The organism is Halalkalibacterium halodurans (genome assembly GCF_004376175.1).
Lineage (GTDB): Bacteria > Bacillota > Bacilli > Bacillales > Bacillaceae_D > Halalkalibacterium > Halalkalibacterium halodurans.
The window spans coordinates 1-42,336 of the sequence record NZ_SNUY01000035.1 but is presented as its reverse complement, the minus strand read 5'-3'; the positions used below and the strand labels follow the sequence as shown (position 1 = coordinate 42,336).

General features: G+C 43.9%; 41 protein-coding genes. 20 read left to right on the top strand and 21 right to left on the bottom strand.

The features are described from left to right. Positions 1-540: 540 nt before the first annotated feature. From E2L07_RS12340 to E2L07_RS12295, 11 genes are all read right to left on the bottom strand, one after another. Complete coding sequence (locus E2L07_RS12340; protein WP_233443869.1) at positions 541-1,620, bottom strand: hypothetical protein; 1,080 nt, start codon at positions 1,618-1,620, stop codon at positions 541-543. A 51-nt stretch (positions 1,621-1,671) separates the two neighbouring features. After that, positions 1,672-4,536, bottom strand: coding sequence for a glycoside hydrolase family 18 protein (locus E2L07_RS12335; protein ID WP_134229696.1), 2,865 nt, complete (start codon positions 4,534-4,536; stop codon positions 1,672-1,674). Then, positions 4,533-4,880: a hypothetical protein gene (locus E2L07_RS21270; RefSeq protein ID WP_243854953.1), complete on the bottom strand. Its 348-nt coding sequence runs from the start codon at positions 4,878-4,880 to the stop codon at positions 4,533-4,535. Before E2L07_RS21270 ends, E2L07_RS12335 begins: the two co-directional genes overlap by 4 nt. 79 nt (positions 4,881-4,959) lie before the next feature. Then, positions 4,960-5,394, bottom strand: coding sequence for a hypothetical protein (locus E2L07_RS21265; protein ID WP_243854952.1), 435 nt, complete (start codon positions 5,392-5,394; stop codon positions 4,960-4,962). Continuing rightward, positions 5,387-5,572 carry a hypothetical protein gene (locus E2L07_RS12325; protein ID WP_010896199.1) on the bottom strand — a complete coding sequence of 62 codons (186 nt, stop codon included), beginning with the start codon at positions 5,570-5,572 and terminating at the stop codon, positions 5,387-5,389. The genes E2L07_RS21265 and E2L07_RS12325 overlap by 8 nt, the downstream gene beginning before the upstream one ends. A gap of 12 nt (positions 5,573-5,584) precedes the next feature. Then, entirely contained in the window at positions 5,585-7,078 is a 1,494-nt protein-coding gene (locus E2L07_RS12320; protein WP_010896198.1) for a phage tail spike protein, read from the bottom strand. Between the two features lie 136 nt (positions 7,079-7,214). Continuing rightward, positions 7,215-7,967: a distal tail protein Dit gene (locus E2L07_RS12315; RefSeq protein WP_134229695.1), complete on the bottom strand. Its 753-nt coding sequence runs from the start codon at positions 7,965-7,967 to the stop codon at positions 7,215-7,217. Then, positions 7,968-9,497, bottom strand: coding sequence for a phage tail protein (locus tag E2L07_RS12310; protein WP_134229694.1), 1,530 nt, complete (start codon positions 9,495-9,497; stop codon positions 7,968-7,970). After that, positions 9,488-9,730 carry a Gp15 family bacteriophage protein gene (locus tag E2L07_RS21760; protein ID WP_407901391.1) on the bottom strand — a complete coding sequence of 81 codons (243 nt, stop codon included), beginning with the start codon at positions 9,728-9,730 and terminating at the stop codon, positions 9,488-9,490. The genes E2L07_RS12310 and E2L07_RS21760 overlap by 10 nt, the downstream gene beginning before the upstream one ends. A 2-nt stretch (positions 9,731-9,732) precedes the next feature. Continuing rightward, on the bottom strand, positions 9,733-10,185 hold the full coding sequence (locus E2L07_RS12300; RefSeq protein WP_243854951.1) for a hypothetical protein: 453 nt from the start codon (positions 10,183-10,185) through the stop codon (positions 9,733-9,735). Further along, positions 10,172-10,591, bottom strand: coding sequence for a hypothetical protein (locus E2L07_RS12295; protein WP_134229692.1), 420 nt, complete (start codon positions 10,589-10,591; stop codon positions 10,172-10,174). The genes E2L07_RS12300 and E2L07_RS12295 overlap by 14 nt, the downstream gene beginning before the upstream one ends. Positions 10,592-10,927: 336 nt before the next feature. Here E2L07_RS12295 and E2L07_RS12290 point away from each other — a divergent pair, with 336 nt between their 5' ends. Next, positions 10,928-11,737: an SHOCT domain-containing protein gene (locus tag E2L07_RS12290; RefSeq protein WP_053432350.1), complete on the top strand. Its 810-nt coding sequence runs from the start codon at positions 10,928-10,930 to the stop codon at positions 11,735-11,737. A 124-nt stretch (positions 11,738-11,861) separates the two neighbouring features. Here E2L07_RS12290 and E2L07_RS12285 read toward each other — a convergent pair whose 3' ends face one another. The 8 genes from E2L07_RS12285 to dnaA form a co-directional block, all read right to left on the bottom strand. Continuing rightward, the gene (locus E2L07_RS12285) at positions 11,862-12,944 is read right to left on the bottom strand and encodes an HD-GYP domain-containing protein (RefSeq protein WP_053432351.1); all 1,083 of its coding nucleotides are present in this window, start codon (positions 12,942-12,944) and stop codon (positions 11,862-11,864) included. Between the two features lie 195 nt (positions 12,945-13,139). After that, on the bottom strand, positions 13,140-15,641 hold the full coding sequence (gene gyrA, locus E2L07_RS12280; RefSeq protein ID WP_053432352.1) for a DNA gyrase subunit A: 2,502 nt from the start codon (positions 15,639-15,641) through the stop codon (positions 13,140-13,142). Positions 15,642-15,662: 21 nt separating this feature from the next. Beyond that, on the bottom strand, positions 15,663-17,576 hold the full coding sequence (gene gyrB / locus E2L07_RS12275) for a DNA topoisomerase (ATP-hydrolyzing) subunit B (RefSeq protein WP_010896190.1): 1,914 nt from the start codon (positions 17,574-17,576) through the stop codon (positions 15,663-15,665). A gap of 72 nt (positions 17,577-17,648) precedes the next feature. After that, positions 17,649-17,918 (bottom strand): extracellular matrix regulator RemB, encoded by a 270-nt coding sequence (gene remB / locus E2L07_RS12270; RefSeq protein ID WP_010896189.1) that lies wholly within the window; start codon positions 17,916-17,918, stop codon positions 17,649-17,651. A gap of 10 nt (positions 17,919-17,928) precedes the next feature. Next, a complete protein-coding gene (gene recF, locus E2L07_RS12265) occupies positions 17,929-19,044 on the bottom strand; it encodes a DNA replication/repair protein RecF (RefSeq protein ID WP_134229691.1) in 1,116 nt (371 codons plus the stop codon). An 11-nt stretch (positions 19,045-19,055) separates the two neighbouring features. Further along, entirely contained in the window at positions 19,056-19,277 is a 222-nt protein-coding gene (gene yaaA, locus E2L07_RS12260; protein WP_010896187.1) for a S4 domain-containing protein YaaA, read from the bottom strand. A gap of 183 nt (positions 19,278-19,460) precedes the next feature. After that, positions 19,461-20,603: a DNA polymerase III subunit beta gene (gene dnaN, locus E2L07_RS12255; RefSeq protein ID WP_134229690.1), complete on the bottom strand. Its 1,143-nt coding sequence runs from the start codon at positions 20,601-20,603 to the stop codon at positions 19,461-19,463. A 170-nt stretch (positions 20,604-20,773) separates the two neighbouring features. Next, a complete protein-coding gene (dnaA, locus tag E2L07_RS12250; protein WP_053432356.1) occupies positions 20,774-22,123 on the bottom strand; it encodes a chromosomal replication initiator protein DnaA in 1,350 nt (449 codons plus the stop codon). A 590-nt stretch (positions 22,124-22,713) separates the two neighbouring features. Between dnaA and rpmH the strand changes: the two genes are divergently transcribed. The 12 genes from rpmH (at position 22,714) to E2L07_RS12190 (ending at position 34,335) form a co-directional block, all read left to right on the top strand. Continuing rightward, a complete protein-coding gene (gene rpmH, locus E2L07_RS12245; protein WP_010900190.1) occupies positions 22,714-22,851 on the top strand; it encodes a 50S ribosomal protein L34 in 138 nt (45 codons plus the stop codon). A 64-nt stretch (positions 22,852-22,915) separates the two neighbouring features. After that, positions 22,916-23,275 carry a ribonuclease P protein component gene (gene rnpA / locus E2L07_RS12240; RefSeq protein WP_010900189.1) on the top strand — a complete coding sequence of 120 codons (360 nt, stop codon included), beginning with the start codon at positions 22,916-22,918 and terminating at the stop codon, positions 23,273-23,275. Positions 23,276-23,323: 48 nt separating this feature from the next. After that, on the top strand, positions 23,324-24,097 hold the full coding sequence (gene spoIIIJ, locus E2L07_RS12235) for a YidC family membrane integrase SpoIIIJ (protein WP_175414344.1): 774 nt from the start codon (positions 23,324-23,326) through the stop codon (positions 24,095-24,097). Beyond that, positions 24,094-24,717 carry an RNA-binding cell elongation regulator Jag/EloR gene (jag, locus tag E2L07_RS12230; protein WP_053432357.1) on the top strand — a complete coding sequence of 208 codons (624 nt, stop codon included), beginning with the start codon at positions 24,094-24,096 and terminating at the stop codon, positions 24,715-24,717. The genes spoIIIJ and jag overlap by 4 nt, the downstream gene beginning before the upstream one ends. Positions 24,718-24,961: 244 nt before the next feature. Further along, positions 24,962-26,338, top strand: a complete 1,377-nt coding sequence (gene mnmE, locus E2L07_RS12225; RefSeq protein WP_010900186.1) for a tRNA uridine-5-carboxymethylaminomethyl(34) synthesis GTPase MnmE — start codon at positions 24,962-24,964, stop codon at positions 26,336-26,338. Positions 26,339-26,395: 57 nt separating this feature from the next. Further along, positions 26,396-28,294, top strand: coding sequence for a tRNA uridine-5-carboxymethylaminomethyl(34) synthesis enzyme MnmG (mnmG, locus tag E2L07_RS12220; RefSeq protein ID WP_010900185.1), 1,899 nt, complete (start codon positions 26,396-26,398; stop codon positions 28,292-28,294). Between the two features lie 11 nt (positions 28,295-28,305). Next, positions 28,306-29,022 carry a 16S rRNA (guanine(527)-N(7))-methyltransferase RsmG gene (gene rsmG, locus E2L07_RS12215; protein WP_010900184.1) on the top strand — a complete coding sequence of 239 codons (717 nt, stop codon included), beginning with the start codon at positions 28,306-28,308 and terminating at the stop codon, positions 29,020-29,022. 701 nt (positions 29,023-29,723) lie between these two features. Further along, entirely contained in the window at positions 29,724-30,575 is an 852-nt protein-coding gene (gene noc / locus E2L07_RS12210; protein ID WP_010900183.1) for a nucleoid occlusion protein, read from the top strand. A gap of 146 nt (positions 30,576-30,721) precedes the next feature. Continuing rightward, the gene (locus E2L07_RS12205; RefSeq protein ID WP_134229689.1) at positions 30,722-31,483 is read left to right on the top strand and encodes a ParA family protein; all 762 of its coding nucleotides are present in this window, start codon (positions 30,722-30,724) and stop codon (positions 31,481-31,483) included. Beyond that, positions 31,476-32,342: a ParB/RepB/Spo0J family partition protein gene (locus tag E2L07_RS12200; protein ID WP_134229688.1), complete on the top strand. Its 867-nt coding sequence runs from the start codon at positions 31,476-31,478 to the stop codon at positions 32,340-32,342. The genes E2L07_RS12205 and E2L07_RS12200 overlap by 8 nt, the downstream gene beginning before the upstream one ends. A 104-nt stretch (positions 32,343-32,446) precedes the next feature. Then, positions 32,447-33,598, top strand: coding sequence for a cysteine desulfurase family protein (locus E2L07_RS12195; RefSeq protein WP_134229687.1), 1,152 nt, complete (start codon positions 32,447-32,449; stop codon positions 33,596-33,598). 26 nt (positions 33,599-33,624) lie between these two features. Further along, positions 33,625-34,335 (top strand): DUF554 domain-containing protein, encoded by a 711-nt coding sequence (locus E2L07_RS12190; RefSeq protein WP_053432360.1) that lies wholly within the window; start codon positions 33,625-33,627, stop codon positions 34,333-34,335. Positions 34,336-34,379: 44 nt separating this feature from the next. On the opposite strand, the gene yyaC is transcribed toward E2L07_RS12190, so the two are convergent. Next, positions 34,380-35,030, bottom strand: a complete 651-nt coding sequence (yyaC, locus tag E2L07_RS12185; RefSeq protein WP_134229686.1) for a spore protease YyaC — start codon at positions 35,028-35,030, stop codon at positions 34,380-34,382. 99 nt (positions 35,031-35,129) lie between these two features. Between yyaC and E2L07_RS12180 the strand changes: the two genes are divergently transcribed. The 6 genes from E2L07_RS12180 (at position 35,130) to rpsR (ending at position 39,164) form a co-directional block, all read left to right on the top strand. Next, complete coding sequence (locus tag E2L07_RS12180) at positions 35,130-36,155, top strand: YkvI family membrane protein (RefSeq protein ID WP_010900177.1); 1,026 nt, start codon at positions 35,130-35,132, stop codon at positions 36,153-36,155. A 95-nt stretch (positions 36,156-36,250) separates the two neighbouring features. Beyond that, positions 36,251-36,448, top strand: coding sequence for a DUF951 domain-containing protein (locus tag E2L07_RS12175; protein ID WP_010900176.1), 198 nt, complete (start codon positions 36,251-36,253; stop codon positions 36,446-36,448). 207 nt (positions 36,449-36,655) lie between these two features. Then, positions 36,656-37,756, top strand: a complete 1,101-nt coding sequence (ychF, locus tag E2L07_RS12170; RefSeq protein WP_010900175.1) for a redox-regulated ATPase YchF — start codon at positions 36,656-36,658, stop codon at positions 37,754-37,756. A 273-nt stretch (positions 37,757-38,029) separates the two neighbouring features. After that, on the top strand, positions 38,030-38,317 hold the full coding sequence (gene rpsF / locus E2L07_RS12165) for a 30S ribosomal protein S6 (RefSeq protein WP_010900174.1): 288 nt from the start codon (positions 38,030-38,032) through the stop codon (positions 38,315-38,317). 25 nt (positions 38,318-38,342) lie between these two features. After that, positions 38,343-38,849, top strand: coding sequence for a single-stranded DNA-binding protein (gene ssb / locus E2L07_RS12160; RefSeq protein WP_053432362.1), 507 nt, complete (start codon positions 38,343-38,345; stop codon positions 38,847-38,849). A gap of 81 nt (positions 38,850-38,930) precedes the next feature. Beyond that, positions 38,931-39,164 carry a 30S ribosomal protein S18 gene (rpsR, locus tag E2L07_RS12155; RefSeq protein WP_010900172.1) on the top strand — a complete coding sequence of 78 codons (234 nt, stop codon included), beginning with the start codon at positions 38,931-38,933 and terminating at the stop codon, positions 39,162-39,164. A gap of 376 nt (positions 39,165-39,540) precedes the next feature. Here rpsR and E2L07_RS12150 read toward each other — a convergent pair whose 3' ends face one another. Next, the gene (locus tag E2L07_RS12150) at positions 39,541-40,359 is read right to left on the bottom strand and encodes a MerR family transcriptional regulator (RefSeq protein ID WP_053432363.1); all 819 of its coding nucleotides are present in this window, start codon (positions 40,357-40,359) and stop codon (positions 39,541-39,543) included. Positions 40,360-40,439: 80 nt separating this feature from the next. Here E2L07_RS12150 and E2L07_RS12145 point away from each other — a divergent pair, with 80 nt between their 5' ends. Next, a complete protein-coding gene (locus tag E2L07_RS12145; protein WP_083445665.1) occupies positions 40,440-41,783 on the top strand; it encodes an MATE family efflux transporter in 1,344 nt (447 codons plus the stop codon). The last annotated feature ends 553 nt before the right edge of the window (positions 41,784-42,336 follow it).

The window sequence follows — 42,336 nt, the reverse complement described above, 5'->3', positions numbered from 1 at the left end:
TTGTTTTTTTACTAGTGCATCGACAATTTTTGTTGTAAACTGATTCATAGGGAAGACCTCTTTTCTAGAATTGGTTATGGTGACTTTATTCTACCAAGAAAGGGTCTTCCTTTTTACATGGAATTTTTCATTTACACAAAATATTTTATACTCTCAGTACTCGTCCTATGTATAGAAGAAAAGACTCTTCCTAGTAAGCTCCTTTCATAAATAATCAATTATAATAGTCTCTGTAGTCTCTCTATTTTAAATCTGTTTTCTATACTGCTCGTTTTACTTTCTATTGATATTCTGGCCTAACCAAGGATTACTGGACACTGCATCCTTTTTAGTGGGGAGCGTAAAAATTTAGACGGCACAACCGGCATTCCGTGCTAGTTGCGCCGTCTCGATCGTCTGTCCTTCTTGAGCGGAATGGACATTTCCATAAACATACGATGTTTTTTTCAGGACCGGCTTCGACTTTGGCTCATGAAGTTTTGGGCCTTATCAGAAAGTCATAGCACGTAAAAAACCCTTCTTTAAACCCCATCATATTAGTTAGCCTGTAATGAGCCATGGAGAGCAATAGTAATCCCTGCGGAAAAGCTCTCCGCTAGTTGGAAAGGTTTGCGGCATGTTTCCATAGGTAATATTCGTCGCTCGATAACCACCGAACACTGTGTGAGGGTTCGGTCGCTCGGCAAGGTTTTGTAGAAAGGTTTCTCCATTAAAACGCATTAACGGAATCGCACTCATTTGATGCAAACCATTCCAATAAGCATCGGCTCCATCATGGCGTGCGATCCAATAAAGTCCCGGTTGTAGTTCGACCTGAAGGTCAGCGTAACCCCAGCCTCCGTCAGCAGCAATGGTCATTTCAGGGCTTTGAAAGATGAGATTACTCGGTCTGCCTGTGCCATCGTCAGCGTAAATGCCCACTTTCGCTCTTACGGTACCATTTCCGTTTCTTAGACATAACCCAGCCCGTACGAAGGTTGTTTTACGAGTGATCGGAAAGGGAAACGCATCGATTGTATTTCCGTAGACGAGAATACCGAAAGCCGGTCTATGGCTTTCCGTATGATAACCACTTTCAATAATCGGATTGTAATCGCGACGGTAATGGGACAAATACGTTCCAGCAACAGGATAAAACGGCTCCACTCCTCCGACTCTTATAACCGCTTCTTCTGTTCCGCTACCAGGGCCCTGCATGTTTTCTTTTATCTGTTCAATCTCTTGGGCATGTTGGGCAATATCATCCAAAATATTTGCCTCTCCAATAATATGAGTAAAATCGGCGGTTACTTCTGCGTCCGTATGCTGCTGAGCCACAAATACGACTGCTCCGTATGCTGGATAAAGCTCATATTCCCCTGGATCAACCACGGTCCCATCTCGGTAAATGACAGGCTCCGGTTGAGTAGTCCAATTCCGTATATCTGCTTCATAAATTCGAAAACGCAAGGTCGAATCTTCTTGATCCGTTACAGGCAGCAGAGGATGGTTCTCCTTCACATCCGTTTTCATCCCTAGAACGTCCTGAATTTTATTAACATCGTGCTGTACCCCTGATAGATGAGCCGATAAAATACTTTCACTTGCTAAATCACGGTAAGGTGTTTTCGCCACTTTCATCGTCCTCCTTTTTATCCTTCAAGCTCAAAGTAAGTCCTGTTCCTCTCTCCTTTAACGGTCATCACGTCCAGGCAAATAAGTGAATACCCTCGGATCTTCCTGCCCGACCGTCCACATTGCGACTCCTTTACATCCATAATCCTCAATCATTTTTAACGTTGTCATAAATCCTTCTAAATCGCTATTCCAAGCAATAGAATAACCCTCAGAATCTCCCACATAAAAGCTTCTTAGCCAAACGCCAGCATCCGCTAACCGAATTTTTACCTTCTTCTCCCCTATCCAAGACGGAATCGTGGCAATGGGCAAGTTTTCATAGTCGTTGCTAATGCTAATGCCTAACCCTTGATCAGGATTAAATCCGGAATACACCAAATAACCCAATTCATCATAGGAATAGGGTCTCGATTCTTCTAATGCAATTGGTTGTTCTTGACTATCAACAATGACTTGTACTTTTTCCATCGGTTCATAGCGATCATTTGTTGCCACATGAAGGCGATGGCAGCGGATGCGACAACCGGAGGCATAAATGCCATGAGCACCTCTATCCATCCGATTGGTCGATTGATCCGTATAATCAATGACCGTATTGCTTCCGATGAGACAGAGAATTCTACCGTTATGGACTCTCACTCTATACGTATAGCGGCTGCCAACTTGTAAAGTCCCAATTGGGGCTGTTGCAAGGGTTTGACTTTGTCCGTTGCTCTGGTAGACGAGTCGGTATTGTCGAGATTGAAAATCAGCAAGGAACAAATACCCATTCCCTGTTTGACCTTTTCCTTTGGCATAAAAACGGATGCCAACCTGACCTGAATCGAGAGCCGTTGCATCCGCTTCTATATGAGGGTTAAATTGAAACTCCTTATGAAGTAATAGCTGGGCTGACTGACCTCGCGCATCGGCAAAGCAATAGTTTTCGGCGAATGGTTCCCAATTTCCATTTGAATAACCGACAAGTTCCGCTGTTCCGACACACTGACGATTTTCATATTGATTTCCTGATGGCGTAACCATGCGAGCCCGTTGGTAGTACGGTGTCTCCACTAAATTTTTCACTTCTTTTTCACCGTTTGCATTCAATCGAGCGTGAGGGCCGAATAAATCTTCCCACACAATGGCCGGTCTAGGTGGTCTTCGTAAAAGTTCACCTGTTAAAGTGACGTGCTGGGGAAAAGACGCTTCCTCTTTTGTAACGATTCCATTTTCAATTGTCCCCCTTTTGTATGGGGCTTGGAGATTGACGTCATATTCAACGTAACCGCCCGTCATTCCATGTTCAAAATGATCACAGATAACAAAGCCCATAATCGCCGCCGAGTCTTCTGTCACGCCCACCTGAATCGTATTGGATATCTGTAGATCCCATTCACCACAATCGTAAAAATGACGATCTGGATTCACATAAAAAGGATACCAGTCCGGCACATCATCCCCTATCGTATACATGTGCCCGTTGATCGTTAGGGGGATCTTGCCATTCAAATAAGGGAAATAAACAACAGCAATGAGCCGATATTTCCCCGGCTGATTTAAGTGAAATGAATACGTAACATTTCCTGCCTCTTCATCCAATTCACATCGCTCAAGGTCATGGTTCGGGCGATATGTTGCCCGGTGGGTGTTATAAGCTGTAAACGTTTGTGAAAAACCGTCCGGAGTCCATCGCGTCGGAGTTGTATAGTTCCCCCGTGCGGTCCCGTTATGAACAATTGCTTCAATCCCTGAAAACTTTGATCTTTGGTGTTTAGAAAAGCTCGTAATGTAGCGCTGCCCTTGATAGGTAGAGCGAAAGATAACGGATTGATTGTTGTAGGCTCCTTGTAACTTTCCGTAATCGACACGAAATCGGTCATAACAATGGAGAAACGTCCGTTGATAACCTGATTCATCGTCGTGGAAACCACAATAAGGAATATAGGACTGTTCTACCCACGTAAACGCTCCTGTATCTGCTGGCCGCCCGATGTTATGTTTAAAAATCCCATTTTGCCACATGAGTAATTGCCAGTAGCGAACCGCCGTACCTGAACGTTTCGCCTCTAATGGCCAGCGCCGTCCATAGGCAGCATTGCCAATCCAAACGTTCTCATTTCGAAAAACATTATTCACATGGGCGAGCACTTGCTGAAGCCACCAAACGGGCGTTGACGGCCCAGGTGCCGAATTGTTATGAGCAAAATCATACGACATAATTTGCCACTCATCACAAATGTCGTTCCCGTTCTTATCCCGTCCAGTAGCTAGCGTTCGATAATCTGTCCACTGATACCAATAGGGATTAAAATCACCTGTCATCGCATGGAGATTGACTCTTAGTTTTAAGCCTAGCGGAATGGCGATTTCATTTTTAACTCTTGCTAAAAAGTCGCGATACTTCTCCGCCTCTCGAAACTCTCGTGGCCGTGAGCTTGATTTTTCAAAATCAATTTCCAGCCCTTTAATCCGATTCGGAAACCGCTCGATATACTGCTCTGTAATGAGGCGAAATTGGTGAATAAAGGTTGTTTGTGACGACTCATTGTCTAACATTGACTCTACTGGTGCCCCCATGCAAACAGCTTGTAAAAACCATTCAATCGAAGGATAGGAATCGAGCAAGTAGCGCAGGCTATCACGTATCCAATATTGAACCTGGCCTTCATCATTAAGCACGGTAAAAGTCGTACCAGCTTTGTAGCTATAAATGGTTCCATCACTCCGAACGCCGAAGTCATGGAGACCAAACGAAGATATTTTTTGATGGTGTTTCAAAAACGCAATCCAAAAGTTTTTCTGATCTCCGCCCCAGTTTAGGAAAGCATTCGGATTATCCACTCTCCAGACGCCTGGCTCTGTCTCCACAGCATACTGCTGGAATTGAGCATTGCTCGGTTCATTTAGACTCCATGACATAAACTGCATGCTTGTCATAGCTTCGACCTCCCGTTCTCCCAATGGGCGAATTCAGCTACTCCCCAGTAACCAACTCCTGTATCTCTTAAAATTTGTCGCTGTTCAATATCGCCCCATTCCGTTTCAACCGTCTCCTCTACTAGATTGTAAAATTCGATACGAATTCTTCCTGAGCCAGCAGGAAGCCCCATCATTCGTTGCTGTCCCATTTTCAATTCAGCGCTACCGATGGGGAGGGTACGACTTCTTCTATTGGCGGCTCTGCCATTTAAGGTGGCTATATTTCTGGAGGCATGCAGTTTAATCTCACTTCCACCTTCGCCCCCTTCAAAATAAAACTCTTTCGAATACCTAAGATTCAAAGGGTGATCTCTTATGTCAGGATAAGGTTGTAACGATTCATCCAAAAGACTGCCTTGGTTCGTAGAGATCCGCAACAAATCAAATGAATTTTTCGTATAAAGTGTTAAGTCTAGGGGGGGTTGTTACGTTTGGTCGGTCAAATCGATTTTCTTCCACATTCGGAAAAGCTAACGCTTCATGGCCCCGACCAACGATGTTATAGAAACGATTTCTTATCCCTTCAAATACGCGGGGTTGGTCACCACGAATCTCAATTGGCTCGCTCACACCTTCCATTGAGTCATGTTCATCCAATGTACTACTCTTCCTACGTAACCACTCGCCTGTATAGGGAACCGTACCTGTTACAAATTTTCCTGCTTGCAGTTGGAGATCTGTGATGTTGATTTGTCCTCGAAAGTTCTCTGCGAGTAGCTTGAACTCAATCGCACGCACTCGTTTTTCTGCATTTGTTTTCACGTCTTGGGTCAGAAATCTCGCCCATTGGTCTTTACTGTACATATGCTCATTCATTCGACCAATGCTGCTCACTTGGATGCCCTGTCCAATTCGTGCTCAGCCTTCCTCCTTGAAGCATCACATCAGTCAAATGGACTTCTCCTGAAAATTTTTCGGCAATGATCCGGACTTCTATCTCTGACACCGTTTTTGACGAATCGGCTTGAATGACCCCATAACGCTCTGAAAACATGTTTCCTCCTCCTTACGTTAACGAAATAAACGTTGGTTCATCTTCTGTTCCGTCATCATAGCGAACAATGATCTCAAGGCCGACCCGACCGCCGTCATTCGTCTGAAATTCTTTCGTTGCACTCCGAAACGAAATCGCATAATGATCTCGATGAGCTGGATAAACAGTCTGACTTAACACCTTTCTTCCAGTCGTTCCGGTTGCCTTGAACGAAGCATTGCCGCTGTAACCATTCACAGCATCAATTTCCCAGCCTGAATTTGTCCAATAATGGAACCCATCGTCTGCACGGCTATTTAAAATATGATTAAAAACAGATAGCTCCAACATATCGGATGAGTCAACCGTGTCCTCTGACTGTAAAAATCCAGTACCTTCTTGAATCCCTGTTAATAGATCGGATAACGTTGGCTGCTTGGATTCAAGCATTATTTCCGTATTCCACGGTTCAGCGACATTGTATTGCCATGCCATAATTCTCGTAGCAATATCAATGCCGAGTTCTTTATCATATACCCTGACTTCATCTCCAAGAAAAAATTGCTCATGACTCATTCCAGCCATCTCCGAGAGATCAGCTGCTTTAATATGATAGGATGTCCGCGGCTGACTTAAGACTTTCAACGCTTCCTCTGCCATTTCCCGCAGATGAAACGGATTCGTAAATCGGTCGTCTTTTAATATTCTCACCCTCAGCTTATCCGTAAACTCGTAAGACGGATCGTCTCGAATGTCCAAGTATGGAACCCCGTCATTTATATCCTCAATCGACAGGTTCTCTTTTCCGTACGGATAAATGCGGGTGATGAGATCTTCCGTATCATAGATCGCTTCAATGGAGTGAATGTTTTTCTCATACACAATAGCAGCTCCTGATTGTCTGCCAACAGGAGCGAGAAAGTCAACGGTCATTGCTTCTGAATTAAAGTGAAGCTCCCCCCCATACACTTCTGGCAACTGACTTAATGCGGCCAACCTGTTCGTCACTCCCGGTTCCACTGAGACGTTCCTCACATTCATTAATTCAACTCGACCGACACTCCAATCCGTCCCCCGTAAAATATCGGCCATGACGATTGCTGGGGCGCGGCCTTCCCACTCCGAAATGTCCATCGGCTCCGCGAACTGCAAATCATACCAGAGGGCTTCCGCGTACACTTCTGTTATTGGCACCCCTTGACTCCCTCGACTATGGGTAATCTTACGAATAATGTAATAGTCATCAATAATTTGAATCAGGTGTTCATTTTGAATAAATTGATTTTTCTCATCAGAAAATGGAATGTTAAACGTCACTGTGTCAATGCCATTAATCTCCTGTTCCAGTATAATGTCATTCGCATGATCTAAAACAGCTAGCCGTTCACGTTCCTGTGTCAAAACGACTGGCCTTGCTCCCGCTAATCGTTCAAAAACAGCCCTTCTACGAGGAGAAGAACGACTGTTGTAGGCGATGCGGCCTAGCTGATTAAACGTTACTCGTCTTAGCTGGTTATATGAGTACATGCCCCTTTCAACCTCCCACAATCAAAATTCTCATTCCTTCACTAGTGTCTTCTTGCGAAGAGCTGTTTTCGAGCTTACCAAGATCAAATAAGAACGCTCTTCAGCAAAGAGCGTTCTTATCATCCTTTGACATACCTCAAAGCCAGCGACTTCGGGACATCATCTGTACTTCATGGACATCAGCCTCTCCGGTGGCACGGATCGCCATGTGATTGACGCCTGTTTTCAACACTGGAAAATCCATTCGGTCAAGCTCATTGATCGCTGACACTTGCGAACCATCTGGCTTTTGAATATAAGCCGTAAGATAGTGACTATCCAATGTTAAAATGTCACCACGTGAGAGCAGTCCGTTAAAGGTTAGTCGCGTATCATCGGTTTCAATGGTTACTTCTCCTGTTGACCCGATTTCTCCCCTGATTTCAATAAGGGGGAACGATTCTGTTGTTCCCTTTTCCCGTGAAAAGTCATAACTTCCGGCTCCTGAAAATGTGAAGACTTCATCTTCAATCGCATAAAAATAAGGATCTGGGCAGTAAAAGCTCAACTCCCCTTGCCCCATCATCACAAGCTCTTCAAGATCTGATTCATCTGTCATTAAGGCACGAACAAATTTGTCTGACTCATCTTTAAAAATGAGTGGTTTCGGCTCGCTTTTATTCAAGTGCCCCGCAAGCTCCCTGATTCGGTTCCGATACCCATCCACTGTTTGGTCTCGAATCGTTACAGAGACGACTAACGTCACAGCTCCATGCTGCTTTCGGAAAAAGAAATCTCCATGTCTGCCATAGATGGACATCGTGCTTAGTTCTTGGGGTGGAAGAAGTGGCCGCTTAATTGAGTTGACGGTCAAGTAAGGCGAAAAATCAAACCCATCGTAAATAAACATTTAACGACCTCCTCTTGCTCTTACCGTTGAAATTCTCCGCTTCCCAAGTTCCGTATCCATATAAGGGGCTGTTACTCTCGCGACTTCTTTCCCTTCAAGATGTACCGGAACTTCAATGACTACTTTTTCTGATCCAGCACCTGCTAGCATCCCATGATTGCCATTAAGTCCAAGTGCATCCAAACTTTTTATGAGGCGCATCAAAAGCGGACTGGAACCAACTTGGCCGATCCCAACGTCCGGAACGTGTAATGCTCTCGTCAAAGATGATTGGATTTCTGGAAGATCACCATCAATCGAATCACGAATCGGTCCTCCGAAGTTCAACCGATGAATGTCTTGCAATGGTCCTTCCTTCGCTGGAGAAAACGGAAGAAAGTTTCGAATTTTACTCGCAACACTTGAAATGGCTCCTGTAACTGCACCAATGGCGCTTCGAATCCCATCAGCAATACTTGTCACGATGTTGCGCCCAGCTTCACGAAAACGAGAAAAGAAGCCCATTACAACTTGAACAGCTGCATTAATACCGTTTTGAATCGTTGTCCTTATACTGTTCATGATAGTTCCTACGGTACTTCGAATCGAGTTAAAAATGTTCGTAAAGAAGTTCCTAATCGCATTTAACCCTGTACTGAAAATACCGCGTACGTTCGACCACATCGTTTTTAATGGGCCGATGAAACGGCCGATAAACACTTTGAGAATCCCTAACACTCTGCCGACAAGCCATAGCTGAATGAGATTCCAAATGAATTGTAGAGCCCCCATGAACATTTGTTTTAGCCCTTCCCACATTAATGAAAAGTCTCCTGTAAAAAGACCCGTAAAGGTTTTGATCAACCCCATAATGAACGATAAAGCACCGTCAATCACGCCTTTAATGTTGTTCCAAACCCCTATGATTAATTCACGTACAAATGGCCACACAAACTGCATAATCGCCAAAATCATATCCATAATTGGCTGAATGACAGCCCAAATCGCGTTGAAAACATTTGAAACCGCCTGTTTGATCGCATCCCCATGCTCGTTCCAAAATTGCTTAATCATCTCGAGCTTTTCTGAAATAAAGGAGACGACTTCATTTAACACGGTCGTTATGACCCGTTGAATTGTTTCCCACACTGTTAAAACCGTGTCTCTAAACCCCTCATTCGTCTTCCATAGGTGCATTAAACCTGCCGCAATTCCCGCTACCACGGCAATAATGATCCCTGCGATTGCAATGAATTTTATTAGCCCTATCGTGAGAGGAGCAATTGGACTCTTTAATGATTCAAATATCCCTCTAAATATTTCCACGGATTGACCTAATAAGGCAAACGAAACAATAAGTGTCCCAATAGTTCCAACCATTCCTAGAAACACGGTACCGAATTGCCCGTTCGCTAAGTTTTCATTTATCTCTTGAATGTGCGTTTTAATGTTACCCAGATCGCTTGCCAAGTCCTGAAACACTTTTCCGTCTTTTTGGATTTTCTCGAAGTCTAACGTAATCCCAGGCGACGAGCCAATTGTTATTGCCATCTAGTTCCCCCCTTTAGCCGTTTCGCGTTTTCAGATAATTGCTGTTCGTCCCATTCTGCCATCGTACGGTTTTTCCGATCGCTCAAAAACCGTTGGAACGCACTATCCTCAGGCAGCGCTCGAACGAAAACGAGAAACCGCCTCCAAGAGAGACGGTTTGTAAAGGCTTCCTTATTAAGATCGATCCGATAAAATCGCCAAAAGTCCGCCTCAAGCGCGCCCCAGCTCCAAATAATTATCCGCGGGTCTTGGTTTTTTTTTGACCACCTGATGGCTTGTCCGATTTGACGTCATATCCCCACATACTCATAATGTCAGGGACAATATGTTTAAAAACGAAATGGACCCCTGCATCCGATTGCTCTAATCGCTCTAAGAACTTCTTTCCGAGCATCAATTCAATAAACTCAAACATTTTATCTTCTGGTACTTCCATTTGCGTCTTCCCTTTTACTTTACGAACACAATGGCGGAAGTAAAAGGTTGCAAAACGGAACGGCATTTCTTTTGAGATCTCAAAATATTCGCCGGCAAATTTTACATATTTCGGCTTATCACCGTTTTCATGTTCAGCTATCGCTTCATCATAATCGGCCACGAGCTGGTCTTGCTGAATTCGTGATAGTTCTTCTGCTTTTTGATCCAATAAGCTTAATCGTTCTTCTTGTGTATGTTTAGGCACTCTCATCACCACTTACAACGCTTTTTTCATTTACACGGAACTCACCGCTGAACGTGTAAACGCCTTCTGATATGGAACCTTCTTCTTCATAAGTTGTAAAAAAGCCTGTAAGCTCATAACCATTCCCATTTTCATCTGTATGCTTCACAACTGCATCCTGCCCAGACTCAGCTACACGTTTTAACTCTGATTGCCCTGCATCATCTACAAGTACAACCCCTTCCATTGCAGCCGTCTCTCCAATAGCAGATGCAATAAATTTTTGCCTGAACACCGAGCTGCCTTCGTCAACGTCACCTAAACCAGTTACATCCGCTTCCTCAACCTCTAATGAATGTGTAAAGGATGTAATTTTCGCTACCACGATCCCATTTACTTCGATTCTCGTTCCTGCAAATCGCTTTTCTGTCATTTGAATTCCTCCTAATTTTAGTATGGTCCTTAAAGTTTACGAGCGAATTTGTTTGCAACAGAGACTTTCCTACAGCACCTACCGCCTCCTTTCAAACCCACCGTTAGTTAAAATGAGCGAATCAAATCATAAGGCCCCCACCTATATCATTTTTTATGCATGGCTCATTTTTCGTTTTTGGGCTTACTATCATGTTACTAGGGAAATATCGAAATGCTCTGCCAGGATTGTGCCTCGTTTGTGCCAGATCTGTGCCAACGATCAGATCATTCAATCTAAAAAATGCAAGATATGTTAGTATTAAAAATAGAGAAATGATGCAGAGGAGGAATTCCTTTGAGTGAACAAATGTTTGAAGGCTGGAACGGAGCAATAGTCGTTACCCCCGAAACAGTGAAAATCATCTACGGCAATCGACACTCTAAAGGGGAAGGCGAAAAGGAGATTATCCTTGAGTCTATTCAGAGCATAGAGCTTAAAAAGCCAAGGTTTTTGGCACAAGGGTACATTCAACTTATTCTAGAGGGCTCGAAAAAGAAAAAAGGTGCATTGGCTGCAATGGGTGATGAACATTCGATCATGATCAATGATGAAGCCCAATATAAACAGTTCGAACAGGCAAAAGCATTAATAGAATCGTTCCAACATGAGCAAAAACTAGTAAGTGAACAAAACGAAAAAGGAGAAGGATGGCGAGAGGATGTTTTTGAAGGGAAGAATGGGACGTTAATCGTTACACCTGAGGCAATAAAGATTATTTATAATTGGCTCCATAGGAGAGGTCGAGGAGAAAAGACGATAAGTATTCGTTCAATTAGTAGCATCCAATTAAAAAAAATGGGAAAAATAACAGTTGGATATATCCAGTTTACGTTCCAAGGGTCGCTTGAAAATCAAAGCAGGAGCACCTTCAATGCACTCGATGATCAAAATACAATTAGCATTGCTAATGATGCTCAATTCGAAGACTTTAAAAGGGCAAAGGCTTTGATTGAATCGTACCAAAACCAATTGTATGCGCCGCAAATTCAATCATCGTCTACCTCTGGTGCTGATGAGCTTAAAAAATATAAAGAACTACTGGATGATGGCATCATTTCCGAAGAAGAATTTAACGCTAAAAAGAAGCAAATCCTTGGCATATAAAGAAAACTCCTTTAGTAACATCAGAGACATAGATGCACTTAATCGTTACTCAATATTCTATGCTAACAACGAAGACTGACTTCATGCTAGTTGCGTCAGTCTTCGTTTTGTTCTAACCCTATGATCATGAAAGAAGCACATCCTCTATGTGCACAGTATAATTTTTCATTAAATAAATCATCTCACCATTTTGCAATTGTACCATCGGACGAGTTGGTGCCATCGGGTCGATAAAGACGATTTCACCGAGACGATTATTGGTTAAGCGTACACTTGTCCGAACCGAAAGCTGGGTTAACTGAGATACGAGAACATGGACAATATGAGGATTGAACTTGCCGAATCGCTCCTTTGCGAGATCCTCCAACACCATATAGGGTGATTTCTTTTTCCGATACTTTCGCTCCGAGATCATGGCATGATAGACATCTGCTACTGCAAGAATTTGAGCGTAAAAATGAATTTTTTGTCCTCTTACGCCAAGAGGGTATCCTGTGCCGTCTTCTCGTTCATGATGCTGTAATACTGCTGACAAAAGGGAACCATCGATTCCAGGCCTCTTTTTCAACATTTGATAACTGTATTTCGGATGATCACGCATTTCATGCTTTTCTTTCAGTGTATATAATCCGTTTTTCGTCAAAAGAGACGTCGGTAACTTTGCCATTCCACAGTCTGCAAGTGCTCCAGCTAACGCTATTTTTAGCCATTCCCCTTTCTCATAACCTAACTTGGCACCGAGAAACGCTGAGAGAAGTCCAACGGATACTGCATGATGATACAAATAATCTTCTTTCGTGCTGTAGTGATGAAGTTGAAGCAACACTTCTTTTTTCTCTACGATTTCTTCAAACAAAGGTAACAAGATGTGGCGAACACGTTTCATCTCTACAGGGGTCCCAGCTGCCCACTCCTGAAATACTTGCTTATAGTTAGCGACAGCTTGCATGTAACGATCCTTAAAGCGATCACCTGTTTCCATTAGGGCAGCTGCCTCGGCCCCTAAGCCGTTATCGGAAGGGATAAACTTTTCCCCATTCGCAAGTACGTTCTCCACTTCAATTTCATCTATTAGGAATTTCGAAAGGGTTTGGATATCTTCCGCTGTTAGAACTGTTTTCTCTTTATAAAGAGGAGTCGTTGTTTCTGCCATAATTGGTTTCAAGACGATGCAACCTGGAACGAGTTGGTTCAATTTAACCTTCACGTTAATCTCACCTTTACACTTTTAAACCATTATACCTAGATAAAGAGAGAAAAGTCTATCTTTTTAGGACTTATAGATTGAGTAAAAATACCTAATTCTATGTGAAGTCTGTTATTACTAGCTCCCTGCCGCTTGTTCCCTTTTTGAAGACAAAAAAGGTGCCTGCGCGTCCATAGACGTACAGGTACCTTTGTTTTACTCATTCTCACCTTGTTCTACTTCACTTTGATCATCACGTTCCTCTTCGATCGACTCATCTTCATCTAGCTCATCGTCTTCGATATCGACACGAGCAACTGTTGCAACCTCTTCCCCCTCAGCTACACGAATCAACGTGACTCCTTGGGTAATCCGTCCAGTGACAGAAATATCTTTAACATGTAGACGAATGATGATGCCGCTAGCTGTAATGATCATGAGGTCATGATCCACCGATACTACCTTCAATGATACGAGCGGGCCATTCTTTTCTGTAATGTTGCACGTCTTAATTCCTTTACCGCCACGAGTTTGAATCCGGTAATCGGCGATTGGCGTCCGTTTACCAAACCCTTTCTCGGTAACAATCAATACATCTTGACCATCCTCGACAATATCCATTCCTACGACATGGTCGTCTCCTGTGAGGGATATCCCTTTGACCCCAGTGGCCGTACGTCCCATCAAACGGACATCGGTCTCGTGGAAGCGAATCGCCATTCCTTGTCGTGTCCCAACAATGACCTCCTTGTCACCGTTCGTTAAACGAACACCGTGGAGCTCATCTCCTTCACGCAAGTTAATCGCAAACAGTCCGCCACGTCGAATATTGGCAAACGACGATAACTGGGTGCGTTTCGCAATCCCATCTTTCGTCATAAAGAAGAGATAATGATCCTCCGTAAACTCTTCAATCGGAATAATGGTGCTAATATACTCGTCTTGTTCAATTTGCAGCAAGTTGATAATCGGAATTCCTTTTGCTGTCCGCCCGAGTTCAGGAATTTCATATCCTTTTAGACGATAGACTTTCCCTTTGTTCGTAAAGAATAAAATCGTATGGTGGGAGTTCGTTGTAAACAAGTGTTGAACAAAGTCATCCTCGTTCGTTCCCATCCCCTGAATTCCGCGACCGCCCCGCTTTTGACTACGGTACGTCGAAATCGGCAAACGTTTGATATAGCCATGATGAGTCAATGTGATGACCACGTTTTGGCGAGGAATCAAGTCCTCATCCTCAAACATATCCTCACTTGCGGAAATGGCCGTTTTCCGTTCATCATTGTATTTTTCCTTTAATTCAAGCAGCTCCTCACGAATAATGTCTAACACTTTTTCGTGATCAGCTAAAATCGCCTTTAGCTCAGCAATTCGCTCGATAAGCTCTTTGTACTCCGCTTCGATTTTATCCCGTTCTAATCCGGTTAATCGTTGGAGCCTCATATCAAGGATCGCTTGTGCTTGTTCATAGCTTAGTTCGAAACGCTCCATTAAACCGTTACGAGCGATTTCCGTTGTTTGTGAGCTGCGGATGAGTGAAATCACTTCATCGAGATGATCTAATGCTATGCGTAATCCTTCTAAAATATGGGCCCGGGCCTCTGCCTTCCGAAGCTCAAAAGCCGTGCGACGACGAATCACGATGACTTGATGAGCAAGGTAATGCTCGAGGCACTCTTTCAAGTTTAATACTTTCGGCTGGCCATCGACGAGCGCGAGTAAATTGATCCCAAAGCTCGTTTGTAAAGCTGTTTGCTTGTATAAGTTATTTAACAGCACGTTGGCATTGGCATCTTTTCGGACTTCAATGACGATCCGCATCCCGTTACGGTCTGACTCATCCCGTAAATCGGTGATGCCGTCAATTTTTTTGTCACGTACGAGTTCGGCTATTTTTTCAATTAACTTCGCTTTGTTTACCTGGTATGGAATTTCATGAACAATGATTCGCTGTTTCCCATGATGCTCTTCAATCTCTGTCTTCGCACGGAGAGTGATCGATCCACGACCCGTCTGATACGCTTTACGAATACCGGAGCGGCCAAGAATTTCAGCACCTGTCGGAAAATCAGGACCAGGAATATGTTCCATCAATTCAGGCACACTAATGTCTGGGTTTTTACTTAAAGCAAGAACACCATCGATCACTTCACCTAATTGGTGTGGTGGAATATTGGTAGCCATTCCCACTGCAATTCCAGAAGCACCATTAACAAGTAAATTCGGGAATCTAGACGGCATGACAACTGGCTCTTTTTCCGATCCGTCATAGTTATCTTGATAATCGATCGTGTCTTTATTAATGTCTCGCACGAGTTCCATGGAAATCTTCGACATCCGCGCTTCCGTATAACGCATCGCGGCAGCCGCATCCCCATCAATCGAACCGAAGTTACCGTGACCATCGACAAGCATGTAGCGATAGCTAAAATCTTGCGCCATCCGCACCATCGTTTCATAGACCGCTGAATCACCATGCGGATGATATTTCCCGATGACTTCACCGACGATTCGAGCTGACTTTTTGTATGCCTTATCGGATGTCATCCCGAGCTCATTCATGGCATATAAAATCCGACGATGTACAGGCTTCATTCCATCTCGCACATCGGGGAGAGCACGGCTCACAATAACACTCATGGCATAATCCATGAACGATGTCTTCATCTCTTGACTAATATTGATTTCTTTTACTCTTGATTGATCTTGCTCTGCCATTTTTAAACCTCCATCTCCCCGTTAAATGTCGAGATTTTTCACATAGCGGGCATTCTCTTGAATAAAATCACGACGTGGCTCGACGCGGTCCCCCATTAAGATTTCGAAAATTTCATCAGCCTTCATAGCATCTTCTAACGTTACTTGTAAGACGGTACGTTGGCCTGGGTCCATCGTTGTTTCCCAAAGCTGTGATGGATTCATCTCACCAAGACCTTTATATCGCTGGATTCCTGGCTTCGCCTTATCTGGAAGCTGACTTAAGATTTCCTGAAGCTCTGCATCACCGTACGCATACTGAATGTCTTTCCCTTGTTGTACCTTGTATAACGGTGGCTGCGCAATATAGACGTATCCGTGTTCAATTAACGGCCTCATGTAGCGATAGAAGAACGTTAAAATCAACGTGCGAATGTGCGCTCCATCCACATCGGCGTCTGTCATGATAATAATTTTATGGTAACGAGCCTTTTCAATGTCGAAATCATCACCAATTCCTGTTCCAAGGGCGGTAATGATCGCGCGAATTTCATTGTTCGCTAATATTTTATCTAATCGAGCCTTCTCTACATTTAAGATTTTCCCGCGCAATGGGAGAATCGCTTGGAAATGCCGATCACGGCCTTGTTTGGCCGATCCGCCAGCAGAGTCCCCCTCCACAATGTAAATCTCACTAATCGAAGCGTCGCGTGATGAACAGTCTGCTAGTTTTCCTGGGAGAGAGCTTACCTCAAGAGCGCTCTTTCTCCGCGTAAGCTCACGTGCTTTTTTCGCTGCTTCCCTAGCCCTTGAAGCCATGAGTCCTTTGTCAACTAGCTTACGTGCCACTTGCGGATGTTCGATCAGAAACCGGGAAAAATGCTCTGTGAAAAGGGAATCAGTGATCGTACGTGCTTCGCTATTTCCTAGCTTCGTTTTCGTTTGCCCTTCAAACTGAGGATCAGGAATTTTTACCGAGATAATGGCGGTTAATCCTTCACGTACATCTTCCCCCGTTAAGTTCGGATCGCTTTCTTTGAACAAATTATGCTTGCGGGCATAATCGTTAATGACACGAGTAAGACCTGTTTTAAACCCTGACTCGTGCGTTCCCCCTTCATGGGTGTTGATATTATTAGCAAACGAGTAAATATTGCTCGTGAATCCATCGTTATATTGGACGGCGATCTCTACGTAAACGCCTTGCTTCTCTCCTTCGATATGGATCGGCGTTTCGTGCAAAGTCTCACGCGTGCGGTTTAAATGCTCCACAAATGAAGCGATCCCGCCCTCATAGTGAAATTCGTCCGACTTTTCTTCCTCACGCATATCGGTAATCTTAATGCGCAATCCTTTATTTAAAAAGGCCAATTCACGCAACCGTGATGCGAGAGTATCATATTCGAAAACCGTTGTTTCCGTAAAAATGTCACCGTCTGGTTTAAAGTGGATTTTCGTGCCTGTTCGATCGGTCGTGCCAATGACTTCTAAATCAGCAGCAGGTACACCGCGATGAAATTTTTGATAGTGGACTTTCCCTTCACGGTGAACTTCTACTTCCAGCATCGTCGATAAAGCATTTACGACGGATGCACCTACACCGTGCAAACCACCAGATACTTTATAACCACCGCCGCCGAACTTCCCTCCTGCATGGAGAACGGTCATAATGACCTCGACAGCCGGACGCCCCATCTTTTCATGAATCCCAACAGGAATGCCTCGACCATTGTCGGTAACTGTAATGCTATTATCCTCTTCGATTACAACCCCGATCTCATCACAAAAGCCAGCCATCGCTTCGTCAATGCTGTTGTCGACAATTTCCCAAACTAAATGATGAAGTCCGCGGCTGCTCGTCGATCCGATATACATCCCTGGACGTTTTCGAACGGCCTCCAGTCCTTCAAGGACCTGTATTTGACTTTCATCGTATGCTTGTTGTTCCCTCGTCACTTTCGTTCACCTTCGCTTCCACTACGCATACATGCGTTCAGTTATTTCTCTTATCACTTGCAAATGAGCACCTTATTCCTCTTCTCCAAAACGATCAAGCTCTGAAACGGCATGAGATCGACGTTTTAGCGTAACCGATGAAATCGGCGAGTAATAGATCGTATCTGGTGTAACGACGATCGATTTAATAAGATCAGATGATATCGTAACAATATTCCCATTCTTTTGGTGATGCTCTAAATACTCCTTCGTCACACCCGAGGACTGCTCCATATCACGATCTAAAATCGCGATCACGTCTTTTGATCGAATGACATGATCTCCGCCTAAATGAATAAACACGAGCTATCACCTATCCCTTCTTTTTCAACGACCCTTGCTCTACTTCATAGATCGTTGCTTCCTGTAAGGTTTGATGATCAATCCCATCCACATTTGTCGTTGTCACGAACGTTTGTACTCGATGTTGAATCGCATGGAGCAAATGGGATTGCCGGTAATCATCAAGCTCTGATAACACATCATCTAACAGTAAGATCGGGTAGTCCCCAATCGTCTCTTTCATCAATTCAATTTCTGCTAGCTTTAAGGAGAGAGCCGTCGTCCGTTGTTGACCTTGGGAGCCGTACGTCTGAACGTCCTTGTCATTCACAAAAAACACAAGGTCATCCCGGTGCGGTCCGAATAATGTCGTTCCCCTTTGTCGTTCTCGCTCTTTCTTTTGTTCGTACGCCTCATAGAATCCTTCTCTTAGTTTCGACAAATTCAACTGTTCTGATACGTGAACGGACGGTTCATACGTAATCACTAGTTTCTCTTTCCCTCTAGAAATGGCCTGATGGATTTCTTCCGCCCATCGTTGGAGCAGTTGAATGAATTCAAACCGCTTTTTCGTCACCTCTACAGCTACTTCAATCAGTTGGTCTGTGAGTACGTCGAGCATCGGGGCAGAATTCGCTTTGCCAAAGAGCTGCTTTAACAAATGGTTACGCTGTAAAAGGATTTTTTGGTACATTGCGAGCTGATGTAAATAAACAGGGCTCATTTGGCCTAACTCCATGTCGAGAAAGCGCCGCCTAATTTGCGGACTACCTTTCACGAGATTCAAATCTTCTGGGCCGAACATGACGACGTTTACGGCACCGATGTAATCACTTAGCCTCCGTTGTTCAAGTCCGTTAACCTTTACTTTTTTCCCTTTTCCTGAAAGGACAACATGTAACGAAAGTGGACCGTTCTGTTTTTGAAACGCCCCCTCGATTCTTGCAAAAGGTGCTTCCCACTGAATGAGCTCCTTGTCACGAGCGGTGCGATGTGATTTCGCCAGTGCTAAAAAATAAATCGCCTCAATCACATTCGTCTTCCCTTGAGCATTTTCACCGATGATCACATTTACGTTCGGTTCAAACGATACGTCGAGTTCATCATAATTACGAAACTGCTTTAGCGTTAATCGCTCAATGTGCACGTTCGTACCCTCTATTCCGCATCAACCAAATCGATGACAGTCCCATCAGCCAGCGTAACGGAATCCCCTGAGAAGAGCTTTTTCCCTCGTCTATCCTCAGACTCTCCATTGACCAATACTTCGTGTTCGGCGAGATACCATTTCGCCATTCCACCTGTATCAATCACTCCGACCTCTTTTAACAGCTGACCTAACGTAATGTACGATGTGGTTATTGGTAGTTGTTGTGACATGATTGACCTCGCTTTCTTCGTGACAAATGCCTCATTAGCAAAGATAAGACAGCATTCCAGTCGAAGTGCTGTCTTACTTGTGTCCGTTATGATCTAACCGTTTGTCTCTTTTTCTATTGTACTAAACTATTGAGCGCTCGCCAATACCTTTCCTTCTATTCCTCTACTGGCGCGGACGATTCCCTAGTACGTGCGCACAGGTGAGAAAAGATGAAGTGATTGATCGTGATCGGTTGGGCTTAATACAAATGGACTCATCGCACCGGTAAACGCAATATGGATGCTTTCAGAGTCAACGACTTTAAGCGCATCAATGACATTTTTCCCGTTGAACGAAATTCTTAATTCTTCCCCTTCTAAGCCTTGAGTCGCCACATTTTCAGTTACTTTTCCAATTTCAGGTGTAATCGCCGTAACTTCTACGACACCATCTCCTAATGTTTTTAAGTTAATCACTTGGTTTTTACCCTCTCTCGAAAGGAGAAGAGCACGCTCTAACGTTTGTAAAAAGGCCTTTGTATGAACAGCGAATGATGTTTTTGCTTCTTTCGGAATCATATTTTTCGTCACAGGGTACTTTCCTTCAAGCAATCTAGAGAAAAATAACATGTTTTTTAACTTAAAAAGGGTTTGATTTTCTGTTACGACAATATCAAGTAGCTCTTCATTTTCATCTAAAATTTTGCTCAATTCATTCAAGCTTTTTCCAGGGATAACGACGTTTGAAAATTGCAACTCGTCATCGTTTTTTTCTACCGGAACTTTGCGCATCGCCAAGCGGTGGCTATCTGTTGCAGTACAGGTGAGAATGCCGTCTTCTATTTCAAAGTTCACACCTGTCAACACTGGTCGTGTTTCCTGAGCGGACACAGCAAACACAGTTTGTCGAATGATGTCTTTTAAAATTTTTTGCGGAAGTCGAAAGACGTGATCTTCCTCTAGTACAGGAAGCCTAGGATATTCATCTGGGTCTAAGCCGTTTAAATTAAAGACGGAAGAACCAGATCGAATCGTTGTAACAAATGAATCTTGAACATGAATTTCAATTTCTTGTTCCGGGAGCTTTTTGACAATCTCTGCAAAGACTTTCGCTTGAAGGACAATACTCCCTTCTTGTTTAACTTCAACATTTTGACGATCCCCTTCTTCCAGAGGGATGAACGTTTCAATCGAAATATCAGAATCGCTACCTGTGAGCGTAACCCCTTCATGATCTGCAACAATTTTAATTCCTGTTAAAATCGGAATCGTTGTCCGTGAACTGACAGCTTTTGATACGTGATTGACATTTTGGACAAAAATGTCTCGGTCAATGACAAAATGCATCGTAATAAGACTCCTTTTATTATTAATCTATTTATATTTAAATATAGAAGTACTAGTAATAGGGCTTGTGAGTTTGTGGATAACAAGAGAAAAAACGTTATTTTACTAGTTTTGCACATGTGGATAATCTGTGCAAAAGTGCGAACGATTCATTCACATTCCCCACAAATCTATGAGCGTAGCTTGTCGCTAATCTCTTGGATTTTATCCTGTAATTCTTGGTCTGTTGAAAGAAGCTTTGAAATTTTTTCATGGGCATGAATGACAGTCGTATGATCCCGGCCTCCAAATTCGCTTCCGATTTTCGGCAGGGAGGCATCCGTTAGCTCCCTCGATAGATACATGGCAATTTGCCTTGGGAAAGCAACGGATTTTGTTCGTTTTTTCGCTTTAAAGTCTTCGAGTTTCACATGGAAATACTCGCCAACAGTTTTTTGAATATCGGTAATTGTCAACACGCGCGGCTTAGCATTTGGGATAATATCTTTCAATGCTTCTGCTGCTAGATCTGCATTCATATCCTGATTAATGAGGGATGAATAAGCGACGACGCGGATGAGCGCTCCCTCTAGTTCACGAATGTTCGTATCAATTTGATTGGCTATATAGAGCATCACTTCATTTGGGATGTCGAGGTTTTCAGCCTTCGCCTTTTTCCGCAAAATCGCAATTCTCGTTTCTAAATCTGGTGGAGTAATGTCAGTAATTAAGCCCCACTCAAATCGAGAGCGCAAGCGATCTTCCAACGTTGGAATTTCCTTAGGAGGACGATCGCTTGAGATGACAATCTGTTTGTTATCTTCATGAAGCGCATTAAACGTATGGAAGAACTCTTCCTGTGTTTGCTCTTTTCCTGCGAGAAACTGAATATCGTCAATCAGCAACACATCAACATTTCGATATTTGTTTCGGAAATTGACCGCTTTGTTGTCACGAATCGCATTAATAAATTCATTCGTAAATTTCTCAGATGACAAATAGACGACTTTCGCATTCGGGTTATGATCCATCACATAATGTCCGATGGCGTGCATTAAGTGGGTTTTTCCCAGACCGACTCCACCATAAATAAAAAGTGGGTTGTATGCTTTTGCAGGAGCTTCCGCTACCGCAAGTGATGCTGCGTGAGCGAAGCGGTTGCCAGATCCGATGACAAACGTATCGAATGTGTATTTGTCATTGAGCATGTTATTAGGCATTTCTCCATTTTGTGCTGGAGGCTGTTTCATCGGCTTTTTCAATTCTTGCTCAACGAAAGGTTCATCAAGTTGACTTGTCGGAATGACGAACTTTGGATATAGGCGAACACCTGTTAGATCATCAATTGTTTCAGAAATGAGCTCGTCGTAATGTTTCTCCAACCAGTCCCGAGCAAATTCATTTGGTGCTGTTATGATGATCGTGCTATCTTCAATGCTGTTTGCCTTTGTTTGCTTTAACCATGTCTCGAAGCTCGGTTTGCTCACCTTTTTTTCCATCGATTTCAAGGCGCGCTCCCATAAATCATGGATATTTTCCAACCGTTGCTCCCTCCTATTCTTAAAAAAAATAAACTGCAGCCATTTGTTTATAAGGTTAGTAGAAGAAAAGAAAGACTAGGCTGTACAACGTATGTATACCTAGTGTGTATAGTGATGAATAAATATGAAATTCTGAAAAACGATGTGGATAGAATATAATATAGTAGAAAAACGTCGAATGAACACGAATCACACCTGCGTGGATAAGCTCGTAAACAACTGTCCACAAAGTTATACACAGCGTGTGGATAATAATTGACGTTCAAAATAGGCATCCACGTGTAAAACAAGAATATCTTAGCAAAAAAAATAAGTAGTTGCAAGGGTTCTAGCTATTTATCCACAAGGTTCAATATGCTGTGTTTGTTTTTTATCCACAACACAAGATCATGTGTGTAATCTGTCGATAAGTTTGAGGACATGCATTTGTGTGTGGATAGATGTTATCCACAGTGATGTTGTTGTAAAATAGACTAAGGAGGTCATTTACAAAAAACGAATCTTGACAAGGAAACCGACGTTTCATATAATTTACAAGAATGTCTTTTGATGATGACAAAATCCTCAAAGTCCTCAGGGAGGTGTTATAAATGGGAAAACCAACATTCCAACCAAATAACCGCAAACGTAAAAAAGTACACGGTTTTCGTGCGCGTATGAGCACTAAAAATGGCCGTAAAGTATTAGCTCGTCGTCGGAAAAAAGGAAGAAAAGTGCTATCTGCATAAGGCCACTGATGTCAGTGGTCTTTTTCTTCAGGGGAAAAGATGGTAAAGAGGACGGTGGAACGGATTGAAAAAAGAACATCGGATTAAAAGAAGCGATGAATTTTCCCGCGTCTTCAATGAAGGATTTTCCGTTGCTAATCGCCAATTTGTCATCTATGTGTTGCCGAAAGAAGGACAAGACTTTTTTCGTGTCGGTCTTTCGGTCAGTAAAAAAATCGGCAATGCCGTAACGCGTAACCGTGTAAAACGTCTCATCCGCACGTTTTTTCAGGAGCATGAACAGGCGATTTCCGGGGAGCGTGACTATGTCATTATTGCGCGAAAGCCGGCAGCTGACATGACCTATGAGCAAGTCAAAGGGAGCTTATGGCACGTATGCAAAAAAGCAAAAATCATTCAGCCTAAGGTACGTGCCCATAAATAAATAGATTTGACAAACAAGGAATTGGAAGAGAAACAAGGAGGAACCGTCGTGTATAGAAAGTTTGGAATGGCAGCGATGCTAGTTTCCATCCTGCTTCTAATGACAGGGTGTTTTAACGTGAACGAGCCCATTAATGCACAGAGTGAAGGGATTTGGGACTCATATTTTGTTTATCCTCTTTCGTGGTTAATGATTTATTTTGCCAATGCTTTTAATGGCAGCTTTGGCCTTGCGATCATCGTTGTCACGCTTTTAATCAGATTGCTCATCCTTCCGCTGATGATTAAGCAGTTAAAAAGTACACGAGCGATGCAAGCACTTCAACCTGAAATGCAGGCGCTTCGTGAAAAATATAGTGCGAAGGATCAGCGAACCCAGCAAAAATTGCAGCAGGAAACGATGGCCTTGTTCCAGAAGCATGGAGTAAATCCGTTAGCTGGTTGTTTTCCTGTATTGATCCAAATGCCGATCTTACTCGCTTTTTATCATGCGATTATGCGGACGCGGGAAATTGGAGATGAACACTTTTTATGGTTTGTATTGAACCAGCCGGATCCGATTTTATTACCGATTATTGCCGGAATCACAACATTCTTGCAGCAAAAAATGATGATGGTTACAGATAACCCGCAAATGAAGGTGCTTTTATATGTTATGCCTGTCATGATTTTAGTCTTTGCGATGTTTTTACCGTCATCCCTCGCATTGTATTGGGTCATTGGTAACTTGTTTATGATCTTGCAAACGTATTTCATTACAGGACCAAACGTCGGCGCTAAAAAAGCAGCTGCTGATGTAAAGGTGGGAGGAAAGAAAAAGTGACGAAACGGAGAGTATCAGGTAAAACGGTGGAAGAAGCTGTTGAACAGGCGATCATCGAACTTGGAACAACGAGGGAACGCATCACGTATACAGTCGTGGAAGAGCCGAAAAGTGGGTTGTTTGGGATATTAGGATCGAAGCCAGCAGTCATCGAAGTCGTTGTCAAACCTGATCCCGTGGACCGAGCAAAAGCCTTTTTAGAAGAACTTCTGCAAGAAATGGATATGGAAGTCGAGGTAACGATAGAGAAAGACCCGGCTACCGTCCTCTTTAACATCTCGGGTGAGCAAGATTTAGGGACGTTAATTGGAAAGCGCGGACAGACGTTAGATTCCTTGCAATATTTAGTCAATCTTGTCGCCAATAAAGAAGAAGGCGAATTCATTCGGATTCAGTTGGACGCTGAAAATTATCGGGCTCGCCGGAAGGAAGCGCTCGTTCAATTAGCGGAACGTCTTGCAAGTAAAGCGTTACGAACGAAACGCCCTGTATCGTTAGAGCCGATGAGTGCCCACGAGCGAAAAATCATTCATACGGCTCTGCAGGAGCTAGGGGATGTCGAGACGTATTCAGAAGGACAAGGCATCGGTCGTCACGTTGTGATTGCACCAAAAAGGTAGTACACTTACGTTCATATGGAACGGAAAACAAGCAGCTTTCTACTTTCAGAAGGCCGCTTGTTTTTTTACATGACGAAAACTTGGTGGTAATCTACGTTTTCTAAGGCTGAATGGATGACTAGGCCACCAATTTGTGTTATCTTTTTTAGTTAGGGAAAAATGATTTCATCAAGCATGATTTGCTTATAACGTTATGCTTTCGAATAGATCGGTAAACACTGTAAAGAAAGAGAGGTGAGCCGAAATGGAATTTGATACAATCGCTGCCATTTCAACGGCTCTTGGTGAAGGAGCGATTGGAATTGTCCGGCTGAGCGGTGATGAGGCTGTACAATTAGCTGATCGGGTTTACCGAGGGAAAAAACCGCTTCAGGAAGTTCCGTCCCATACGATTGTTTATGGGCATATCGTCGATCCAAAAACGGACGAAATCATTGATGAAGTGATGGTCTCTGTCCTTAGGGCACCAAGGACGTTTACACGGGAAGATGTTATCGAAATCAATTGTCACGGTGGTCTCGTATCGGTAAACCGTGTCCTGCAGCTCGTGTTAAACCACGGGGCACGACTTGCAGAGCCAGGCGAATTTACGAAACGAGCGTTTTTAAATGGGCGGATTGACTTGTCACAAGCTGAAGGAGTTATCGATTTAATTCGTGCGAAAACCGATCGAGCCATGAATGTCGCCTTAAAGCAAGTCGAGGGACGACTATCAACGAAAATTTCATCGCTGCGCCAAGCGTTACTAGAAACCGTTGCGCACGTAGAGGTAAACATCGACTATCCTGAATATGATGCGGAAACGATGACGCTAGATATGTTAAAAGACCGGGCTCAGTTTGTAAGAAAGGAAATTGACAAGCTGTTGATGACGGCGCAGCAGGGGAAGATATTACGTGAAGGGCTGTCAACAGTCATTATCGGTCGGCCGAATGTAGGGAAATCCTCCCTGCTGAATAGCCTAGTTCACGAAAATAAGGCGATCGTCACCGATATACCAGGGACGACTCGTGATGTCATTGAAGAGTACGTGAATGTGCGCGGCGTCCCGTTAAGACTTGTGGATACAGCCGGGATTCGAGAAACGGAAGACATCGTTGAGCGAATCGGTGTGGAGCGTTCACGTGAAGTATTGAAGGAAGCGGAACTAATTTTACTCGTCCTTAATTTCGGCGAAGAGTTGTCGAAAGAAGATGAAGCTCTATTTGAGGCTATATCTGGAATGGAAGCGATCGTCATCGTGAACAAAACCGACGTGGAGCAAAAAATTGATTTAACGAGGGTCCGCGAGCTTGCGGCAGGGCGCCCTGTCATTACGACCTCGATCGTCCAAGATCAAGGAATTGACGAATTAGAAGCAGCGATCGCGTCCCTCTTTTTTGAGAGCGGCATCGAGAGCGGTGATGTCACGTATGTTTCCAATTCGCGACACATTGCATTGCTAGAGCAAGCGAAGCGAGCAGTAGAAGATGCGCTAGAGGCGATTGAGATGGACGTGCCAATCGACATGGTCCAAATCGATATTACGCGTGCATGGGAGCTGCTAGGAGAAATTATCGGAGACAGCGTCCATGAAAGCTTAATCGACCAGTTGTTCTCACAATTTTGTCTCGGAAAGTAAATAGTGCTCTTAGAGAGCTTTGAATGAAGTGTTTAAAAGGAAAAGGAGGTACAGTCCATGTCTTATCAAGGTGGCGAATTTGACGTCATTGTCGTCGGTGCAGGGCATGCAGGGGTCGAAGCAGGCCTCGCTGCTGCACGGATGGGAGCGAATACGCTGATGCTTACCCTTAACCTCGATGCCGTCGCGTTCATGCCGTGTAATCCGTCTGTTGGGGGACCGGCGAAAGGGATCGTCGTTCGGGAAATAGACGCCCTCGGTGGAGAGATGGCGCGCAACATTGACAAAACCCACATCCAAATGCGGATGTTAAACACAGGGAAAGGTCCAGCTGTGCGAGCATTGCGCGCCCAAGCGGATAAATTTTTATATCAACATGAGATGAAAAAAACAATTGAAGAGGAGGAGAATTTACTCCTTCGTCAAGGTATGGTGGAGCGCCTCATCATTGAGGATGGGGAATGCCGTGGTGTCATTACGAACACAGGGGCTGAATACCGAGCCAAGGCAGTCGTTGTGACGACAGGGACCTATTTGCGCGGGAAAATCATTATCGGTGACCTCGCCTATGAGAGTGGGCCGAACAACATGCAGCCTTCCATCAATTTGTCCTACCACTTACAAGAGTTAGGATTTGAGATGGTTCGCTTTAAAACAGGAACCCCGCCTCGCGTAAACGGTGAAACAATCGACTATGACAAAACGGAAATCCAGCCAGGGGATGAGGTGCCGCGGGCATTTTCATACGAGACGACGAAATACATTACCGATCAACTTCCATGCTGGTTAACGTATACAGGCGATAAAACCCATCAAATCATTAACGATAACTTAGGACGTTCACCGATGTACTCTGGGATGATTGAAGGGACAGGGCCACGGTATTGCCCGTCGATTGAGGATAAAATCGTTCGCTTTAATGATAAGCCACGCCATCAAATTTTCCTAGAGCCGGAAGGACGTCATACGTCAGAAGTGTATGTCCAAGGCTTGTCAACGAGCTTGCCGGAGGACGTACAGCTAGACGTACTTAAGTCGATCCCAGGCTTGGAAAAAGCGCGTATGATGCGGCCAGGGTATGCGATTGAATACGATGCGATCGTGCCAACTCAGCTCTGGCCAACATTAGAAACAAAGAAAGTTCCAGGCTTGTTTACTGCAGGTCAAATCAATGGAACGTCAGGCTATGAGGAAGCAGCCGGTCAAGGGATTATGGCTGGTATTAATGCAGCACTGCGCGTCCAAGGCAAAGACGGGCTCATTTTAGACCGTTCAGAAGCTTACATTGGCGTATTGATTGATGATCTCGTCACAAAAGGGACGAATGAGCCGTACCGCTTGCTCACATCAAGGGCTGAATATCGCCTCTTGCTCCGTCATGACAATGCCGATTTACGGTTAACGGAAAAAGGCTATGAGATCGGATTAATTGCAAGGGAGCGCTATGAACGATTCTGCGAGAAAAAAGCACAAATTGCTGCGGAAAAGAAACGCCTAGAATCGATTACAGTGAAGCCGTCAAAAGAAGTCAATGCTCTCCTTGAAGAAGTGGGCTCAGCGCCATTGAAGGAAGCGGTGCAAGCCAATGTGTTCCTCAAGCGACCGGAAGTGACGTATGAGCATGTAGCAAAGGTGATTCCAGCACCTGAACAAGAATTGAGCGCCGATGTAGCGGAGCAAGTGGAGATCCAAATTAAGTACGAAGGGTACATTTCGAAAATGCTCCAGCAAGTAGAGCGGGCAAAGAAAATGAACGATAAAAAGATTCCAGAAGACTTGGATTACGATGCGATTAATGGCCTAGCGACGGAAGCGAAACAAAAGCTAAGCGAAGTTCGCCCTCTCTCTGTCGGGCAAGCATCACGTGTGTCAGGGGTCAATCCATCGGACATTTCAATTTTACTCGTATACTTAGAGCAAGGTCGTCTCGCCAAGCTCGGGAAAAAAACAGTATAACGGGGGCTGACATGGAAATAACAGAGTTTCGACAACGGCTGGAGGAGCGAGGATTCTCCCTTTCTCAAGCCCAGCTTGACCAATTTGAGCACTATTACCATACCCTCGTCGAATGGAACGAAAAAATGAATTTGACGGCGATTACCGATAAAGAGGGTGTGTATTTAAAGCATTTTTACGACTCGTTAACCGCAGCATTTTACGTTGATTTTACGAAAGTGGCTACTGTCGTTGATGTGGGGGCTGGGGCAGGATTTCCGAGCATTCCACTTAAAATTGTGTTCCCTGAGCTTCGGGTAACGATCGTCGATTCATTAAAAAAACGAATCGGATTTCTCGAGCATTTAAGTGAGACGTTAGGGCTGAAGGGAACGGCGTTTTACCATGATCGGGCGGAAACCTTTGCTCAGAAAAAAGAACATCGCGAACAGTATGATCTCGTCCTCGCCCGTGCAGTTGCTCGCTTGCCTGTGTTGAGTGAGCTTTGTCTTCCGCTTGCGAAGGTAGAAGGAACCTTTGTTGCGATGAAAGGCGCCGGGGCTAATGAAGAGCTTACGGCTGCACAAGGGGCCCTAAAGAAATTAGGAGGATCCGTGATACAAAATGAACAGTTCACCCTCCCGATCGAGGAGAGTGAACGTCATGTCATAATCATAAGGAAAGAGCGCAGCACACCGAAAAAATACCCTCGTAAACCAGGAACGCCGAATAAACAACCATTATCTTAAAGGGCTTGGACCAAACTAGCTAAACACATAATAAAAAGGTTCGGACATTTTTATTTCGATGATCCGAACCTTTTTTCTGTTGATTCATGGGCTCGTCTGTTGTTTGATGGGCGTTTATGACCGTGCCCTTTCGTCAGTTCACGGCCACAAAGGCAGGCAAACCCTCATTCTCTGACAGTCTCGTTGCCCTCTTACAGACAGTCGAGTGAAACGCAAATGAGCCTTCAGATAATCAAAGACTGTCCTACGTCCCCCTTCCCCCTTAGCTGAAGCCTTGCCCGCGGCAAGCGAGTGGTTTTTGAAACAATCAACCTCCTAATAAAAACACCTGAAAACTAAGAGTACCACTCTTGTTTACTGTGATGTCCCAAGCTCTTCTTGATCAGGCCTTTAAAGAGTACGAAAAGTTGTGAATAACTTGAAAAGCTGTCTCAGATCATCATCCACATGTGGACAGAAGTTCTACGGGTGATTGAGGAGATAACTTGTGGATGGAAGCTGTGGATAACATATTGATCGTAAACGTTGCGGAGTGAAAACTCAGGTAGAGCAAGAAAGTTGCTAGCAAAAAGAAGAAGGTTTCTCTTGACTGGGATTGGTTTGAAAGATATAAAGGACATAGGTAAAAAAGAAGGATTTTTTCCATCTATGTCGAACAACATTAAGAGACGCAGATGGAGTTTAGAAGGTGGTGTAGGGCGATGAAACAACCGTTTTCACGCCTCTTTGGCTTCGGTGATAAACAGGATCAAGAAATGGAGACAGGAAAGCAGGAGGAAGTACACCAGCTGCCGATCAAGGAAATCGTCCCGAATCGCTTTCAACCGCGAACGATTTTTGATGACGAGCGGATTGAAGAGTTAGCGCAGACGATTCGAACTCATGGGATCATTCAGCCCATTGTCGTTCGTCAGCGTGAGGGCAAGTACGAAATTATTGCCGGTGAGCGTCGTTTTCGTGCGGTAACGTTGCTCGGTTGGGAAACGATCCCAGCCATCATTAAAGAGTTTAACGATTCGCAAACGGCTTCAGTCGCTTTAATTGAGAACTTGCAGCGGGAAGGATTAACGGCAGTTGAGGAAGCGGTTGCTTACCAAAAGCTGATTGAACTGCACGGTTTAACGCAGGAAAGCTTAGCACAGCGACTTGGTAAAGGGCAGTCCACCATTGCAAACAAACTGAGACTTCTCCATCTCTCCGAACCGGTTCAACAGGCGATTATGGAACGAAAAATTTCAGAACGTCATGCGCGCGCCCTTCTCTCGTTAAAGGATGACGCGCTCGAAACGAAGTTGTTAGAGGAAATCGTCGAGCAGCATTTAAACGTGAAACAGACAGAGGAACGGGTAAAGGAGCTGCTGGAAGACGCACCGGCTTCAAAGCCTAAGAAAAAGCCGACACGCAAAGCATACTCCAAGGATATGCGAATTGCGATGAACACGATCAGGCAGTCGGTCGATATGGTCATGAAAAGTGGATTAAAGGTGGATACGGCTGAAGAAGAGCATGAGGATTTCTACCAATTTACGATTCGGATTCCGAAAAAGAAGTAATCTATCGGTGCCTGCGATAGGTTACTTTTTCATATACATAGAACGACAATAGATAGGAATAGTTTCCCCCTCTTTACGATGGCGAGTTGTGATAAAATAGAGAGCGAAATTGTTTTAATGTTTAGGGAAGGAAAGTTGGTGGCAGTGTGGCAAAAGTTATTTCAATCGCAAACCAAAAAGGAGGGGTAGGCAAAACGACAACAGCTGTCAATTTAAGTGCTTGTCTAGCCCACCTTGGTCAACGGGTATTATTAGTAGATATAGATCCACAAGGCAATGCAACGAGCGGCGTCGGAATTGAAAAAGGAGACATCGATGAATGCATCTACGATGTGCTCGTGGAAGATGTAGATACGCAAGACGTCATTCGAACGACAAATATGGAGAATTTAGATGTCCTTCCTTCCACGATTCAGCTATCAGGTGCAGAAATTGAGCTTGTCTCAACCATCTCTCGTGAAGTTCGATTAAAGCGAGCCTTAGATCAAGTGGGGCGAAAGTACGACTTTATTTTTATTGATTGTCCCCCTTCTCTTGGGCTATTAACGATCAATGCCCTTACCGCTTCAGATTCCGTTTTAATCCCAGTCCAGTGTGAGTATTATGCCCTTGAAGGATTAAGTCAGTTATTAAACACGGTGAGACTCGTGCAAAAGCACCTCAATACAGATCTTGCTATTGAGGGCGTTTTGTTGACAATGCTCGACGCCAGAACAAACCTTGGGATTCAAGTCATCGATGAAGTGAAAAAATATTTTCGAGAAAAGGTATTTGACACGATCATTCCTCGAAATATCCGTTTAGGCGAAGCGCCGAGCCATGGCGAACCAATCATCCGCTATGACGCAAAGTCCCGTGGGGCAGAAGTGTATCTCGACCTTGCGAAGGAGGTAGTGGCTAATGGGTAAAGGTTTAGGGAAAGGGTTGAATGCATTTTTCCCTGAGGCGGTTGATGAAACGACAGAACATGTGGAAGAAGTCAAGCTTCTAGAGCTTCGCCCAAATCCTTATCAACCGAGGAAGACGTTCTCGGAGGAAGCCCTTCAGGAGCTAGCTGATTCGATTAAGGAGCACGGCATCTTGCAACCGATTGTTGTGCGAAAAAGCAGTGTGAAAGGTTATGAAATCGTCGTCGGCGAACGTCGCTTTCGTGCAGCAGAGCGTGCAGGGCTTGTGAAGGTCCCTGTCGTCATCCGGGAATTGGATGATCAAAAAATGATGGAAATGGCGCTGATCGAAAACTTGCAGCGAGAGGACTTGAACCCCATTGAGGAAGCGAACGCCTATGAAAAGCTCATGACTCATTTACAAATGACACAAGAGCAGCTGGCTGTGCGTCTCGGGAAAAGTCGCCCTCATATCGCCAATCATTTGCGTTTACTCCAGCTACCGAAAGTCGTACAGGAGTTTATTTCAGAAGGAAAGCTATCGATGGGACACGGAAGGGCGCTCCTCGGATTAGTAAACAAAAATGAGATCTCCAGTGTGCTGAACAAAATATTGGAGGAGAAGTTAAGCGTTCGGCAAGTAGAAGCACTCGTCCAACAAATGAATGAGCGCGTTTCACGTGGAACGAAAAAGACAAAGCCGAAGCTTTCCCCTTTTTTAAAAGAGCGCCAAGACTTCTTACGCAGCCATTTCGGCACGTCGGTTGCGATCAAAAAAGGTAAGAAAAAGGGGAAAATTGAAATCGAATTTTTCTCAGATGACGATTTAGAACGAATTTTGGAGATGCTCTCCCCAGAACAGCAAACAGGAGGGAAGTAGGCGTTGATTGGTCAACGTCTCTTTTTCCACTTATAGAGAGTTGAAGAAAAACGATCGAGCGTAGCATCAAAGCTAAGTGTAGTTCTAGTCTGGAGGATCGACACATGATTTATTTGGATCAAGCTGCATCGTCGTTTCCTAAGCCGAAGGAAGTGGCGGAAGCGATGGTCGCTGCTGTCAACGAATATGGAGCGAACCCTGGCCGTGGCGGTCATAGGTTAGCAACCCAAGCTCGGGTAACGATCGATGAAACACGGGAATTGCTTAAAACATTGTTTAATGCCCCAAGTAAAAAACATGTTTGGTTTTATCAAAATGCGACCGGCGCCCTGAATCAAGCGTTATTTGGCTTTCCATTTAAGGAGGGTGATCACGTTGTGTCAACAGCGTTAGAGCATAACTCTGTTCGTCGCCCCCTCGAACAGCTCCGTGAGCGAAAGGGCTTAGTGATTACGTACGTTCAGCCAGACGAAGAAGGGATTATTTCCCCGGAAAAGATTGCCCAAGCCTGTACCGATCAAACAAAGGCGATCGTTCTTTCTCACGGCTCCAACGTCACAGGTGCGTATCTTGAATTGGAGAAGATCGGGGAAATGGCCGAAGCTCATGGCATTGTATTGATCGTTGATGCCTCACAAACAGCAGGTGTCATCGACATTGATATGAAGCGGGATCGCATTAGTATGCTTGCTTGCGCTGGTCATAAAGGCTTACTTGGTCCCCAGGGGACAGGGGTGCTCATCGTAGCAGACGATTATGGGCTCACACCGCTCTCCTATGGTGGAACTGGAAGCTACTCGGAGTTGATTGATCAGCCAAGCCAATGGCCTGATCGCTATGAAAGTGGAACGTTAAACACCCCAGGAATTGCGGGGTTAAAAGCAGGGATTGAGTATGTTCTTGATAACGGAGTTGCGCAGATCTTTGCTCATGAATGGGCGCTAACGGAGCGACTGCTTAAAGGACTTGGTGCTCAAAAGGTGGATGTGTATGGTCCTCCGTTACCTCGCAAACGATTAGGGGTTGTTTCCTTTCGATTGAGCGGTGTCGATAGCCATGAGGTTGCCCTTATTTTGGACGAGCACTATCAAATTGCAGTTCGTGCAGGTCTCCACTGTGCCCCGATGACTCACGAGACGTTACAGACGACTGACACTGGTTTAATTCGGGCAAGTGTAGGTCCTTTTAATACAGAAAGGGAAGTAGATCAATTACTACAAGCAGTCATGGATATTCAACAAGCCTTTACATCATAAAGAGAAAGAAATGGGGAGAAACAAAAATGGTACTTATCGGAACGGTGGTTAACGGTGCAGCAATTGTGATTGCTGCACTTATTGGGTTGCTTGTGAAAAACATTCCCGAGCGAGTAAAGACAACAGTGATGCAGGCGATCGGTTTAGCCATCGTTCTCCTCGGCGTAAAAATGGGCCTTCAGACGGAACAATTTCTGATCGTCATCTGTAGCTTGGTTATCGGTGGGGTCATTGGAGAAATACTTAATCTTGAAAAAAGGCTAGACCACCTTGGGCGCTGGATTGAGAGGAAGGTTGGTGGTAAAAAGGATGGCTCCATCGCAACGGCCTTTGTCACGACAACCCTTATTTATGTTGTTGGGGCTATGGCTGTGCTCGGAGCATTAGATAGTGGCTTGCGCGGCGACCATTCCGTTTTATTGACGAAAGCTTTGCTTGATGGATTTTTAGCGATTCTCTTTACTTCAACATTAGGGATCGGTGTTCTCTTTTCAGCGATCCCTGTCGTGTTGTACCAAGGAAGCATTGCCTTGTTTGCGAGTCAAATCGATCAATACGTTCCTACCGCCTTGATGGACTCCTTTATAACGGAGATGAGCGCTACAGGTGGAGTGATGATCGTGGCCATTGGCTTGAATTTGTTAAACGTCGTCAACATTAGGGTGGCTAATTTATTGCCGAGTCTTGTCATCGTCGCCGTCCTTGTTACGTTCGTCTATAAAGGTTTCCCGTTTTAGGATAAAGAAAACACCTCCCACATACGGAAGGCGTTTACGTTTCACTATTGACTCTCCGTTTTGCCAGCTTGAAATGAGAGCCCGAGGGATTGAAGAATTGTCTGAGACTTTCGCTGTTTTTCGGTTAGCTTGATGAACTGTTGATCTAGTTTTACCAAGGAAGATGAAATCGTGTCAGCCAACTGCATGACAGTATGCAGTCTTGTGTTTTGCAGGACGAAATATTCCATCATACCACCGATATTCACAATCCCTGTCAAGTGGACATCTCCTACTGCTGGGAGCTTTTTATTGACGGCTGCTCCTGGCTGCACGGGCCCAGCTGCAAGAGAAACTTTCCCGACACTACTTAGTTTCCCAAGACAAGCATCGATGGCGATAATAAATGGCCGTCGGTGCTTTTTTTCAATCAATTTTAGTTTTTCTTCTAGATTAACAGCATGAACAGGATCGGCTAACGTACCGTACACATGAAAGCAGTTTAAGCTTTCTTTCGCTAATGCTGTCCCGACAATCGGTCCGAGAGCATCTCCAGTCGAACGATCGGTGCCGATGCAGACAATGACGAGCTCGCGGTGCCGATAGGAAGAAACATGAGTGAGTAACTGCTCCACCAGCTGATCACTTGCTTGTGGGTCGTCCATATGAACGCGGAACGGAGGTGGCTTTTTTGAGAAGAATCGGTTTCCATTCATAATGCAAGCTCCTTTGCCATAGTAGTAACAGTATACGGATATATTTTCCTTTCTATACGTTGAACTTTTATTACGAGCACAGTAAGGAGCGAGCGAGCTATGTGGGTGAACGGGTGTAAATGGATGTTTCTCATTATCGGAACTATGATTGGCGCAGGATATGCTTCTGGCCGGGAGCTTTGGCAATTTTTTGGCCCTGAAAGTGGACTGGCTATTGGATTGTTTGCCGTATTATTCTCGGTATGCTGTGCTGTGATTATGACGATTAGCTATAACCAACAATCCACCCATTACATACCGATTTTGCATGCTTTAATGGGAAAAAAGGTGGCAAAGCTTTATGATGGTATGATTTTTCTCTACTTGTTTACAACGACTGTTGTCATGCTCGCTGGTGGGGGAGCGACTTTAGAAGTCATTCATATCCCGTATTGGGGTGGAGTGTTCATTTTAATGATGATGGTGGTCTTGTTATTTTTACGCGGAAGTGAAGGAATGACGACGATGAACGCGATCATTATTCCAATTTTGATCTTTTGTTTGTTAGGTGTCCTTTTCGTCTTTCAGTCCCTTCTTGGCTTCCCGATTACGATTGATTTTACCCAGCAAGGCAATTGGCCAAGTGCTCTAACGTTTACAGCTTTAAATATTTTGCCTCTTGTGGCTGTGTTGGGGGCGGTCGGCCACCGCATTCGTCACCAGGGGGAAATTTGGGTGGCGAGTATCGGCAGTGGCCTCATTCTTGGGGCGATTTCGTTTTTATACAATGAATCTCTCATTCAAGTAGCAGGTGATCTCGTCGTCTATGAGATTCCTCTGTTTGCCATTATGAAGCATTACCCATACTACATGGTTCTCGTCATGTCGGGCTTATTATGGCTTGCCATTTACACGACGGCGGCAGCTGGGATTTTCGGATTGTCTTCAAGAATGGGAGCGGTTTTAAATTGGCCAAGCTGGCTCCTTGCGTTAACCTTGCTAGGCTTTATGGTGCCATTAACCACGTTTGGATTTTCTACGCTTATCGCCGTATTGTATCCGCTGTACGGTATCTTAAATCTTTATGTGTTTGCAGCGATTCTTCTCTATCCGATTTTTCACCATAGGCTCGTGCAGCGGTCATAAGGAACGAAGGGAAATCTCTTTTCCTTTTCTTTTTCGAATCATGTATAATACTATTCATCTATGAGAGTTGAAACGTGAGAAAAGGAGGCCGTAAGTTGGAAAAGGAATTCGATCTTCACGATGTCGTGGAAATGAAAAAGCCGCACCCTTGTGGTGAAAATCGCTGGAAGATTATTCGGATGGGAATGGATATCCGAATGAAATGTCTCGGCTGTGGACATAGCGTCCTCCTCCCTCGAAAGGAATTTACAAAAAAGCTAAAGCGAGTATTGGAGCGCGCTTCAGAATCTTAGGGCAATCTCGACAACTAGTCGACATTGCCTTTTTTGCACTTAAAAACTGTTGGAAATCAATACTGGCCGGATGTACATTCAAGTGAAGTGTTTCCCATTGTATCTCTTGTAGAAGTAGTTGTTTTTCTCAAGGGTTGTCTCTATAATTGGAATGGATGTCAATATGGAGATCAAGCAATTTTTTAAATAAAGGAAGTGAGCCGTTCCATGGCCTTAACAACAGGTATCGTTGGATTACCGAACGTAGGAAAATCCACATTGTTTAATGCAATTACACAGGCTGGTGCTGAGTCAGCCAACTATCCATTTTGTACGATTGACCCGAACGTAGGAATTGTGGAAGTGCCCGATCCTCGTTTGCAAAAGCTGACCGAGCTCGTCAATCCGAAGAAAACGGTCCCGACAGCCTTTGAATTTACTGACATTGCTGGAATTGTCGAAGGGGCGAGCAAAGGAGAAGGATTAGGAAACCAATTCCTTTCTCACATTCGCCAAGTGGACGCCATTTCTCATGTTGTGCGTTGCTTCGATGATGAGAACATTACCCACGTATCAGGAAGCGTCGACCCGATTCGCGATATTTCTGTTATTAATTTAGAGTTGATCTTAGCGGATCTTGAATCGGTAGACAAACGCTTTTCCCGCGTACAAAAACTAGCGAAGACGAAGGATAAAGAGGCGGTTGCAGAGCTGGAAGTGCTCGAAAAGCTAAAAGATGCATTTGAAAACGAAAAGCCTGCACGCAGCATTGAGTTCACCGAAGAACAACAAAAAATCGTCAAAGGTTTGCACTTGCTAACGAGCAAGCCAGTTTTGTACGTCGCCAATGTCAGTGAGGATGACGTTTTAAGCCCTGACGACAATCCGTTTGTGCAAAAAGTAAAAGCCTTTGCCGCTGAAGAAAACAGTGAAGTGATTGTCGTATCAGCGAAAATTGAAGAAGAGATTGCCGAGCTCGACGGGGAAGAAAAGGCGATGTTCCTAGAAGAACTAGGGATTCAAGAGTCTGGCTTAGATCAATTAATCCGCGCCGCCTACTCGCTTCTTGGCCTACAAACATACTTCACAGCCGGTGAGCAAGAGGTGCGTGCATGGACATTCCGCAAAGGAACAAAAGCGCCACAAGCCGCTGGTATCATTCATAGTGACTTTGAAAAAGGCTTTATTCGTGCTGAAACGGTATCCTATAACGACCTTGTGGAGGCAGGCTCGATGGCGGTAGCAAAAGAGCGCGGAAAGGTCCGCCTTGAAGGGAAAGAGTATGTGGTTCAGGATGGCGATGTGATCCACTTCCGCTTTAATGTATAACGAAAAGAGTAAAATCCTTGCTTGAACGCGAGGATTTTATTTTTTAAAAAAAAGCGAATATATGTTCTGTACACAGAGGAGAATAAATGGTATAATTTGTTTACAGGCGAAACAGAGAGACACTTCGAAACGCGTAGCTGTAGGAAATATTCTTGTGTTCAACTAGTCGTTCTGTTATAATCTAATAATGCGAGTAAATCACTATACCAATTGGTAGAGGTTGCTCCTTGCTCCTAAACTGGAGCCGTTTAGACCAAAAGGAGGTGGACAAGAATGCGTAAGTACGAAATCATGTACATCATTGCCCCAAACCTTGAAGAGGCTGCAAACAAGGAAATCATCGAGCGCTTTAACGGCGTTTTGACGAACCAAGGTGCAGAAATCGAAAAGGTTGAAGAAATGGGGAAGCGTCGCCTTGCGTATGAGATCAACAAGTTCCGTGAAGGATACTATGTATTGCTCAACGTTAAAGCAGATGCTGATGCGATTGCGGAATTCAATCGTTTGATCAAGATCAACGATAACGTTATCCGCGTATTGATTACAAAAGATGAAGAATAAAGAATGATTGTGGGAGGGGTCCTTCATGTTAAATCGTGTCGTCCTAGTCGGTCGGTTGACACGTGATCCAGAGTTGCGCTACACGCCAAACGGTGTTGCTGTAGCAAACTTTACACTTGCTGTAAACCGCCCGTTCTCGAACCAACAAGGAGAGCGCGAAGCAGATTTCATTAACTGTGTCGTTTGGCGGAAGCAAGCGGAGAACGTGGCGAACTATTTGAAAAAGGGAAGTCTAGCTGGTGTTGATGGTCGGATTCAAACGCGCAGTTATGACAACAATGAAGGCCGCAGAGTCTTTGTGACAGAGGTCATGGCAGAAAGCGTTCAATTCCTTGAACCGCGCGGCTCACAAAGCCAAGGGGGATCAAACGTTGACAACTTTGGTGGCGGCTCCCCTAACAACCCAATGGGCGGTAATGATTTCGGGCAACAATCTGGTGGCTCCGGACGTCAATCCGGTGGTTTCGCAGAAGACCCGTTTGCAAATGATGGCAAGCCAATCGATATTTCCGATGATGATTTGCCATTCTAACCCCTCTCCATGAAGGAAAATGAAGAACGAATAGATGCCGCAGGCAACCGCGCCTGACAAAAAACGAAAGGAGTGGATCTCATGGCACGTCGTGGTCGTCCAAAGCGCCGGAAAGTGTGTTACTTCACAGTGAACAAAATCGAGAAAATCGACTACAAAGATGTTGATCTTCTTAAAAAGTTCGTCTCTGAGCGTGGAAAAATCCTTCCTCGCCGCGTAACAGGCACATCGGCTAAATACCAACGTCAATTGACAACAGCGATTAAGCGCGCACGTCAAATTGCGTTGTTACCATATGTTACTGACAACAACTAATGATAAAGGAAAGCACATTGGAGTAAGGACTCCGATGTGCTTTTTTAGGGTTCTACAATAAATGTTTTCGCACAGTAAAGGGAAAAAATACACGGAGGTTCCTTTATTCATTGTTCTTATATAATTCTTTGATTATTCGATAATGCTTTAAACGATAAAGGTTTCACTTTAAAAGTCAAATAATCTTCAAGGTCCTCAGGTGATGTTAGCGACTCTACTTCTTTTGAGGAAGTTAATCGTATGACTCTACTTTGAATTGATATTTTAATCTTATGTTATAGGATCACTCCTCTACTTTCCAGTGAATTCCTTTCCACTGAAGAAAAAGTGGTCCTTTGTTGATATAGTGAACCTCTTGAAACGTTTTTAAGAACGACTATGTATCTATTCTGACAAAAAGCTTAATCAAGTACTTCTCAAAGCCTTTCACGGACAGCTCATCAAGCAAGATGTCCTCATAAAAAAATCCTTTTAAGATGAGGTCATGCTCTTTGGCAAAGGTGATGAGTCGATCATAGGATTGTTCGATGCTAGAGTAGCCTGCTGAATGGTAAGCAACCAAGTACGTCCCTTTCTCAATTGTAAAATTAGCATAGTCTGATGTGTTTATCCTTGTATAAAGGTAATCATAGCTTAAGTAATCTTCCGCATATACCTTGTTCGTGTCGATCATCCATCCTGCCGAGTGGGTCACACCAATGTGATTGTCTTGTAAGCAGTGATAGTGATGATAAATCGAATCATAAATGTTTTTTTCGTCTGTTAAAGGTTTGGCCTTTGTTACGAACAAACGCTCCTCCTCTTTTTCCTCAAAAACGATGGCTGACGGATCGATCGCCATCGCTTCTTGTGTAATCCGTGATTTCTCTAAAACCAATTGCTTCATTTTTTGAAGACGATTGATTTTCTTTGTGAGTAGGTCTGCTTCCTTCTCAAGTAGACGAACCAATTCTTCTGGTGAACGTTTTTCCAGGTATGTCTTTATTTCCTTTAAGGGCATGTCTAACTCTTTCAGCGTGGTAATGACATACAAAACATCCGATTGGTAAACAGAATAGTATCGATACCCATTATCGGCTGTAATCTCAGGGGAAAAGATGCCAATTTTATCATAATGAAACAGCGTATCCTTGCTAACGCCCATTAATTTGGCGAACTGACCTGTTGTTAAATGGATTTGTGGATTCATGTTCATTCAGATTCTCCTCTTGACTATCGTGTTACACCACACCTTAGTATACCATTGTTAACTTAAACGAGGGGATGAAACACGCGATGGAAATGTCAAAACAACTTGGGAAGAAGTTTAACCTTTTGACCTTGTTAGCATACGCAGCGCCTACAATGGCACTGATGTTATTTATGTCGATCTATACAATGGTGGACGGTATGTTCATTGCCCGTTATGTCGGTGCAACGGCGTTGTCGGCCGTTAATATATTCTTTCCGATCTATGGATTAATCATCGCCCTTGCTTTAATGCTAGGTACAGGTGCGAATGCCATCATTGCAAAAAAAATTGGGGAAAACAACGAAGAGGAAGCAAAAGTAAACTTTACGTTTATTGTCATTTGCGGTGCTGTACTAGGCCTCGTGATCACGGTGTTTGGATTGCTGTTGATGGAACCGATTCTCCTATTGCTTGGGGCAGGGGCCACAGAGGAACTGTTTGACTTTACGTCCACTTACGCGAAGATCATTCTTTGCACGAGTCCGTTCATGATTCTGCAAATGCTATTTCAAAATTTCTTTGTGACGGCTGGAAAACCGAATTTAGGTCTAACGATCACGGTTGCAGGAGGAGTGGCTAATATTGTTCTCGATTACATCTTTATTGTTCTCTTACAGATGGGGATCGCAGGTGCAGGAATTGCAACAGCTATTGGGATATTTATTCCAGCGGCTTATGGGTTCGTGTATTTTATCTACAATAAAGAAAGCGGGCTTCATTTTGTTAAACCAAAAGTAGATGGGAAGGTTCTTCTCAACAGCTGTATAAATGGTTCATCGGAAATGGTATCGAATCTTGCTTCCTCTGTCGTAACGTTCGCTTTTAATCTTCTCATGATCAAACACTTAGGAGTTGACGGCGTAGCAGCTATTACGATTATGCTGTATGTCATGTTTATTTTAAGTTCGATATCCATGGGGTACTCGGCAGGGGTGGCTCCGATTATTAGCTATAATTACGGGAGTAAAAACAGTTCTCAACTGAAGCGTGTTTTCAACTACAGCTTGCTTATTATTGTGATAGGGTCGGTTACGATGTACGGAATTTCTATGATGTTCGGTGCTTATTTTATACAGTTTATGGCTCCTGAAGGAAGTGCGGTTTATAAAATAGCAATTGAAGGATTGAATATTTTTAGCATTAGCTTTCTGTTTATGGGGTTCAACATTTTTTCATCCATGGTATTTACCGCCTTCTCAAACGGAAAAATCTCAGCTGCTATATCATTTTTGCGGACGTTGGTCTTTGTCTTAGCATCGTTATGGATCTTACCAGCCATTTTAGGAGTAACGGGAATTTGGCTCGCGATTCCATTAGCAGAGATTCTATCTGTGCTCGTCTGTATCATCTTTTTAACTCATTATCGAAACGTTTACCATTATGCTTAATAACGTAGCGATTAGACATCTATGGAGTTGAAAAGCTGTACAAAAAAAATAAAAAATGCTGTTAAACGATAAAAGCCCGTGTCAAAGAGTTTTGATCTTGTTGAGGGTTAAACTTGTCAATGGGTCTAAAAGGTTCAGTAAAGAAGCTGCCTCAATCGGTAGATTTTTGAGGCAGCTTCGCATCATGATTATACCTACGTTCATCATTCGTCTATATATCTGTAACCTTAAGAATTCTAATGAGACTTATCATTATTAAAAGGGCAGGCACAATATAGGCGTACCACGGAACAGGATTTATAGATGAAAGTCCATTAGCAAGCTCTCTTATTATTATATTAACCAACAAAGTGATTTGTAGAAGTATCGAACCGGAAATAAGCAATATCATATTATTTCTCATAAATTCACATCCTACTTTTAATTCGTATTGTCAAAACTTTATATAAAAATAGGTTATTAAATCCTATGTTAGAGGGCTTTATAAGCAAAAAAATTGCCACCCCCTGATTTCTGTAGATAATTGAGGTTACCATAGACCCAATTCCAGAAA

What these genes read in the sequence shown, in the direction of transcription:
- E2L07_RS12340 (WP_233443869.1), bottom strand. Translation starts at nt 1,620, where the DNA reads ATGAAAGTGGCGAAAACACCTTACCGTGATTTAGCAAGTGAAAGTATT.
- E2L07_RS12335 (WP_134229696.1), bottom strand. Translation starts at nt 4,536, where the DNA reads ATGACAAGCATGCAGTTTATGTCATGGAGTCTAAATGAACCGAGCAAT.
- E2L07_RS21265 (WP_243854952.1), bottom strand. Translation starts at nt 5,394, where the DNA reads ATGAATGAGCATATGTACAGTAAAGACCAATGGGCGAGATTTCTGACC.
- E2L07_RS12325 (WP_010896199.1), bottom strand. Translation starts at nt 5,572, where the DNA reads ATGTTTTCAGAGCGTTATGGGGTCATTCAAGCCGATTCGTCAAAAACG.
- E2L07_RS12320 (WP_010896198.1), bottom strand. Translation starts at nt 7,078, where the DNA reads ATGTACTCATATAACCAGCTAAGACGAGTAACGTTTAATCAGCTAGGC.
- E2L07_RS12315 (WP_134229695.1), bottom strand. Translation starts at nt 7,967, where the DNA reads ATGTTTATTTACGATGGGTTTGATTTTTCGCCTTACTTGACCGTCAAC.
- E2L07_RS12310 (WP_134229694.1), bottom strand. Translation starts at nt 9,497, where the DNA reads ATGGCAATAACAATTGGCTCGTCGCCTGGGATTACGTTAGACTTCGAG.
- E2L07_RS12300 (WP_243854951.1), bottom strand. Translation starts at nt 10,185, where the DNA reads ATGAGAGTGCCTAAACATACACAAGAAGAACGATTAAGCTTATTGGAT.
- E2L07_RS12295 (WP_134229692.1), bottom strand. Translation starts at nt 10,591, where the DNA reads ATGACAGAAAAGCGATTTGCAGGAACGAGAATCGAAGTAAATGGGATC.
- gyrA (WP_053432352.1), bottom strand. Translation starts at nt 15,641, where the DNA reads ATGGCAGAGCAAGATCAATCAAGAGTAAAAGAAATCAATATTAGTCAA.
- yaaA (WP_010896187.1), bottom strand. Translation starts at nt 19,277, where the DNA reads ATGTCACAACAACTACCAATAACCACATCGTACATTACGTTAGGTCAG.
- dnaN (WP_134229690.1), bottom strand. Translation starts at nt 20,603, where the DNA reads ATGCATTTTGTCATTGACCGAGACATTTTTGTCCAAAATGTCAATCAC.
- rpmH (WP_010900190.1), top strand. Translation starts at nt 22,714, where the DNA reads ATGGGAAAACCAACATTCCAACCAAATAACCGCAAACGTAAAAAAGTA.
- mnmE (WP_010900186.1), top strand. Translation starts at nt 24,962, where the DNA reads ATGGAATTTGATACAATCGCTGCCATTTCAACGGCTCTTGGTGAAGGA.
- mnmG (WP_010900185.1), top strand. Translation starts at nt 26,396, where the DNA reads ATGTCTTATCAAGGTGGCGAATTTGACGTCATTGTCGTCGGTGCAGGG.
- rsmG (WP_010900184.1), top strand. Translation starts at nt 28,306, where the DNA reads ATGGAAATAACAGAGTTTCGACAACGGCTGGAGGAGCGAGGATTCTCC.
- noc (WP_010900183.1), top strand. Translation starts at nt 29,724, where the DNA reads ATGAAACAACCGTTTTCACGCCTCTTTGGCTTCGGTGATAAACAGGAT.
- E2L07_RS12200 (WP_134229688.1), top strand. Translation starts at nt 31,476, where the DNA reads ATGGGTAAAGGTTTAGGGAAAGGGTTGAATGCATTTTTCCCTGAGGCG.
- E2L07_RS12195 (WP_134229687.1), top strand. Translation starts at nt 32,447, where the DNA reads ATGATTTATTTGGATCAAGCTGCATCGTCGTTTCCTAAGCCGAAGGAA.
- E2L07_RS12190 (WP_053432360.1), top strand. Translation starts at nt 33,625, where the DNA reads ATGGTACTTATCGGAACGGTGGTTAACGGTGCAGCAATTGTGATTGCT.
- yyaC (WP_134229686.1), bottom strand. Translation starts at nt 35,030, where the DNA reads ATGAATGGAAACCGATTCTTCTCAAAAAAGCCACCTCCGTTCCGCGTT.
- E2L07_RS12180 (WP_010900177.1), top strand. Translation starts at nt 35,130, where the DNA reads ATGTGGGTGAACGGGTGTAAATGGATGTTTCTCATTATCGGAACTATG.
- ychF (WP_010900175.1), top strand. Translation starts at nt 36,656, where the DNA reads ATGGCCTTAACAACAGGTATCGTTGGATTACCGAACGTAGGAAAATCC.
- rpsF (WP_010900174.1), top strand. Translation starts at nt 38,030, where the DNA reads ATGCGTAAGTACGAAATCATGTACATCATTGCCCCAAACCTTGAAGAG.
- ssb (WP_053432362.1), top strand. Translation starts at nt 38,343, where the DNA reads ATGTTAAATCGTGTCGTCCTAGTCGGTCGGTTGACACGTGATCCAGAG.
- rpsR (WP_010900172.1), top strand. Translation starts at nt 38,931, where the DNA reads ATGGCACGTCGTGGTCGTCCAAAGCGCCGGAAAGTGTGTTACTTCACA.
- E2L07_RS12150 (WP_053432363.1), bottom strand. Translation starts at nt 40,359, where the DNA reads ATGAACATGAATCCACAAATCCATTTAACAACAGGTCAGTTCGCCAAA.
- E2L07_RS12145 (WP_083445665.1), top strand. Translation starts at nt 40,440, where the DNA reads ATGGAAATGTCAAAACAACTTGGGAAGAAGTTTAACCTTTTGACCTTG.